This window comes from Pseudobutyrivibrio sp. MD2005, assembly GCF_000621865.1.
Classification (GTDB): domain Bacteria; phylum Bacillota; class Clostridia; order Lachnospirales; family Lachnospiraceae; genus Pseudobutyrivibrio.
The window spans coordinates 1-57671 of sequence record NZ_JHXE01000021.1 but is presented as its reverse complement, the minus strand read 5'-3'; the positions used below and the strand labels follow the sequence as shown (position 1 = coordinate 57671).

The window sequence follows — 57671 nt, the reverse complement described above, 5'->3', positions numbered from 1 at the left end:
ATACATGAAGAGAAAGATTTTAATATTGATTATATTAAGTCGATGCAAAATATTGATTATACAATTGTACGACATGAATACAATCTATTGAAGAGAACGTCATTAAGATATTTATATGATAGTATAATGACTCAAAATAACAAATCATTAGAACAGAATAAGTGATGAGGTATATGTAATGATAGATATAACTGAAAAATTATGCACTGGGTGTACTATGTGTGGCCAGATTTGTCCCACTGGAGCAATTGAATTTAAAATTCAAAATGGATTTAGACTACCAGTTGTTAATATCGAAAAATGTATAGACTGTCATCTATGCGAAAAAAAATGTCCAGCAGTGGGCTGTGCAGTAGAAAAGAATTCATATCCAATTGTTTATTCCGCATGGAGCAAAAATACGGCGCAACGTAGAAAATGTACGTCAGGTGGAGTATGTTATGAACTATCAAAGTGCTTTATAGAACAAGGTGGATATGTATGTGGTGTTGCATGGTGTGATAACTATAAGAATGCAGAATATATAATTGTTAATTCATTGGATAAACTAGATTTGATTACACAATCAAAATATTTTCAACCAGAGATGAATGATATATTTGTAAAGATTAAGGAGCTATTAGATAGACATGAAAAAGTAATGTTTGTAGGCACGTCATGTTCTAATGCTGCATTGCTATCATTTTTGGGGAAAAAATATCAAGAATTGTTATGTGTTGATTTTATTTGTAGAGGATACACCTCACAATTATATCACGCTAAGAGAGTTGTTGAATTAGAACGAAAGTATAATTCTGAAATTGATTTTATACAATATAAAGAAAAGAGTATAGGTTGGACAAAGTTTGGAACTAGGTTCAATTTTAAAAATGGCGAGAGTTATTATATTAATAAGGATGATGATCCATATGAATATATGTTGCAAATTGATGATTATGTAACAAGAGAGTCTTGCTTTGAATGTCAGTATAGAACATCAGAGAGAGTTACGGATGTAACTCTAGGCGATTTTTGGGGAATAAACGGAGTTACGAACGAAGATCGTATAAATGGCGTATCTGTTGTTTTATTAAGTAGTGAAAAGGGTATCAGTTTTTTTAATTCAATAAAAGAGTCACTTGTTGTGGAAAAGAGAGATATATGGGAGATAAAAAAGGGGAATCATTGCTTAAATGGTCAACTTCCATACAAAGAGGGACGAGAAAGATTTTATAAAGATCTTGAATCAGATTCTATCAGAGAGATTCATAAGAAATATGGAAATGTTAGAATGTTCAAAATGAAAAAAAGAAAAGAAAAATTATTAAAGATAATCGAATTGTTGATGAAAATTGATAAAATTTCTTTTGTTTATTACAATTTTCTATGTAAAAAAGTAACTAGGGACAATAGGAGATATATATTTCCATATAAAGGAAGCAGAATTGTGATGGATGAAGGAGCAAAACTGATAGTTCATGCAAATGTTTTTTTTAATGATTTTAAACATAAAAAATCTAATGAAGAGACCTACATACATATCTACTCTGGTGGGGTAATGGAAATTAACGGCAGAGTTCGAGTCGCAGCCAATAGTTCTATTGATATATTAAAAGGGGCGCTGTTAAAAGTTGGGAAGACTGATACAAATTATGGCGCTGTAATTGTGTGCTCTAATAGAATAGAACTTGGAGATGGAGTTGATATGGGGAGAAATGTAGTTATATACGACAGTAATTTTCATCCAACTAAGTTTAACGAAAAGATTAAAGGGAGACCTCTAATAATAGGCAATCATGTTTGGCTATGTACAGGGGTAAGCATTGTAAAGGGATTAACAATAGGTGACGGAGCGATTTGCGGTATTAATTCAACTATAGTAAGAGATGTTAAAGCGCGTAGTTCTGTTTTGGGTAATCCAGCAAAATGCGTTATGGAGAATGTTGAATGGTGATAATTATAACAGGTGGTATGAAAGATGCGGAATGAAGCAAACAAGAAATTGGCAGTGGTGATTTCTTATTGCACAATGATTTTACAATTTGCAGTAGTTTTTTTTGTCACCCCTTTTTTGTTAAGGCAATTAGGAAAAGCCGAATACGGGCTATTTCAGATGATTTCATCAACAGTATCGTATTTGAGTTTGTTAGGATTTGGATTTTCTGCATCATACATCAGATTTTTTTCTAGATACAAATCACAAAATAATCATGAAGGTATTGCTAGGTTGAATGGCATGTTTATGCTGGCTTTTTTATTAATGTCGGTGGCATGTATTATTTTAGGATTATTAATTAGCTATAATATTGATGCAGTATTTGGAAATGCAATTGATGATAATAATCATAGAGAGGCATTTATTATGGTTATCATATTATCAATTAATATGGCATTGACGTTTCCTAAAAGCATATTTGTTTGCAATACAACAGCTCATGAAAGATTTGTTTTTCAAAAGAGTGTTGTTTTGTTCATAGATATAATTTCTCCGGTTTTGCAGATTGTTCTTGTTTTAATTATGAAAAATCCTGTGGCGGTTTCGATAGCAATACTAATGTCAGCATTAGTAGATTTTTCTATAAATTGTGTTTATAACATAAAAAAGCTAGCAATGCCGTTTTCATTTAAATCATTTGATTGGAACTTGATGAAAGAAATTGGAGGGTTTACATTTTTTATTTTTTTAAACCAGGTTTTAGATTTGCTTAGTAGCACAAATATTGATAATTATCTTATTGGGAGAATATGTGGTACAGATTCCGTGACTACATATACTATGGGAGGAAAGATTAGTCAAATGTTTTATTCTGTTGCCGCTCCAATTTCAGCAATATTTGTACCTACAATTTATAGGATTGTCGATAGTGGAGAAGATAGTGATAAATTGACTAAGATTTTTACTAAAGTTGGTAAAATCCAGTTTGCTATTTTATATATGGCTTTTATGGGATTTGTTCTATGGGGAAAGATATTTTATGAATTATGGATTGGAAAAGGGTATGATGATTCATATTATATTGCAATTACGCTTATGGCGTCATTAATTATCGCGTTGTCGCAAAATATTGGAATAGAGATTCAGCGAGCGGTTAATAAGCATAGAGCAAGATCCGTAGTTTATTTATTGATTGATATTGGAAATGTTTTGATAAGTATTCCGCTTATTATATATATGGGTCCAATTGGTGCTGCGGTTGGAACCGCAGTTGCTATGTTGTTAGGGACGGGTATATTTATGAATACATATTACAAATATGCAATAGGAATCAATATAAAACATTATTGGGCTAACACGTGCAAAATAATTATATATACTATACCATGTTGGGCAATTGCGTATTTTGTAATTAAATATATATCCTTTAATTCGATTGCAGCCTATATATTGCAGATTCTAATATTTGTATTTACCTATGGATTGATAGCCTATTGGTTTGTGTTTGATAAAAATGAAAGAAATGATATTTTTAGTTTAAAAAAGGAAAGGAAAAAAGGAAAATGCGAATTCTAGTTGTTGGTGGTATGGGAATAATAGGAGGAGCAATTACAGAAGCAGCATGTAAAAAAGGTCATGATGTATATATATTAAGCAGAAGAAATATTACAGATTATTACAAAAAACTTGGTGCGAAGGGAATTCAAGGAGATTGGAAAAATGATGATTTTTTGATTTCGATAGTAAATGAAGATTTTGATGTAATCGTTGATACTTTAGTTGTTAAGAAGGAAGAGCTTATTCGCGATACAAGACTAGTAGATGGGCATTGTAGTCATTTTATTTATATTTCTACAGATGCGGTTTATATGCATCCAGATGAGAATGTTTCTGAAGAAAGAAATATAAAGCTTGATGATTTGAAATGGACCTATGGAAGAAATAAGCGTGAAGCTGAATTATATCTTTTTGATGAAGGTGATAATTATTCTTTTAATTGGACCATAGTTCGACCTACCATGACTTTTGGGGAAAAAAGAATTCCTGTAGGATTTGGTAGTAGAAAAAATGAATGGACTTTAGTAAACAGAATAATTAACAATAAGCCGGTATTGAATTATGATGGACTATTTCCACACGCAATGTGTCATACAAGTACATTTGGGGATGCGGTTGTAGAGTTGTTTGGCAATGAGTCTGTGTATGGAGAATGCTATCATATTTCTGACGACAAGACTGTAGTATACCGTGATATATACAATATAATAGGGAGTATAGTTAACAAATCACCTGTAGTGATTGAGGGCGATTTGAATATCCTGAAAATGCTACATTATGGGAAATATGTTGAAATGAATTATGATAAGATACCCGGTTTTACATTAAATAATGACAAAATAAAAGAAGTGGCACCTTCGGCAAACTATGATGTTGATATAAAAAAGGCAGTTTATGAAGAGATAGAATATTTGAAAAATAACTATTCATCTACGCAAGAAGATTTAGAGTATAATATTTTGACGGATGCTATTTTATTATTATACAGGAATAGTAGAAATGATTATGAGAATATGGATAAAATTGATAGCTACATATCATCGCTTCCTAAAGACTATATAAGGATTTTGAAATTGTATATTTTCAAATCTAGAATTAAAGCGGTATTAAGACCGTTATATAAAATGCTTAGAAAAGCTATTGGAATAATTAGATAGGAGGTCTTGTTCTGTGCTTAATTCAGTAGTAAGTATTATTGAAAAATCAATAAAGAAATATGGAAAAAAAATAGCGTATATTGATAATGAGAATTCAGTTAGTTTTGATGATTTGGAAGTTATGACATCAAAGATAGCATCCAGGATTATTCAAATGGGATGTTTTAACTGCCCGATTTTAGTTTTATCAAAACGTAATGTATACACACCAGTTGCATATTTAGGAATAGTTAAATCTGGTAATTACTATGTTCCTATAGATTCTACTCTTAATGAAAATAGAATTAATCAGATTATTGGTGCTACTAAATCCGCTATATTATTAACTAATAGAGAATTGTTGGGTGATATTGAAAAACTTAATTTCGTTGGGAATGTTCTTGTTATAGAAGACTTGATTGAGGCGCGGTTGGAACCATTATTGATAAATGACATGAACAAAAAAATGAATCCAATGATGCCATTATATACTATTTTTACATCGGGCTCTACAGGGAGACCGAAGGGGGTTATAACCTCACATTTAGCGTTGATAAACTACATAGATGCCGTTAATGAGGTGTTAAATTTGTCTGAAGAAGATATATTAGGAAATCAATCGCCGCTTGATTACATAGCGGCAATTAGAGATATATATTTGCCATTATTTACTGGTGCAACGACAGTTATTATTCCTAAGAATGAATTTGCTATGGCATCTGAATTGGCGGCAAGAATAGATAAGCAAGGAATAACAGTTCTTTGTTGGAGCGCTGCTGGATTGGAGATGACATATAAAAGTGGTTTATTGGAGGAGATAAGATCAAATAATATTAAGAAAGTTTTGTTTTCAGGCTCAATATTACCTGGGCGTGTGTTAGAGGCTTGGCAGACACGCTTTCCAACGGCATCGTTTATAAATCAATATGGACCTACTGAAGCAACGGCGTCTTGTACATACTATGTGGTTAAAGAAAAAGCCTCAGCCAATACAGTGCTTCCTATCGGAATACCATATAGTAATTATAACATCTTGTTAATAAATGAAGACGGAACTAAAACCGAGGATGGATCAATCGGCGAAATATGCGTTTCTGGCTTGGGCGTTACACTTGGGTATTTTGGAGATAAGGTATTGTCGGATGAGTATTTTATACAAAACCCGTTAAATGATAAGTATCGAGAAATTATATATAAAACAGGGGACCTTGGCCGATATGATGAGGCTGGTATGCTATTTTTTTGTGGAAGAAAAGATAGGCAAGTAAAACATTTTGGACATCGTATTGAGTTGGAAGAAATTGAACTATATGGGAAAAAAATTGAAGGGGTACAGGAGTGTGTAGCTGTATATGATAATGATAAATCTATACTACATTTTGTGTATAGTGGAGAAGTTGAGAAAAAGGACATTATATTGTTTTTTAGAAATAATGTACCTTCTTTTATGGTTCCAAGGTCCGTTGAGAAAATTGAGGAGATACCGCATCTCCCAAATGGGAAAATAGATATTAAAGCAGTTCAAAAATTAGTTATTTAGAGGAGGATGAAATATGGAAAAACTATTACAAATCTTGGAGGATGTTAGGCCAGATATAAATTTTTTGGTTGAAGAAAAGTTAATTACTGACGGAATTTTAGATTCCTTCGATGTAATTACTATTGTAGAAGAATTGAATAAGGAATTTGATATTGATATTAAGCCCAAATATTTGACAGCAGAGAATTTTAATTCAATAAAAAATATGACGAAATTAATTGATATACTATCTAACTAGTAATTAGTTATAACAGATGGTGGATAAAAAAAGGAGTTAAAAAATGATTGATGTAGAGAAGTTAAATAGTATAAATAAAGGTATAAAAACTCCTTCTTATGTTTTTGATAGGTCTGAATTTTTAAATAGAGCAAAAGAAACAAGGGGATATTTGGGTGAAAAGATTGGGATATGTTTTTCAGTCAAGGCAAATCCTTTTTTGATAAATCCGTTTTTTCGAGCGGAAAATGCATTTGATAAATTTGAAGTGTGTTCTTTAGGGGAACTTCATATATGTATTAAGAATAAGTTGCCAGTAAATAAAATTTTGTATTCTGGTGTTAATAAAAGGTTGGAAGAAGTAGAATTTGCCTACGATAGTGGAGTACGACTTTTCACTATTGAGAGTTTTAATCACCTTAAATATATTGAAGAGATTGGTAAAAAGAATAATGATATAATAAAGGTTCTTCTTAGAATATCTGCTGATACACAATTTGGAATGGATGAAGTTGACGTAATTCAGATAATAAAGGATAGAAATTCTTATTCATCGATTGATATAGTAGGTATACATTACTTTACTGGTACTCAAAAAAGAGGTTATTCGGTTATAAATCGAGAAATAGAGTATTTAAAAGGTTTTTGCTTTAAGATACATAATGAATATGGTTTTGAAATAAGAAATGTGGAGTATGGAACTGGCTTAGGCGTTGAATACTTTCGAGATCAAAAAAGTGGTGCAGTAGCTTTGGAAGAAATCTTGCCAGCATTGCTGTCATTGGCTGAAGTGACTAATCTAACTATAGAGATGGGACGGTATTTTGCGGCGAACTGTGGCTACTATTTTACAAAGGTAGTAGATAGTAAGCAAAATAATGGTGTAAATTACGCTATTGTAGATGGTGGTATGAATCATCTACATTACGATGGACAGATTAGGAGTATGAAAATTCCGTTTCACACTCATATTCATATTAATAATAAGGTTAATAGTGAAGTCAAAACTGAAAAATGGACAATATGTGGAAGTATTTGTTCAACAGAAGATGTGATATGTCGAGATGTGGAGTACACTAATCTTTTGGAAGGTGATATACTTGTATTCGAAAATTCAGGAGCATATTCATTTATGGAAGCAATGTCAACATTTTTATCACGTGAAATGCCGCAAATATGGGCATATTCATTTGATGATGGTTTAAGATTGCTGAGAGATTTTATTTTCACTGAGGTGTTTAACTGTTGTGAAAAAATTGAGTAAAAATGAAAATATTAATTTATCAATTGAGAAAGCACGTGGAATTACGTGCTTTTGCGTTTGTGCTATTCATTTTGGTTTTGAAGGAATATTAGGGGAAAAAATACATGCAATCTTAATGTATGCTGTGCCGTTTTTCTTTATTGTGTCGGGCTACTTTGTATATGATAGTGATTTAGTTGTATTTCAAAAAAAATTAAAGCAAAGAATAAAAAAATACACTATCATTTATATGAAAGCCGCAGTGATTTATTCACTATTAAGTATTTTGGATTGGAAGTTGAAATACGGAAATTTTATTGGAATAGTGGATTGGCTAAAAAGAACAAGTATATTTGAGATTATTGTTGATAATACTTGGCCATTTGAGCTCGGTGGACCTATTTGGTATATATCAGCTTTGGTATATACGTACATTATATTATACTTTTTGTGTAAGAATAGATTAGTAGAACTATGCCTACCATTATCTATTTTTTTCTTATTTATTAATTCTGTATTTACTGAGTTATATGGTATATGGGGCGATGAATTGTTGTTTACAGGTAATTTTTTTACCCGAGGTATTCCGTTTGTATTTCTTGGTGTTGTAATAAAAAGAAATGTTTCTTCGGTTGTTAGAATTAGTAATATTACGTGCGTAATGTTTATTATTTTGGGAATAGTATTACCAGTTTTAGAACTAAGTTTTCTTGATAGACTTGGAATTTTGGTTTATCAAGGGTATTTTGTGGGGAATTTTTTTATGGCAATAGGACTGTTTGTTTTGTGTATAAAATATCCTTTTGTTTCGGGTAAAGATTTATTATTTTGGCTGGGTAATACGTTCTCTTTTGGGATATATTTAGTTCATCAACCGATAGGAGAATTGATAAATGAATGGCTGGTTATAAGGTTACATATAGAGTGGTTTTGGGGAAATTTTAAAGCATTTACTGTTTTTGTCATATCATTTTTATTGTTATTCTTTTATAAATTAGTGTGCGTGTATATTGCTTTTTACAAAGGAAAGAACAAAATATCTGGAGAGAATGATGCTAAATAGAATTACAAAAACAAATTTGATATCTTTTTGGCGTGTGATTTTTACATACCAAATAGCTATTCATCACTTGTATAATAGATATGCTGTTCCAAATTTTTGGATGATAGGTGTGGAATTCTTTTTTATTGTAAGTGGTTATTTGTTAGCAGAAAAGGCAGAAAAAACAAATTATAGTGCTTATGAATATACTGCTTTGAGAATAAAAAGACTTTTTCCAGAGTATGTTGCTGCGTTTTTGTTATGTTCGTTTGCTATACGATACAGTGTTCTTTGGAATAGTACAAATAATTGGAATATTGGCTTCTATAAGGACTGGTTTTTATTGTATGGGTACAAAGAATTGTTGATGATTCATTATTGGCCATGGGGGGGAGATTATAAAAATATGGCCAATATTCCAACTTGGTATATTAGCGTAATGCTATTCTGTGGACTAATCTTATATTCATTATATAGAATTAATAAGAAATTACTATGCGAAGTAATTATTCCACTTTTAATTATGTTTTTTTATACTATATCATTTAAGAAATATGGAAATTTCACAGAGGATGAGTATTTATGTGAAGTTCTTAGTTTAAAGATGATACGTGGATTTACTGAAATGGGAATTGGAATTCTCTTACATGAGTTAAGTAAAAAAGTAGAAATTAAAAGTAAAACACTATATGGAATAGTCGGTTTTATAGCGTTGTCTATTGTATGTATATTATCAATGCACAATGGTGGATACTATAATTACATATATACAATACTAATAGCAATTGGTGTATTTTGTTCTTTTAATTATGAAATTGTCAATGGAAATAGGGTAATATCCATGTTTAGTGCACTATCGTATTCAATATACTTGAATCACAATTTTGTAAGATTGTATGTTATACCAGTTTTATTCGATAGGTTAAATTCAAAGGTAATATTATTGTATTTATTAATAATAACAATGTTTGCATTTGCTATGCATACTCTAATATTATCGTTGGGAAAGGTTATTCGATTATTCGTAAAGATTGGAAATGATTAAATACAATGGAAAACTTAAGTTACTTATTATAGTAGGAACTCGTCCTGAGATTATTAGATTGGCTGCAGTAATTAAGAAGTGCCGCAAGTACTTCGACTGCGTTTTAGCCCACACAGGACAGAACTACGATTACAATTTAAATGGTGTATTCTTCAAGGATTTGCAGCTTGATGATCCTGAAGTTTACATGGATGCAGTTGGTGACAATCTTGGTCAAACTGTTGGCAATATTATTGCTCGTTCATACGAGCTTATGGTTGAGATACAGCCAGACGCTCTCTTGATTCTCGGCGACACAAACTCATGCCTTTCAGCAATCGCCGCAAAGCGTCTTCATATTCCAATTTTCCACATGGAAGCTGGAAACAGATGCAAGGATGAGTGTCTTCCAGAGGAGACAAATCGTCGTATCGTAGATATCATTTCTGATGTAAACATGGCTTACTCAGAGCATGCACGCCGCTACTTGGCTGAGTGCGGTCTTCCAAAGGAGCGTACATATGTGACAGGTTCTCCAATGGCAGAGGTTCTTCACGAGAACCTTGAGGCTATTGAGGCCAGCGATGTTCTTGATAAGCTTGGACTTGAGCCAAAGAAATACATTCTCCTTTCTGCACACCGCGAGGAGAATACTGATACAGAAAAGAATTTCACATCACTTTTCACAGCAATCAACAAGCTTGCAGAAAAGTATGACATGCCAATTCTTTACAGCTGTCACCCACGTTCTCGTAAGCGCCTTGAGGCTACAGGCTTCAAGCTCGACCCACGTGTGAGAATGCATGAGCCACTTGGCTTCCACGATTACAACCACTTGCAGATGAATGCATTTGCAGTAGTATCAGACTCAGGTACACTTCCTGAGGAGTCAAGCTTCTTTACAAGCATTGGAAAGCCATTCCCAGCGGTATGCATTCGTACATCTACTGAGAGACCAGAGGCTCTCGATAAGGCATGCTTCATCATTGCCGGCATCGATGAAAAGTCATTGCTTCAGGCAGTAACAACAGCCATCGACATGAACGAAAATGGCGACTACGGCATTCCAGTACCTGATTATGTAGAAGAGAATGTATCTACAAAGGTTGTTAAAATCATTCAGTCATACACAGGTATTGTTAATAAGATGGTTTGGAGGAAATTTTAGAAATGAATTGTGAATTATTTAAAGATAAAACTTTAATGATTACAGGAGGAACAGGTTCTTTTGGTTCCACAGTGCTTAAACATTTTTTAGATTCAGATTTAAAAGAGATCCGCATTTTCTCACGTGACGAGAAAAAGCAGGATGATATGAGACATCAGCTTCAGGCTGAGCACCCTGACCTTGCAGGCAAGGTAAAATTCTACATCGGTGATGTTAGAAACATGCGCTCTGTTCAGGATGCTATGCCAGGTGTTGATTTCATTTTCCATGCAGCAGCACTCAAGCAGGTTCCTTCATGTGAGTTCTTCCCAATGGAGGCTGTTCGTACAAATGTTGAGGGCACTGATAATGTTTTGCATGCAGCTGTAGAGGCTGGCGTTCAGCGTGTAGTTTGTCTTTCAACTGACAAGGCAGCATACCCAATCAATGCCATGGGTATTTCAAAGGCTATGATGGAGAAAGTTATCGGAGCAAACGCTCGTGTAGCAGCAGGCAAGACAACAATCTGTTGTACACGTTACGGTAACGTTATGTGCTCTCGTGGATCGGTTATTCCTCTTTTCATCGACCAGATCAAAGCAGGAAATCCTATCACAATCACAGACCCAAGCATGACTCGTTTCCTTATGAATCTTGACGAGGCAGTCGCTCTTGTTATGTTTGCATTTGAGCACGGCGAGCCAGGCGACTTATTTGTTCAGAAGTCAGATGCTTCTACAATCGGCGATTTGGCAAAGGCTGTTCAGCAGCTCTTTGGAGATACAGGCACAAAGATTATCGGCACACGTCATGGAGAGAAGCTTTTCGAGACACTTATGACAAACGAAGAGTGTGTTCGCTCAATCGATATGGGCAACTACTACCGTGTTCTTCCTGATGGACGTGACCTCAACTACGACAAGTTCTTCGTAGATGGTCAGGTTCAGACTATGGCAAACGAGGCGTATACTTCTCATAATACCCAGAGATTGGATGTACAGGGGACAGTAGATAAGATTATGACTACGGATTATGTGAGGGAGATGTTGGAAAAGAAGCCGGATAAATAATATATTTGGTGGAATATAGTCAGTTCCGAAAAGAACTGGCTATTGTGATATAGGTGTAGCATTTTTATAAATGTCTATAGAATAAGGTGATTTGTTTGATTAATATGTAGGAATAAAAATTACATAACAATAGATTTCGTTAGCTAAAAATTTAATATATAGAAATCGATAAATCATTGTTTGTGGAACAGGTGTATGATAATACATAATTGGAGATAATTAATAATCCTGATTTGAATGGAATTGAAAGCATGAGAGAGATTAATATATTATTTACAGGAGTAGGCCGAAGAATTGAATTATTAAAGGCATTTAGACAGGCTGCGTTATGCCTAGGTATGAATCTAAAAATATATGGAGCTGATATGGCTGGGACAGCGCCTGCTTTAGCTTATTGCGATTATACGAGAAAAATTTGTGGAATGAAAGATGCAAACTATATTAATGAGCTGTTGCGAATTTGTAAGCAAGATAGGATAGATTTATTAATTCCTACTATTGATACGGATTTGTTAGTTTTATCGCATAACTCCGATAGGTTTGCTGAAGTGGGGACAAAGGTTTTAATAAGTAAGCCTGATAAAATACTGATTTGCAGAGATAAGAACAATACAGGTGTTTTTTTTGAAAGTTGCGGAGTAAAAGCGCCAAAGACATATAATGACTACAAGAAGTATAATGATAGATATCCTTGCTTTATCAAGCCTAAAGATGGTAGCAGTAGTATAAATGCCTTTAAAGTTGAGGATGAGCAAGAACTAGAAGTGTATGCTAATCAAGTTGATGACTATATTATTCAACCCTTTATTTCTGGGCGGGAATATACAATAGACATTTTCTGTGATTTTGATGGAAACCCAATCTATATTACACCTCGTGAAAGAATCCAAGTTCGTGCAGGCGAGGTGTTAAAAACACGGATTTACATGGATGAAACTATGATAGAGGAAAGCAAAAAGATTATTGCTGGATTCAAGCCATGCGGTCCAATTACTGTACAACTGATTCGGGATGAAGTGACGGGTGAAAATTATTATATAGAGATTAATCCCAGATTTGGTGGTGGTGCACCGTTATCAATGAACGCTGGGGCTCGTTCTGCGGAAGCTTTATTAAAGCTAGTATTGGGCAATCAGGTAGATGAGTATACAGGAGTTATGGAAGATGGTGCGGTGTATAGCCGTTTCGATGATAGTGTTTGTATTTCACCTGGTGATAAATATGATATTAAGGGTGTAGTTTTTGACCTAGATGACACTTTATATTCTGAAAAAGAATATGTTCGTTCTGGATATTGTGCTGTAGAGAATTATATAGGTGTTAGTGGTGTTACTGATAAGATGTGGTGTTATTTTGAAGCTGGTAAGCCAGCAATTGATTCATACTTATCGGAGATTGGTTGTTCTGATGAGAAAGAAGCATGTCTAAGAGTATATAGAGAACATAAGCCCGATATTCATTTATATGATGGAGTTATTGATACGCTTCAGGCGCTTAAAGACGCGGGAATCAAGATTGGAATCATCACTGATGGCAGAGTAGATGGGCAGAAGAATAAAATTGAAGCATTAGGGTTCTCTAAGCTAGTAGATGATATCATAATCACTGATGAACTTGGAGGAGTCCAATTCCGTAAACCAAATGATATTTCCTTTAGAATTATGCAAAATAGATGGCGTATTCCATTTGAATCAATGGTTTATGTTGGTGATAATTTGAACAAAGATTTCCAAGCACCAAAGCAACTGGGAATGAAGGCTATCTGGGTTAAGAATACAGATGGATTGTATTATCAGGGGGATGAATATGTTGCGGGAGTAAAAGTTGTTAATGACGTAACGGAGATATTAAGTGTATGTATGCAAAGTTCTTTAAGAGGCTAATTGATTTTATATTATCATTCATAGGAATAATATTATTATCTCCAATATTTTTGGTATTAATTATACTTGGAATTATTTTCATGAGTGGAAATCCTTTCTTTATGCAACAACGTCCAGGTAAAGGTGAAAAGATTTTTAAACTAATTAAATTTAGAACAATGGATAATCGAAAGGATGTTTCGGGGCAATTATTACCTGATGAAATTCGATTAAATAAATATGGGCGATTTCTTCGTAGTACATCATTGGATGAACTGCCAGAGTTGTTCAACATTCTCATGGGGGATATGGCAATCATTGGGCCACGTCCACTTTTGGTACAGTATGTACCATTATACAATGTGGAACAACGGCACAGACATGATGTTCGGCCAGGTTTAACGGGATATGCGCAGGCACATGGTCGCAATAGTGTATCATGGGAAGATAAGTTTGCTATGGATGTGTGGTATACACGCCATGTTTCACTTGCAGTTGATATACATATAATAATAGATACAGTAAAATCTGTAATAAAAAAGGAAGGAATTAGCTCAGAAACATCAGCAACTATGGAAGCTTTTACCGGGACGCCAGAAGGGGTGGAGCCAAAGTGGAAAGAGCCTAAATAATATATAGATAATTCATCTGTTCCATAACATTAAAGAATAGTGTATAATGTGGCTGTGGTTTGCGAATAATCACAGCCATTTATATGGCATATTTTGAAAGGATAAGATTAACAATGAACGAAAATTATACAAAAGAAGGTAAGCGCTTAGTAATCCACCGTCGTGACTAACAGCGGTGCTTTTGAAATAATAATAACAACTAAACATATGGAGCATTTCACTCCAATTACTATTCGTTATAGTTCGTTCATATGGAGCGTTTTACTCCATATCGAATAGGATATTCAAAGTGGAGTGTTTCACTACACATGGAGGTTGTTATTATGCGAAGCAAATTTACTAAGCAACAAAAGTTTGACATGGTAATGGAATGTCGCAACAGTGGCTTATCCGATTACATGTGGTGCAAGAAGCACGATATCCAAAGCAGCACCTTTTATAGCTGGGTAAAACAGTTGAAACGAGATGGAGCTAATGTTCCTGATAGAACATATGCCGAAGATTACCATCTTGACTCAAAACCAGATATCGTGAAACTTGAAATTGTCGATGAACTTCCTGCTGAAAAGCCACCAGTGGTTCAGCAGCTTCCATCAAACAATTGTGCCATCGAAATAACTATAGGACAGGCATCGATAAAAGTTTTCAATGATGTTAATCCAAAGTTATTATCTCAGGTTATGACCTGCCTGGGAGGTTGCCTATGATTGGTGATATCTCCTCAGCAGATAACATATATATCATCTGTGGTTACACAGATATGCGCAAGTCCATAGATGGACTGTGTGCCGTAATTAAAGATCTGCTCGAACTCGATGCAGAAAATACCAAATCGCTTTACCTCTTTTGTGGTAAGCGCAATGACAGGATAAAAGCACTGTATCATGAAAAAGATGGTTTTGTGCTTTTATATAAAAGGCTCGATTACAAGCTTGGTAAATACAAATGGCCACGTAATAAAAACGAGGTCAAAACCATTACCTGGCGACAGTTTGACTGGTTAATGTCAGGGCTGGATATCGAGCAACCAAAGGCAATAAAAAGTGCCTAAAAGCCTTGATTTTACTGGGTTTTTACTCCTAAATCTGGTATAATAAATGTATCAGAAAAAGGAGTTTTAACAGGTAAATGTCAGGTGCAAATGATATCCAACTCAGGGATCTGAGGGATACAATTTTACAACTGAATAATACAATCAACACTCAGACATCGCTTATTATGTCGCTTCAAAAGTCTATCGATGAGCGTAATGCTAGGATTGATGAAAAGGACCAGGTTATAGCAAATCTTCAGGCACAGCTTGATTATCTTAAGAATAAGCTGTTTGGTTCTACCAGTGAGATTCGTAAAAACGATATTCCTGGTCAGCTCAGTCTCTTTGATGCAACTGATGAAGATGATAAGCCTGCAGTTCCAGTTGAGCCTGAGATTATCGAGGTTAAAGCTCACACTCGTAAACGTAAGCCAAAGGCTACCTATAATGAAATCTTTGAGAACATCAAAACCACACAGGTTCCTGTTGATGAACTTCCAGAGGAAGAACGTAAATGCCCTGAATGCGGTAGTGTAATGGTTCCTATTGGAACAAAGGTAGTTCGTACTGAGGTAATCTATCACAAGCCTAGCTTGGAGAGAATTGAGTACGTGGCTAGGACGTATTGTTGTCCTAACGCCGAAAAGGAAGCAGAAACTTACTTTGCCTATGATAAATGTAAAGCTGCATTGATTGAGGGTAGTTATGTTTCTTCAGGCCTTGCGGCACATGTGATGTATTACAAGTATGTCATGGCTTGTCCGCTATACAGGCAGGAACAGGATTTCTTGCATCTCGGTGCCAAGATTAGCAGAGCTACCATGGCGAACTGGATTATTACCTGTTCACAGGATTATATGGTTCACATGTATGATTACCTTCATCAAAAGCTATGCAAGAGGATGTTCCTCATGGCTGATGAAACTCCTATCCAGGTTTTAAAAGAACCTGAACGAAGACCACAGTCGAAATCCTATGTATGGGTATTTCGAACTGGCGAAGACCGAGGAGTTCCAATAATCCTTTTCAACTATGCACCAACAAGAAAAGGTGCCAATGCGGCAGACTTCTTGAAGGATGCTCCCGAAGGATATTTCCTTATGACTGATGGCTACAAAGGTTACAATAAAGTACCTGATGCCAATCGATGTGCCTGCTGGGCACACATCAGAAGGTATTGGCTAAGAGCCATTCCTAAAGGTCATGAAACGGATTACACTCATCCAGCGGTACAAGGCCTTTTATACTGCGATAAGCTGTTTAGTTACGAAAGAACCTATAAAGAGAAGGGGCTTTCAGTTAAACAGATTTATAAGCGTCGTCTCAAGGAGCAAGAGCCTGTGATAGATGCTTTCTTGGCGTGGCTTGATGGACTTACTCCTAAGACTGGCGATAGTATAATCAAAGCGATTAACTATACCAACGGATGCCGACCATACCTAAAGAACTATCTTAAGGATGGAGCTTGCAGCCTTAGCAATAATCTAAGTGAAAATGCAATTCGTCCTGTTGTAATGGGCAGGAAGAATTGGTTATTTAGTGATAGCCAGGATGGTGCTAATGCCAGCATGGTAATCTACTCACTGATTGAAACCGCAAAGGCTAATGACATAGATCCTGAAAAATATCTTGAGTATCTTCTCGAGAGTCGTCCGAGTGCTGATTGGTCAGACGAGAAACTAGAGCAGTTAGCTCCATGGAGCAAAGCTACTCGAGAAGCATGCGCTATATAAAATGGAGTAAAATGCTCCATATGTTGAATGTCTGGCATCCGAAAGGATGCCTTTATTCATATCCTACGGGGTAATACTAAGCGCTTACGATCAATGGCGAAGCCTTGCATCAACCATTTGAACTGCTCTGGACGAAGTTGGCGTAATTCATCACTTGTTCTAGGCCAAGTGATGAAACCACAATCTACTCGTTTATATAGGAGCAGAAAACCATCACCTTCCCATAAGAGAGACCTTTGATTTTACTTCATTGTCTGCCACAGAACAGGAACAAGGTGTTGGGAACAAATAGATTGACCTTATACTTACGTTCAATGATGGCGGCAAGGGAGTCAATTCCGTAGCGCATGTCAGTTTAACCACAAACAACATAGACAGCAGGAAAGTAATTGAAATCAGCATCCTTAAGCATGACGCACCGTCTTAATGACCTTTGATAATAGAAAGTCGGATGTGTCTTCTGTTATTTCGATTGTGATGTCGTTGATGGTTAGCTTTAGTGTAGACAGTGCGGAAATGGTAGTATGTGTTGCACAACTTTTAAAAGTTGTACAACTGTTGTCCGGAACTGTTGAACTAATAGAAACAATATCTGGAAGTTGAGATTCTACGAACTGCTCTGTAAGACGTCGCTTCCAATAGTAGAATTGAGACTTTGAGATTGAGCGAGTTTCACAAAATTTAGTTACTTTCATTCCACTGAATTGTTGCTCGCAAATGAGATTAGCCCAATTAGTTAGTTTTGCTTGGTGAATAACTTTAGTAGTTTTCATGAGATGTCCTCCCTAAAAAGTATTTGGGGTTATCATCTCATGAGCATGGGAGAATTGTAAGGTACTGGTGATTGAGGGCTTACGTATATTGAGTATACTTATTGCTGCGAATGCTATTATAAAAGTATCCTTTCTATTAGGTGCTTACGAACTATTTAAGTTTATGGATTTGATAATACAGTTTCGAGTGATTAACAAGGAGTGATAACAACACAATGCAACATGCAATTAAGAGAGATTCAAATATTGAATTATTAAGAATAATTTCTATTATCGGGGTATTCATTCTCCATCAAAATGGGGGGATAATATCACAGTCGGAGGGGGTAAATACAGGAACGTTGTATCTTCTTGAATGTTTCTTTATTGGTTCGGTTAATCTGTTTATGTTGATTTCGGGATATTTTATGTCAGAGAGACACACGGTGTCTATTTGGAAGGCTGTTAATCTACTTTTTATGGTTTCTTTCTTTAAGTTTATTCGATATTTTACTGGATTATATATAAGTGGTGGAGTGTTTGAACTTGTAACATTTCTTAAGTCTATAGTTCCATCCAATCAGTTTATTAATTTATACCTGACTGTTTATATATTTTCACCTTTTATAGGGTTTATGACTGGAAAATTGTCCCGTGAACAGATGAAGAGACTGTTGATTATTGAGATAATTCTATTTTCAATTATACCGACATTTTTCTATATAATAAATGATATTTTCCAACTATCAATTTCTACACTTTGGACTGTTACAGTTGATGGAGCAGCTAGCGGTTATTCTGTTGTTAACTATTTTTTAATGTTTAGTGTGGGAATTTATATTAGAAGATACGGACAAGAAAAAAAGTTTACCAACTTGCTGTTAAAATTTGGGGTTTGTGTTGTTTTGTTATTTTTTTTAACAGTTGGAGCGGAATTGTTGCATGAAGGTGGAAGATGGACTATTTGGGCATATTGCAATCCGCTTGTTATATGGATTGCGGTTTTATGGTTTGAATTGTTTAGAAAATTTAAATTTAAGTCATATTTTATAAACCACCTCTCAAGATCAGTAATTGTCATGTTTTTGATTCATAGAGATTTTTTTACATTAATTAATATGGAATATATTGCAACAGAAAATGCGGTTTTGATGGTGATGCATATATTGGGAAATGGTCTTGTGATTTATATGATTAGTTGGGGCATTTGGGCTATATATATAAATACAATTGAAAAAATTTTGATTTTATTTGAAAAAGGACATAGCATAAATATTACTTGTGAGTAATTATATTTTAATATCAAACATTAGTGCTTTCCCATGGCGAGAATGGCACAAATGAATATAAATAATAGTTTTTAATAATTTCAGAGTTTTCTGTAGAAAGCTTCGCTCAAGACTTCGAGTGAGTGTCTGGTTTGGGGTCTAATAATATTTGACTTGTTAAGATGCGTTGCTGATTATGACATAATTTAGGGTGAAGATATCATAATTGTAAAAAAAAAGAATGGAAGGTGCTGAGCAAGTGCCCCCATTGATGACATAATGATGGGAGCAATCGTGACAGGCTACGAGGGCGAGCTGGTGATAACTTATGAGATTAGTAACAGTGATATCAGGTGAATAATACTACAAGAATATAAATATGAACAATAGGTAATTAGATTATGATAAATATGCAAGAAAAGAAAAATTATTTTTATACTACATTTAACAGGCTATCTGATAGTCTTCTTTTTGCATGTTTATTCTTTTTTTCTCTAAGATATGGTTATGGAATAATAGATGGACCTAAATTTTTACCAATTATTATAGCATTATTAATAGCTAAGGTTGTAGCTTGCGGTGATGGAATAGGATTATTTGATTTTTCATTTTTCGTTTTATTTTTGGGATATTTTTTAATAGGCTTAAATCAACATATATTACTAGAGGGACAAGCCGAAGAGTATAATGTATTGGCATATGCTTGGACGGTTCCATCTGTGTATTTACTTGGCAAAGTAAGTGTGGGAAATGACAAAAAATATATATCGAGACGTGTACTTCTAATACTACTAATCATCTCGATTGGTATGTACATACAAGGATTGCTAAATTATTATGGATATACCATGTACTGTGATTTAGCCTATAATGATCCAGATGCAATTTGGCGTTCGTTTTGGGATGCAGCAACTGACGGTACGCGTAATAATTGGAATAATGGCTTTATTATGATAATAAGCGCATTGTTCTATGCTACTATAATGCGAAAAAAAAATAAAAAGTTGTTTTGGGGCATACTATTAGCAACGATATTTTGTGTTACCTTAAATCTTCTATTTGGTGGTAGAACACTTCCAGCTATGCTAATTCTGATATATGCTTTTATGGCATGTGTATATGTGTTAGCCCATTTCAAAACTTTTTCTATAGATACTAGGATAAAATTCTTTATCGCGCTAACCACAATAATATTATTTATAGTTATATTCCAGCAATTATTCTGCGAGAATGTATTAGGTATTAGAGACTTATATAATAATTCTTTCTTAAGTAGAAATGGTGGAGTGATTAATAATGTCCGCTTGAGGATGTGGATTCTGGGAATATCGCGTGCATTTTATCTAAAGAAGGGTGGCTGGGATTTATCGGATATAAATTCATTGCCTACTGTCCATAATACATGGATAGAATACGCTAGATACTATGACATAATTGTGTTTCTATTAATCGTAGTATTTATACTACTAACATTGGTTTGTGGGATTCGAATTGTATTTAAGAATGGAAATCAATATCCTATATTGTACTTTGCATTTGCTTCAGAAATTGCAATGTTTATATTTGGAATGTATGAGCCTATATATATTCAAAATCACGATTTGACGCTTTTTTTCTTCTTTGTATGTGGATTAATTAGTGGAATACAAAATGTGATTGAAAGTCCAAAGAATTTTAGAATAAATTGTGTAAGAGTATCTAATCGCAAGAGATATTTGTTTTTTGGTTTAGGATTATTAACAATGGCACTTATCTCTAGTTCATATGTAGATTGGTGGAATAATCGTTTGAGTCTTTTGATGCCGTTTGTGATACCTGTATGTGGATATTTATTGGGCGGAGTTCTTAATAGAAAAAAATATCAATTTGCTATTTTGATAATCGTCGGTATCTTAAGTACTTTAATTGTAATTAATATGTACAGGCTATCTATTAACTCTGAATTCTATAAGTTTGGCTTGTATACAGAAATACTAACTGGAAATACCGTTGATAAAAGTGTTTTTGAAGCACTTTGGATTATACCAATTTCAATAATAGTAGGAATTCTATTATATACAACTAGAATGAGTAAGATTATTGTTGCACTTCTAAGTACGACCTGTATAGGTATACTGTTTGCTTCAAGAATTCAAGATGGTAGATTGGTATTTATTAAAGAAGCTCTTAGAATGCAATTGGGGATGAAAACAGGTTTACAATGGATCGCATCTAAGGAAAACTATCTTGGGATTAGGACATCCCATTGTATGTGGCTCGATTTTGCACGAGATTATGGAATGGTGGTGTTTGGACTTTTATTTGCATTCGAATTGTGGTCATTATACTGTTTTTGCAAAATGGTTTGCCACAAAGATAAATACGTTACCGAATATATATTGATTATAGCTTTTATTCTTTATAATTATCAATTCATGTTTGAATCATCAGCAATTACGAGTAAATATATCTTTTCATTAGGGCTAATGATATATGGGATGATTTGCGCAGATATTGCTTACAATGATGTATTTGAAAGTGACATAAAAATAATAAATATAAGAGATAGTTTCAAAGCTATAAAGATTAGATATATATATCCGGTGTCTGGTAATTACTTAATGTTTAAGAAAAAAATCATAGGGATAAGCATTGTTATTTTGCTGACCATTGGTCTATTTATTGGTACTGGAATGTCTATACATAAACTGCTAAATGATGATAATCGCTTAAAAAGAAGTAATATAATTATAGGTAATATTACTTTGGCGGAATATTTAAATAAAATTGGAGAAATGGATTGTACAGCGATAATTGCGGTCAAAGATATTGCTGCGCCATATGTTGATGAACAGGATTTAGAGGCATTTAGAGCATTAGGATTTGATGGCATGGAGTTTTCGACAGAAACTAATTATAATTCATTTATAGGCATATATAGTAGAGGGGAAGTGGAGTATCAAGAAATAGGGGGAGATAATGCCATATCATATGAGACTCAAATTAATAACCATGATGTTAATGTTAAGAGTGCAACATATAATACCGGAAATACAGTAGATATTATTATTGATGGAGAGCAATATGCAGTGAAATGGAGAGGATTTAATATTGTTTTGGTAGATAATCAAAATGATGAACTTATTGATTCAATAACATATGATGTATTCGCGCCAGATGTTCCTATATATAGACTTATGTATGATGATGTGATTTATATTACTAAAACTAGATAGAGAATTTGCTATGGATAAGAATAGATTGGAAATTTTAGATGCAGCAATGAGTAAAATATAACTATAGAGGAATCGGACACATAGAAATATGGAGTCTCATGTATGAGATTGTGGTAGGTCGCATCCGACTTTGAAATCGCATGGAGGACAAAGAAAGGCGTCTATATTGATAGTAGACGTCTTTTTTGTGTCTATTTTTTAAATGTAGATATGTGCTATAATACAGAAATGTAGTAAAATTATATCAACATTCGTAAGAAAAGAGGATTATAAATGTACACGAGGAACATAGAAAAGTTTGAAGATAAAATTTGGCTTTCATCGCCTACAATGCATGGTGAGGAAATCAAATATGTGCAGGAAGCTTATGACACCAACTGGATGTCTACGGTAGGTGCTAACATAAATGAAGTTGAGAGATTGGCAGCTGAAAAGGTCGGTGTGAAATATGCAGTAGCACTTTCGGCGGGTACAGCATCTCTTCATCTTTCAATGAAACTTGCAGGAATCGAAGCTTATGGTATGCCTATGGTCGGCCATGGAGCATTAGAAGGCCATCATGTCTTATGTACTGATATGACATTCGATGCCACAGTAAACCCTGTTGTATATGAAGGTGGTATTCCAGTATTCATTGATACTGAGGATGACACTTGGAACATGGATCCAGTGGCACTTGAAAAGGCATTTGAAATCTATCCAGATGTAAAGGTTGTAGTATGTGCACATCTTTATGGTACACCTGGAAAGATTGACGAGATAAATGCTATCATTAAAAAGCATGGAGCAATCCTTGTTGAAGATGCAGCTGAGTCGCTTGGCGCTACATATAAGGGCATTCAGACTGGTTCATTTGGTTCTTACAACACTATTTCATTCAATGGAAACAAGATTATTACTGGCTCCGCTGGTGGATGTTTCCTCACAAATGACAAAGACGCAGCTGAAAAGGTTCGTAAGTGGTCTACACAGGCTAGAGAAGCTGCTAGTTGGTATCAGCATGAGGAGCTTGGTTACAATTATCGCATGAGCAATGTTATTGCAGGCGTTGTTCGCGGCCAGTTCCCTCATTTAGAGGAGCATATCGCTCAGAAGAAAGCTATTTATGAAAGATATCGTGAAGGTTTCAAGGGATTACCAGTTCAGATGAATCCTGTTGATTTTGAAAACAGTGAGCCAAACTACTGGTTGTCATGCATGATTATCGATGCTGACGCTATGTGCCCACAGGTACGCGGAGAGCAGGATGTTCTCTTTACTCCAGAGCACGGCAAGAGCTGCCCTACAGAAATCTTAAATGCTATCGCAAGCATCAATGCAGAAGGTCGTCCAATCTGGAAGCCAATGCATATGCAGCCAATCTACAGATTAAATCCATTCATCACTAGAGAAGGAAATGGTAGAGCTGTTACCAATGCTTACATTGCAGGCGGAGTACTTGGCGCAGATGGCAAGCTCCTAGATAGAGGTAGCGATATTTTTGCGAGAGGTTTATGTCTGCCAAGTGATAATAAGATGACTGCTGAACAACAGGATAGGATTATTGAAGTTGTAAGGGCATGTTTTGAATAAGGATAATATGAAGGCAAGGTTCTGGGATTGTAAGGAACCTTGTTTTTTATTATTTTGTAGGTGTCTAAGATTATCAACAGAATAATTGTTGCTATTTCTTTTATATTGAAAAAATATATAATATAAAAAGCGAGTTAAAATTCTGTTGTTGTAGGGGAGAAATTTAAGTGATTAGCGTTATTATCCCAGTTTATAATGTGGAAAAATATTTGAGAGAGGCCATAGATAGTGTTCTTAATCAGACATATAAGGACATAGAAATCATTCTTGTGGATGATGGATCTACAGATAGTTCAGACGTAATATGTGATGAATACTTTAATAAATATAATAACATTATGGTCATTCATCAAAATAATGCTGGACTAAGTGCCGCCAGAAATGCAGGGCTTGATATTTGCAAAGGCGAAATCATTTCTTTTTTGGACCCTGATGATGCATTTGAGACGGATATGTTATCTAAAATGCATGAAGCTATGATAGAAAATAATGCTGACATAGTTGAGTGTAATTATATTAGATGTGAATGTAATAAAAACATGGGGAGCACATCGCTTGGAAGGAAAAAAAATATAATTCATGCCCATGCTGGTTTGTATAGTAAACAAGAAGCTGCACGTCTGCAGCTGGAAGGAAAAATCGCACCCGCTGCATGGAATAAAATTTATAAAAGGCATATTTGGGATAATTTACGATTCAGAGAGGGTCAGAATTTTGAGGATAGAGACATCGTGCTTCCTCTACTGAGTATGGCTGATTCTATTTATGTTATTGACGAACCATTGGTTTTGTATAGAGAAAGAAATGGCAGCATTTCCAGATGTTATTCATATGATAATGTGATTGATTTTCTTTCTGCATTTGACCATTATTATGAATTTGTTGCATCAAACAATTCTGGGATTTTTAAGGAAAGAGACATAAATCAAGCTGCTTTGGTCAGATATAGGCATATGATTTCTATTTTTATAAAAATAGCAGGCTCAAGAATAAATGATAAAAAAAGGTGCATTGCCTTGGTAAAAAATAAAATCAAAAATGAGTCTGAAGATATTGATATAAAAAATTGCGGAGTACGACTTAGGGCTGCAACCCATTTAGCACTCAATTTACCTGCTTTTCTGTTCACATTTGTTTATAAAATCTACAGGCCATTTAGATTAGTGTATTTAAAGGTGGCTTATAGATGAAACATAAAATATTATCCAACATTTCTCTCAATGCCATTATGAGTGTAACGCCATATGTCTTTTCCTTTTTTACACTGATGTATGTCTCAAGAGTGTTGGCACCGCAGGCATTTGGCCAGATTTCTTTTGCGTCATCTTTTGTTGGATATTTTATCATGTTTGCAGAACTTGGAATGCCTATTTATGCCATTCGATTATGTGCCAGCAAACGAGATAACCGAAGGGAACTTAGTCTGGTATTTAATGAGTTATGGAGTATTAAAGTAATACTTTCTATTATAAGTATACTCTTATTGGGATTATCTATATTGATGGTACCCAAATTAAAAACTAATGCATTCATGTTGCTAATATATGGAAGTTCCATTTTTTTTCAGATGTTTGGATGCGAATGGCTTTATAGAGGATTGGAAAAGTTTCGCTTTTTGGCGTTAGTCAGTTTCCTCTGCAAGCTAATTTCTTTTTTGTGTATTATCCTGTTTATTAAAACTCCAGACCAGGTGTCTTTATATGCATTCTTATCAGTTATAACCTCTTATGGTAGCGGTCTTATATATTTTATTATGGCCCACCGTTATGTGGATGTAAGATTTGATTATCATATAAACACTACACATTTTAAGCCACTTCTTATGTTTTTTATGATGTCCTTTGCAGTGTCAGTTTACAGCAGCTTGGATCTTACGATGCTTGGTTTTATGAAATCTAATTATGAGATAGGCTTATATAGCATCGCCGCCAAGGCAAAATCTGTTTTAGCCTTGACAGGTGGAATAGTTTGGAATGCAATTTTGCCTACAGCTACTTCACTGTGGAAAGAGGAGAAAAGAAGTCAATTTGAATCTCTTGCTACGAAAACAATTGCACTTGTGTCATTAACTCAAACTATTGTTGCGGTTATATGCATAATTTTTGCAAAAGAGCTGCTTTTTATAGTAGGAGGCAACGCATATGAAGGAGCTACGTTAGTATTCAGGATTTTACTTTTATCCTTGCTCCCGATTGGGGCTAGTAATATCTTAGGAGGACAGGTTCTTATTCCTGCAGGTAAAGAAAGCAGACTTTTGATTGCAGAAATATGGGGAGCAATATTTAATTTTATAGCTAATTTGGTATTAATCCCTAAGCTTTCTATTGTTGGTGCTGCAATAACTACTGTTATTGCAGAGGTAATTGTTTATGGCATCTGCATATATTACGTAAGGAAAGATTTGGATATGGATTTTTTTGTGGGTTTAGTTAGAAGAATATTAGGAAAAATAAAAAGGATAATTCGGACAATTCTTATAAGGTTGTACAGTATGATAAAGGGTTCTGTATTGCCTTTTTATTGTCCTTGTTGTGATACTCATCTTAGAAAATTTACAAAAGGAAACTATGATAAAACTCCGTCTCTTTATGATTTCAAAAGATATCATAAGATTGATCAGTATGTCATTTGCCCTGTGTGTGGTTCTTTGCCAAGACACAGAATTTTGGTCTCGTACTTTGAAAAACATAAAACAGATTTAGAAGGAAAAAGAATTCTGTATTTTGCACAGGAAAAGTCAGTGAAAATGTGGATGAGTAGAAATGGTATTTCAAGTACTACAGCAGATTTATTTGGAAAGGCTGATTTACAAATTGATATTCAAGCAACTGGGCTGGCAAGTGATTCCTTCGACATTATCATTTGTAATCATGTTTTAGAGCATGTAGAGAATTATGCTAAAGCGTTGGATGAACTTCGTAGAATTATTAAGCCAGATGGCTTTGCAATACTATCTTTTCCTGTTGATCCTAAATTGGCTACAGTTTACGAGGACAGCAGTATTATAACGAAAGAGGATAGAATAATTAATTTCGGGCAAAATGATCACCTTCGAGTATTTGGGATGGATTCAAAGGAATTACTCGAAAAAGCGGGGTTTAATGTAATGGAAATAAAAGCTGATGCAGACGATGATATTATTAAGCCAGTAATAGGTCCTGCTGATTATGATTATAATGTGTTGTGGAAGTTAAAAAATAGGTGAAAAGATGCTTAATGAATGGATGAACACAATTGGAAGTATATATTGTTTTTTTATGCTTGTAGCCTACTCTCCCACAATCAGGAACGGGTATTTTGATTGATACGGTGAAGTCGGTGGTGAAGAAGGAGGGCATCAGCTCCGAGACTTCGGCCACCATGGAGGCGTTTATGGGGACTCCGGAAGGGGGGAGACTAAGAAGGGTGAGCGCATGGCAAATTATATGTATGCATCACCTGAACAGAAGAAGATAGGTGGAGAAGCTTGCTATCAGTCAGATATATATGCTGCAGGATTGATTTTAAATGAAATGTTCACAAAAGAGGTTCCACAGGCAGCAGGATACAAGACAATAGCTGATGTGAATAGTGAGTATGCGTTTTTAGATGAATTGTTTGTAAAGTTATTTCAGCAATCACCGGATGATAGATTATATCCAGAATCTAAAATCCTTAATGAGTTGGCTTTGATGGCTAAAAATGCAATAAGTGCTAGACAAGCTAAAGAGTTAGAAGAGAGCGTTTATGAAATGGAGGATAATGAGGAATGCTCTTATAGTGTTAAGCGCATAGATTATGAGGGCGGTTATTTGGTTTTTGAGTTGGATAGTAAAATCGATGAAGATTGGTTTGCAACTTCAAATTACGAATGCAATTCTAGACGAAGAGCGATAGCTGCTGAAGAGAAGCGAAGGATTGAAAAGAAAAAGGCAGAAGAGATTAAAAGAATTGAGCAGGAAAACAGGATGAGAAGCATACTTGCGGGGTTGTCGTGATAGGTTTTGTTTGGTATTTGTAATAAACATTTTGCTAATTGAAGCTATATAGTATAAAGTTAAGTATTTTATACATATATGCCGATAAACAATATAGAAAGAATTTGTAGCATTTGGGAAGAAAGATAAAATGTGGAAAAAGTGTGAAGAATTTGTTATAATTTTATGAAAAGAAACATAAAAAACACTTTAGAGGTTATTATAAAGATGTAGAGTGGATTATTGCCACTTAATGTAATGGAAGAAATTTAATAGGAGGTGTTTGAGATGGCAACTTCAAGTATTACAAAGAACTTTGTTGTTTCTGGTAAAAAACAAGTTGATATGTTCGCAAATGCAATAGAAGAGTCATATCAGGAGTCGCTGAAAGTAAATCAGGCACCTGATATGAAAGTGTCTCATCTGAGCGGATTAGATGACGTGAAGAAATTTATGATGAAAAGGAAAAAATAAATGCTTAATGGTGTTACTGTAATTAACATCCGCGAGTATCTATCAGATGGAAATGATGGCGGGCTCGGAGAGGACGAATTATCAGAGATCCTCTCCGAGTTTTCATGTACAAAAAATCCTGATGTAGAGCGGTTTCTAAAAAATAGTTCTATTGATTTCACAAAGAAAAATCAGTCAGTTACATATTTGGTCTTTCTTAATGCGGATGCGTCTCTAGTTGGATATTTTACACTAGCTATAAAACCTATTTGTGTGAATGCTGAGGTTTTTAGTAATAATGTAAAATGAAAGATAAGTAGAGTTAGTGATTTGGATGAGGAAAGTAATACATATACATTGTCTGCTTACCTTATTGCCCAACTCGGAAAGAACTTTTCGGATAATGCGAATGAAAAGATTGAAGGTAGACAATTATTGCATGCAGCTATCGATACAATTAAGATGTTACAACATATGGCAGGTGGGACAGTTTGTTTTCTAGAGGCCGAAGATAAGCCGCAATTGTTGGATTTTTATGAGAAAGAAAATTCATTTAAACGGTTTTCTACCAGAGAATCTAAAAATGATGGACACAAGCTTATTCAGTTATTAAAAGTTATTTAGCTTTTGGTGGATAGGAATGGTCACATAATAATTCCCAATAGCCTATAGTTGAAATAATGATTGATTGCAGAGGTTTAATCAATGAGATTTAATTATACATACAGTTTGAAGTATTCTAACGGGAAGACATATACACAGAATCCGGCAAAAGAGCAGATGGGTATAGAGGCTTCAGATGAAGAGTATCGCAAAGTTGTTAGCGGAGTTCTATCGGGGACAGCAATTTCAAAAATTGAAGGTATTTCAGAGTTATTGTATAAGATGAATAATCCTCTTGGAATCTTTGATAATCCTGCGGAAGAGATGAAGATTTATCGTGAAGATGGATCTTATATAAATATACGGTCAGCTCTTGGCAAAGTATATATCAAGTCATCGAGGAATAGAGCTGAGGCTATGAGTATGGAGGTGGAGACTTTCTTGGGTAAGCTTGGGATGCCTTGTGGTTGGTAGAGTGGTGAGCTGTTGAGGATATCTAGGTGCTTAGAGTAAAGATTTAACTAAAGTATATTTTTCTTAGAAGAAACAACTGATTTTTAAGCAAAAAAATCGGTTGTTTTTTTGCTTAAAAGAAATATTATAAATATAAGTAAAAATTGTTTAAGTTAGAGTGAGGTATTGAAATACAAGATTTACTTTCTCAGGCAGACAGAAAGCTGGGGCAGTTGGATGGGATAACCGAAATACTACCAAATCCAGAGTTGTTTGTGGCGATGTATGTGAAAAATAGGCCGTATTAAGTTCTCAAATTGAAGGTACACAAGCATCAATGATTGATATCTTGAATACTCAAGATGAGAAGGGACCAGATTATGAGCCTGATAATATAAAGGAAGTAGTAAATTACGTAAATGCAATAACGTATGGTCTTGATCGACTCGAATCATTGCCATTCAGTTTGCGTTTGATAAGAGAAATACATCAGATATTGTTGACAAATGTTAGAGGTTCAACTAAGAATCCAGGTGAATTTCGCAAAAGTCAAAATTGGATAGGCCCTGCTGGGTGCACGCTTGAAAACGCATCGTTCATTCCACCTTCACCAACTGAGATGCTTAAGTCCATGAGTGCGTTGGAAAACTTTTTTTATGAAGATGATCATATTCCTGCATTGATAAAGATAGCCTTGATTCATGCTCAGTTCGAAACTATTCATCCATTCTTAGATGGTAATGGTAGAATGGGAAGATTATTAATTACGTTTTGGCTTTGCCAAAAGAGAATACTTACTCAACCATTGCTTTATATAAGTTATTATTTTAAACAAAATCGTAGCGAGTATTATGAATGTTTAAATAAGGTGAGATTCGACGGTGATTGGGAAATTTGGATTAAGTTTTTTCTTCAAGGGGTAGCAGTGACTTCAGATGAAGCAACAAGTTCAGCAAAGGCTATTTTGTCATTAAAGAAAAAATACTCAGAAGTTTTATATAATGTAGACAATGGAAATAGTAGTTATCAAAGGTTGTTAGATTTGTTATTTGAATACCCGATTGTTTCTAAAAAGCAAGTTTCTGAGTTATTGAATGTATCTGAACCTACAGGAGCTACCGTTTGTAATGAGTTTGTCAAATTAGGAATATTGGTTGATGATACTCCGGAGAAAAAAAGATATAAAAAATATAGGTTTGCAGAGTATGTGGGAATTCTGCAAAAGGGTACAGAATTGTAGAAAACAAGAATGATAGCTTATAAATGATATGTTGTGTTTATAAGGCTTCAATTTAAGGCTGGTGAGATAATTATGGACATAAGAAAGCAGGACTGGAACTTATTCCAAACAAAAGTCGCAGAGTGGCAAGAAGCTTATATGGAAAAGTTGATATGTGAATATATAGAGTATCTTTCTACAGAGAAATGTGACGCATCTGAAAAATTTTGGGGATTAAAGGAAAAGATAAAGAAAGATTCACGTAAACCTGGAGTTTTACTAGAATTACGTAAAGCTGATATGGAGTATGACACTGCAACATTAATTAAAGAATGTGTGATTACAGAGGAAAACTTCGATGAGTTCAGTGAAGAGTTCCAGAACGTTGTAATGAAACTATTGGGGAAATAATGGAGCTGATTTAATGGTGGAATGGGAAAGACTGTTTAAATCTCGCATTCTTGAGCGTGGATACGATTATTATACGGATGAGAGGGTTAGAATTAATAATATTGATGAACATAGAATAGAAGCTTGTGTTGAAGGCAGTGAAGCTTATGATGTGGTAATCGATATTGAAGATGGCAATATTCTTAGCATGGAGTGCAGCTGTCCATATGCTGCAGACGGGAATAATTGCAAACATATGGCTGCAGTGTTATATAAATGCTTTGGCAATGAGGATAGCGTTGACGATTATGAGCTGGAATCAGATTATTTAACAGGTTTCATGAAAAACAAGGAAATGGTAGCAGAAGATGTAAGTCACTTGTTATCAATAATTCCAGAGGAAGAAAAGCAATTATTATTAACTAATATTCTTATTCATGATTCGCAGCTTAGAACATCTTTAAAACTAAAACATGCTTTTAACATAGATGCAAAGCAACTACAGGAATTGCGTCAAGAGATAGATGATATTGTAAATGAAAATTGTTATCGTGGATATGTTGATTGGAATCATGCATTTGATTTTTGCTGTTCTCTAAGACATTTTTTAGAGGATAGGGTTGATATGATTATTGCTAAAGGGGCATTGAAACCTGCATTTGAATTGACTAATAAGATTTTTATTTTGATAGGCTCAATAGATATGGACGACTCGGATGGTGGTTTGGGTATTGTGGCCGAAAAATGCTATTCAATATGGAAAAATATATATCAGCAGGCTGACGATGATGCCAAGGCGAAAATTAAGGGTTGGTTTTTTTCATATAAGGAGGGATATTTACTAGATTGGGTAGAAGAGTATCTTTTAGAATTTCGTGATACAGAATTAGCTTCACCAGAGGAAATCATAGCTTTTATTAAAGAACTGGATGCGGAAATAGAGGCTCGTGGTACTTCGAATGAGTGTGGGTACATATATACTATTACAGAAGGAAGAATTAGTTTAATTGATAAGAGAATAGCGTATATGCAAAGCCTGGGTATGACGAAGGAAGATGTTGATGAGTATTGTGAAAAGCATATGCAATTCTCTGTTGTGAGAATTAGAAAGATTAAAGAATATATAGAAGCTAAAGCATATGAAGCAGCGATTGATTTGCTTATTAAAAGTAAGAAGCTAGATGCATGTGATGAATCCTTGTTGACTAGGTATAGCAAAAAATTGATTGAGCTATATAAATTAACTGGAAAAGATGAGGATTATTTTATAGAACTAAAATTCAATCTTTTAAATTGTAAACAATCAGATGTAACTCAGTTTAAAGAATTGAAGTCATTATATCAAGAGCGACAGTTGGAAGGTTGGGATGATTTTGCAGATTTAATAATTGAGAGAAATTGTGATAGCCATGTGTTATATGACCTCCTCGTTGAGGAGCATAAATTTGAACAATTAATGGATACAATAGAAGAGTACACTAATGTTTATATTCTGGATAAATACCTAAAAGTATTGTCAAAAGAAGTTCCAGATAGAGTGATTCATTTGTATGCAACTTATATTGAAGACAGTATGGAGCACGCATGCGAAAGAAAAGCATATAGAAGCATTGCTAAATATTTGAAAACTATGAGCTTTTCAGAAGTTGGACGAGTAAAAGCTACTGAATTAGCTAATAATTTAAAGAAGGAATATCGTAGGAGATCGGCAATGCTCGATGAGTTGAAGAAGATAGGATTTTAGAAGGAACATTGGTGCCTGCCCCCATTACAATAAACGGCTTTGAATTTGAGTCAAAGGAATCGCGTTTGATTACGGGAGAGGATATGTATTGTTATTAAAATAGTATTCAGTATGTCAGGTGATATACCTTTATATGGGAAGAGATGTAAAATAAAATGTTGATATGTGCTATAATGTAAAGGCGATATTGCCCATTGATAAACTGAAGAGGAATAGTTAGCTTTATGAAAAGAATAAGCACATCAATATCTACATTCAAGAATATTATTGAATCAGATTATTTATATGTGGATAAAACTAAATATATATACGAGATGGTGAAAGAGCCATTTGGACAATTTTTCTTTTCGCGCCCACGTCGCTTTGGGAAAAGTTTGACAGTGAGTACTCTAGAGGCAGTATTTAAGGCTGAAAAAGAGTTATTTAAGGAGTTGTATATCAGTGATAAAGACTATTCTTGGGAGGAATATCCAGTAATACATATAGATTTCGGACGAAGTGATAGTTCAACTGTCGCAAATCTGGAAGAGTGGCTCAAGCTTGAAATGACTGGAATCGCTAAGAGCTATGATGTAGAAATTGCAGGTAGCTCACCAGCAATAATGTTTGGTGAATTAATAAAGGCATTGTATAACAAGTATTCAAAAGGTGTTGTTATACTTGTGGATGAATATGACAGGCCTATCACAAATAATTTGGAAGATGGAAAAGGTGTAAAACTTATTAGCAGAACTATGGAAGCTTTTTATCAGATGATAAAAGGATACGAATCCATGGAACGCTTTGTTTTTATCACGGGAATCACTAAAGCTAGTCAGGTATCCATTTTTAGTAAATTAAACAACCTAATAGACATCTCTAGAAGCGAAAAATATTCTGATGCAGTTGGATATAATGAAGATGAGTTAAGATATAATTTTAATGAATATATTATTGCAGCTGCGGAAAAGAATAGCTATTCTATTGATGAAATGATTGAAGAATTGGCCTCTTGGTATGATGGATTTAAATTTACTTTTGACGGTGTAAAAGTATACAATCCAGTGTCTGTTGGACGCTTCTTCACAGAAAACTATACTTTTGGAAATTATTGGTATGGAACAGCAACACCAGTAATGCTAGTAAACTACGCTAGAAAACAGAAAATTACTCTTGAGAGTATACAAAATGCGTTGGTTACAGACATATCATTCAACTCTTTTGATTTAATGGCGCTTAGTGAGAATAGTGTGGATGTGCAAACGATAACACAATTGTTGTTTCAAACAGGATACCTAACCATTGGTGATAGAGATGAGCGTAGTAATATGCCTACATACAAATTGGTGTATCCTAACAAAGAAGTACAAATGTCTTTTGAAACAGATTTGGCATCTGTGTATTTAGATAAGTCTATAGTAGAAATAAACTCTATAGCATCTAATATTCAAAATGCAGCCTATGATGGTGATGTTGATAAGATGATAAAAGTTTTAAATGGACTTTTTGCAAGTATACCATATGCTATTCAATTAAAATATGAAAAATACTATCAGTCATTAATGTATTTGACATTTAAGATGTGCGGTATGGTACTTGATGCTGAAAGTATGACAAATACTGGAAGGATAGATGCAGTATTAGAAGCTGGTAAAAATATATATGTCATAGAGTGTAAAATTGATAAGACCGCTGAAGAAGCGATGGCTCAAATTAATGATAAAAAGTACGATCAGAAATATTATGATAAGACACTTGCGGGCTACAAAATCATAAAGGTAGGTCTGAATTTTTCAACAGATAAGGATAAACGATGCATAGATTCTGTTATTGTAGATAATTAGTGTCTTAATAATAGTGGCTGGTTGATAAGGTGTATCCAAATGATCCTTGTCCATGTGGCTCGGGAAAGAAATATAAAAAGTGCTGCGGCTAGTAAAGATTTCTAGGAAAAATTAATTGTGAACGTTGTGTAAAATTCATTACTTTTGTATTGTCAGATATAATTATTCCTGATATCTTATTTACAGGATTATACAGCAAGAGGTTTATATCCCCTGATGCTATTGATGGCAGAAAATCTGCTATTCAGTATGTCAGGGGATATACCTTTATATGGGAGGAGAAAATGTGTACAGGAATCAGGTTTAATGACAAAAATGGCAACATGTACTTTGGTAGGAATCTAGACTGGTCAGTGGGGTATGGCCAGAAGGTCTTGATTACACCTAGAGGGTACCAGCTAAACTCAGCTTTTCAAGGCATGCTAAACATTAAGCATGCCACAATAGGTATGGGAATTATTGAGAATAATATTCCTTTGTACTTCGATTGTGGAAATGAAGCGGGACTTGCTATAGCAGGTCTGAATTTCCCAGGTTATGCAAGCTATGAGCCAGAGCAGATTGAAGGCAAGACTAATATTGCAGCTTATGAGTTCCCTATGTGGATAGCATCTCAGTTTGCTACACTTGACGAAGTGAAAAAGTCTTTGCAAAACGTGGCTATAATAGCAAAACCTATAAATGATAAATATCCAGTTTCCATGCTACATTGGTTAATAGGTGATAAGACAGGAAGTATCGTTGTAGAATACACATCGGAAGGACTGGAAATATACGATAATGATGTGGATGTGTTGGCAAATCAGCCTGGTTTTAATTGGCATCGAGAGAATCTTCGAAACTATATGAATCTCGCAAGTGACATGCCAGCTGAAGTTATTTGGGAATCTGCAAAGCTTGCGCCTTTTGGCTCAGGCTCGCTAATGAGAGGCATCCCAGGAGATTATTATTCCACATCCAGATTTGTAAGAGCTGCTTACTTAAACACTCACTATCCTAAGAAATCAACAGAAGAAGAAAACGTCGCTAGACTTTTCCACACATTAGCAGGTGTTGCAATGATAGATGGGGCCGCCCAAATGGCAGATGGAGCATATGAAAAGACTATTTACACAGGTGGATTTTCTGCGGCTACAAATACTTATTATTACAATATCTATGATGATTTTACTATCAGAAGTGTTAAGCTTGAGGATTATGATTTAGTTGGTGCGGAGCTGATAGAGAATTAGAGCTTTAAAACTTTGGGATTGACGCAGAACAGTCTAAGCAAAACAAAAGATATGTTTTTGGAAAAAACATATAGTGTATAATCAGGCTGTGGCACTGTTGCTACAGCTTGATTTTTTTGAGAAAAAATGTTTGATAATGTAAAGGAAAATATAAATGAAATTTGATTATATCTATAAATTAAAATATGCTGATGGCATTACCTACGAACAGAATGCTAGCAAGGAATGTATGAGCAAAGAAATCTCTTTAGCAGAATATCGTAAAATCGTAGAAGGTGTTTTGGTGGGAATTCCAATTTCAAATATTAAAGGAATAGAAGAGTTGCTGGATGACATGAGGTCCGATGTAGTGTTTTCAGATCGATTAAAAAATAAGGATGGTTCATCAAGAAATAAGGCATTGAAGAAGCCTCGTGATATTACAGAAATAGAATTTTATATGTTAGAGCGAGATATAAATAGGCTTAAGAAAATGGACAATCCATTTGAGTTTCTTGAACATTCTACCGAAGAAATGAAGATATATAGACCTGATGGAAGTTATGTCACTATCAAGGCAGAATCAGGAAAAGTGCATGTAAGTGATTCTAGAAAAAATACTAATTCTTATATTACAAATGCTGAAGACTTTTTGGAAAGAATTAGCTTATAATTTAGCCGCAAACGGTATACTGGACTCATTGCACGTATGGCAGGCTTTTTCTTTGAGATACATGTAATTTCAAAGAAAGGATTTTGTTTTTTTGCATGTATCAAATGTATCTCACAAACATACATGCAATTGTGCTCTGATTTATCATTGATATTACATGTTTTAGCGCAGTGTATACTTAAAACATGCAATTACATAGATTAGTCTGAAGTGGGTTGCATGGATTAAATGATTTATATAAAGATACATGCAATGAGAAATTTTATAATTCTCAAAAGTGTTCTTATTGCCTCAAAATATATCACCTGTCTAATATTAAGTAAAAAAATCTCTATTTCTATAGTTCTATAGGTTTCCTCGTATGTGAATACAAAGTGATTTATTATTATAGTTCTAGCTGTTACAGGCATATTTGACTAAAGTTATAGAAAGTTATAGAATAAAGAAAAAGTTATAGAGAGTTATAGAAGAAATTGAAAGTTATAGAGGGAACATAATGAGCAATCCATTTACATTATCTTTCGGAAAACAACCATTAACATATATTTCGCGACTTGAGCAGACTAATGAAGTAGTGGAAAATTTTACTGCTGAACCAGCTAATTGTATGATGTACATGATTACAGGAGTAAGAGGTGCTGGTAAGACAGTATTAATGACTAGTATTGCAAAACAGTTATCGGAGAATAAAAAGTGGATAATTATTGAGCTTAATCCAGAACTTGATCTGCTAGAGCAATTAGCAGCTAAGTTATATAATTTACCGGAAAATCATTTGATTTTTACAAAAGCAAAGATTGATTTATCATTCTTTGGATTAGGTATTAGTGTTGAAGGCGGTCAGCAATTTACAAGCATAGATACGGCTATTGAAACTATGCTTGATCTTCTGAAAAAGGAAGGTAAAAAAGTGCTAGTTTTATTGGATGAAGTTACGAACAATAAATCAATGCGAATTCTAGCTCACTCTTTTCAGATATACATTAGAAAAGAATTAGAAATATACATTTTAATGACTGGACTATATGAAAATATATATCAGTTGCAGAATGAGAAATCATTAACATTTTTATATCGTGCTCCAAAGATTCATATTTCACCGTTGAATACGGGAGCAATTGTCGAAAGCTATAAAACGATTTTCAAAATTGACAATAAATATGCAAAGGAAATGGCGGATGAGACAAAAGGATATGCATTTGCTTATCAAGTTTTAGGGTATGTTAAATGGAAAAATCCTGAGAAATCACTAAAACAGGTAATGCCTGAATATGAACAATATTTAGAAGAGTATGTTTATCAGAAAATATGGTCAGGGCTATCTGAAACGGATCGAAATGTATTGCTTGGCTTAGAGGGAAAAGAAGAAATGAAAATTAAAGACTTGAGAGAAAAAATAGATATGTCATCAAGTTTGTTTTCTACATATCGTGATAGATTAGATAAAAAAGGCCTTATAGATACTTCAAAATATGGTTACATTAGCTTACTCTTACCAAGATTTTCCAACTTTATTGAAAAACAAAGATAGAGATTGTATTATGCAGAATTAGAACGTGAAATGTCTGGCAATCAAAATAAGGAAACGGAGAAACTATTAAATTATGTTTAACCCATCAAGCCATACCCTAGATACATTACGCAGAATAATAAGAAATTTGCAGCGCGAGAATAAAGAGCTTAAGGCTCTTTTGCATTCAAATAACATTGAAATCACTGATAACATAACAATTTCAACGAACGATGTATCTGACGAATATGACGAGGATCAAGGCGCAAGAATCATACCAATGAATCCTACTTTGCAAATGGCGAAAGAATTCTATGGTAGATTTTGGGGACGTGAGGATGTTTATGCCAGAAGAGGGAAGAATGGTGGATATTTTCCTCAGTGTAAGAATAGATGGGATGCAGCTGTTTGTCCGAAGGCTGCAGGAGAGAAGGTATTTTGTGACGAAGATTGTCCTGGTAAAAGATGGGAGAGGCTTAATGCAAATATCATATTAAATCACTTAATTGGAAAAAGAGAAGATTGTACAGACGTTATCGGCGCATATCCTTTATTACCGGGGGATGTGTGTCGTTTTTTAGTGTTTGACTTTGATAATCATGCAAAGGACTCTTATAAAAATGATGATGCGAATACTAATGAGGAATGGAAGACAGAAGTCGATTCACTTCGAGAAATATGTAAACAATGCGGTATTGATGCCCTGGTGGAGCGTTCTAGGTCTGGTAGAGGTGCCCATGTATGGATATTATTCAATGAGCAAGTTCCGGCAAGTCTAGCCCGAAATTTTGGATTTGCATTATTGGAAAAAGGGGCATCAGAGGTTAATCTTACATCTTTTAAATTTTACGATAGAATGTATCCTTCGCAAGATGTATTGAGTAAACTAGGGAATCTTGTAGCTCTGCCGTTGCAAGGACAAGCATTGAAGGATGGCAATAGTGCATTTGTTGATGAGAATTGGAATGCATATAGTGATCAGTGGCAAGCCTTGTTAAGCGCAAGAAAAATATCGAAATCTGAGATTGAAAAATATCTACAAGAATGGTTGGGTACATCGCTAATCAATAAAGTAATATTGAGGAGGGGCGAACTAAAACCATGGCAGCAAGAAGATAGATTAATCAAAGCGGATGTTGTTGGTGGTACATTACATATGGTTCAAGAAGATGGCATATATGTTGATACTTTAAACATAATGCCACGTTTAGCGAATTGTATCAGAAGATTGGCTACTATAGATAATCCAGAATTCTATAAAAACAAGCGTCTTGGTCATTCTAATTATTACAACTTTAGAACTATATATTTAGGAAAAGATGAAAATGGATTTATTAGAGTTCCTCGTGGATTAAAAGATAAAATTATTGATAAATGCAAGCAGGCAGGAATTGAATATGATATCGAAGACAATCGTCAGATTGGTAAACCAATCAGAGTGAGTTTTAATGGACAACTTAAACCCGAGCAAAAGGTTGCGATGGATAATTTATTAAAATATGACGAAGGAATACTAAGTGCTGCTACTGCTTTTGGAAAAACGGTAGTTTCTGCGTATATCATATCAAAACGTAAAGTAAATACATTAATTCTTATAGAAAGCGCAAGTCTTTTACAACAATGGGTGGATGAGCTAAACAGGTTTTTAATTGTGGATGAAAAACCGCCTGTATATTACACAAAAACCGGTCGCGAAAAAAGGCGTGACTTAGTAATTGGTACATTATCATCTGGTGTAGACAAGACCACAGGGATAATTGATATTGCAATGGTTGGGTCTGCATATAAGAAGGGGCAATTCTTTGACAGGATAAATGACTATGGCTTGGTAATAATGGATGAGTGTCATCATGCCGCATCTAACCAGGCTACAGCAGTATTGAATAAAGTAAAATCAAAATACGTATATGGCGTATCTGCAACACCTCAGAGAAGTGATAAACTCGAACAAATAAATTATATGCTTTTAGGGCCAATACGACATGAATATACACCAAAGGAACAAGCTGAAGCACAAGGAATAGAGCGATTCGTATACCCACGATTTACAAGAGTTGTAAACATATCAGGAAAAGATTTAACTATACATGAAGCGGATGAGTTGATTGTATCGTCAGTAGATAGAACTAATCAGATTGTAACCGATGTTGATTTATGTGTAAAAGAGGGCAGAACTACGCTTATACTTGTAAAGAGAAAGAAACATGTGGAAATTTTAGAGAAAGCACTAAGTGGTCATGCAAAACATGTATTATTGATATATGGAGACCAATCTGCAAAAGAAAACAATCGTGTTAAACTTGAGTTAGATAAAATACCTTCAGATGAATCTGTTATTGTCATTGCTACAGGTTCAATGGTTGGAGAAGGTTTTAATTGTCCAAGATTAGATACACTGATGCTTGCTGCACCGGTTAAATTTGAAGGGAAATTAACGCAATATGTTGGACGACTTAGCAGAGCCTGTGATGGGAAAAATGAGGTAATAGTTTATGATTATGTGGATTCTCATATAAAATTTTTTAATCGACAATATAGAAGTAGGCTGCATACATATAAAAGACTTGGATACAAAATTATTTCTGATATTAGGACGGATAAACAAAAGACAAATATGATATTTGACAATAAAGATTATTATGAAACATTTGCGAGAGATTTAGTTGAAGCTAATAAAGAAATAGTGATTTCAAGCCCACTTTTACGAGCCGATAAAGTCGAAAGGATGGTTGAGCTTGTGAAAGCAAGACAAGAAGCGGGAGTCGAAATAACAGTAATAACTTTATCGCCAGAAGAGGTCGGCTATGGAGATGTGATAGATTTATATGCCATGCATGATGAAATGCGTCAGGCGGGAATATATGTCAGATTAGAGAAAAAGGAAAATGAACATTTTGCTGTGATAGATAGAAATATTGTTTGGCACGGCGGAATGAATTTACTTGGAAAAGCTGATGTTTGGGATAATCTAATCAGGATTGAGAATGAGAAGGCTGCTGAAGAACTGCTAGAATTAGTTGATGCTGATTTGTAGAAAAGAAAGAATCTATAGATATTTTTTACACAAAAATATAGAATATAATAAATACTAATATCGCACAAAAGGAGGGGTCACTATGGGGAAAATGGACACTAAAGCTATGTACAAGCTTTCTTATGGACTATTTGTATGCACGGCCGTTCAGGGGGAAAAGATAAACGGCTGTATCATCAACACTGCAATTCAGGCTGCATCAGAGCCAAACACAATCACAGTAGCGATAAATAAAGCCAATTACACACACGACATGGTAAAAGCTACAGGTGTTCTTAATGTTTCGGTCATTAGTGAAGAGGCTAGCTTTGACTTGTTCAAGCATTTTGGCTTCCAGTCAGGAAGAGATGTGGACAAGTTTGCAGATTATCCTGCGGCAAATTATGCTACTGCAGAAAATGGCATCCCATATATCACATCTGGCACTAATGCCTATTTTTCTCTTAAGGTAAAAGAAACAGTAGATTTGGGCTCCCACACTCTATTTGTTTGCGAGCCAACAGCGATGGAAGTGCTGGCAGCCGCACCTTCTTGTACATATAGCTACTATCAGGACAACATCAAGCCAAAGCCAGAGGCCGTTGGCACCACTCCAAAGGGCGAAACAATCTGGCGCTGCCGCATCTGCGGATACGAATGGGTGGGAGAAGAGCTTCCTGATGATTTTATCTGTCCAATATGCAAGCATCCGAAAGCAGATTTTGAAAAGATTACGAGGTAGAACATGCGAAAATCATTCGATCGTATCCACGATATAATACTAAAAATGCCAAGCTTCCTTGAAAAAGTGGTGGCTGCCATATTGCTTATAGGAGTAGGCTACAGCTGTATTCAGTTGGGCATTCATGTGCTTTCCATGACAGAGCTGGCATTTGATGTTTATGTTGAGGATATATTGCTCACGGCTTTCAATGCAGTAATTGTCATTGAGTTCATTCGAATGCTGATAAAGCACTCTATGAACACGGTTGTGGAAGTGCTGATATTTGCAATCGCAAGAGGGCTTGTAGTAGGACACGAGGCTCCACTTGAAACTTTGGTTAGAATTGTCTGCATAGCGATACTTCTTGCCTGTCGCAAGTTTTTGTTTAGAGATTTCGATTTTGAAGAAGATACAATCTAGGAAGGCGAAACCTGATGAAAATTATAGACTACAAGAATTCCCTGGTGGACAGCTATAAAAAGAACAAAAGGACTTTCATATTTTACCTAATCCTGCGTGGCTTGGTTATCCTCACTCTTGTGAGATGCATTCTAACTAGGAATTATGAAAGTGCAGCAATATGCGTCTTATCCTTGCTACTGTTTTTGATGCCTGCGTTTTTGCAGCAGAAAATGAAGATAGAGTTTCCTGCACTTTTTCAGGCTATCATATTTGGGTTTACCTACGCAGCAGAAATACTTGGCGAAGTTGATCACTATTATGTAAAGATTCCCGGTTGGGATACAATGCTTCACACCATGAATGGATTCTTGTGTGCCGCCATAGGATTTTCGCTGGTATACTTGCTCAACCGCGGCAGCGATAACATCAATCTGTCGCCATTTTATCTGACTTTGGTGGCCTTTTGTTTTTCTATGACAATAGGAGTGCTGTGGGAATTCTTTGAATTCACAATGGATCAGCTTTTCTTTGTGGATATGCAAAAGGATTTCATTGTTAATAACATTGGCTCGGTTACTCTCGACCCGGAAAATAGTGGCTTGCCTTATTTCATCGGAAATATCACAGATACTGTAATCAACACTGCTGATGGCAAATCATACACAGTGGCCGGAGGATATCTTGATATAGGAATCATCGATACCATGAAGGATTTGCTGGTCAATCTCATCGGCGCTGTAGTCTTTAGTATTATTGGCTACTGTACATTGAAATTCTCTAAGAAATCGGTCATCACAGATAGCCTTATGATTAAACCAGTTAAATAAAAGCAAAAAGATAACAAAAGCTCTGCCAGTGCGGCAGGGCTTTTTGCTATCTCAGTGCTACTATTTAGTCCTGATTGCATGTATATGATTATAATGTGTGCACATACATGCAATGTGAAGCAGGGTGAAATTAAATTTTGCATGTATCACAATAAATAGAGTAAAAATACATGCAATATATCAAAGCAAAAGTGGTTGTATTGCATGTACAATAAAAAAATAATTCACAATACATGCAAAGATAGAAATGAGTCTGGGAGAAATTGCATGTATACTATAGATTTATTTCAGATACATGCAAAGAAGCAAATCTGAGCTGCAAACATTGCATGTAAATAATAATAAAACATTAGATACATGCAAAATCATAGAATATAGAATCGGAGCAATGGATGCGACAAGAGATTCCTAGATTGATTAGTGGCATTTGCTCTAAGAAAACAGTGTGATTCAAATAAATATCTATTTTACATACTCTTTACATTCCCCATTTATCATCAAATCATGATGATTATGACAATTATATTTTTGATGGTAGGTTTCGCATTGCTTGTAAAAGGCGCAAATTATTTTGTGGATGGCAGTGCCGCCTTGGCGAAAAACTTCAGAGTGAATCCGTTGATAATAGGCCTGACAATTGTGGCCTGTGGCACCAGTGCACCAGAGCTTGCAGTGAGTCTTTCTGCAGCGGCCGAAGGTTCTAGTGAGATAGCATTAAGTAACATTATTGGATCAAATACCTTCAACTTACTAGGAATCCTTGGCATATGTGCTGTGATGTCGCCGATAATTGTGGAAAAGACGATAATCAAAAGGGACTTTGCGGTCACAACAATTTCCACAGTGCTGCTGTTTGTAGGAATAGCAGGATTTACGATTGTAGGAAAAATCCCGGCGATAGGAGATATTACTACAAAGAATGTAGCAAGAATCTCAGGGCTAGGTGGTGCAATGCTGTTAGGCGGATATGTAATGTACATCATTTACATCTTCATGAAAGCACAAGGAAAGGAGGATGAAGAATATGAAGGTGTAAAAACAATCCCTAATAAGAAGTGTGTGCTGTATCTGATAGCAGGAGTGATAATGATTATCCTAGGTGGCAAAACAGTTGTTAATAGTGCTAAAGCTCTAGCACTCATGGCAGGAATGTCAGAGACACTAATAGGACTTACTATTGTAGCCATTGGAACATCTCTCCCAGAACTTGTAACTTCGGTGGTTGCTACAAGAAAAGGGCAGATTGGAATAGCATTAGGAAATGTATTGGGATCAAACATATTTAATCTGCTGTTCATTTTAGGGGTATCCGCAATTATCACACCAATATATGTAAATGTAGCATCAGTTTACGACCTATTCATCCTATTAATTGTCACAATCATCACATGGTTATTCGCATTTACGGAGCATAAGCTTAACAAGACAGAAGGAGTGATTATGCTTGTAATGTACGGACTTGCCATGGCTTACGCGATTATTAGATGACATAAATTAAAGGGGAATGAGATGAGTATATTTTCAGTAATATCATTATTAGGTGGCCTTGCGCTATTCCTATTTGGCATGAAATTCATGGGAGAGAGCTTAGAGAAGATAGCATCAGGAAAGCTAGAGAGAATTCTGGCAAGGCTCACTGGCAAAACGTATCAGTCAGTGTTGTTAGGTGCTGCAGTTACGGCGGTGATTCAGTCTTCGTCAGCCACAACAGTTATGGTTGTGGGCTTTGTAAATTCAGGTATAATGAATCTAAGGCAGGCAGTAGGTATTATAATGGGTGCAAACATCGGCACCACATTGACATCGTGGATACTGTCTCTATCGGGGATAGAGAGCGATGCATTTTTGATAAAGATGCTTAAGCCTTCTTCGTTTGCTCCGGTGATAGCGCTGATAGGCGTAATACTATATATGACTGCAAAAGAAAATGCTAAAAAGCTTCACATCGGTGGCATTTGTATAGGCTTTGGAATCCTAATGCACGGCATGGAAACAATGAGCACAGCCATGCATCCACTGGCGGAAAGCGAGACATTTTCAGCTGTTCTTTTAGCAGTATCAAATCCGATTTTTGGAATAGTTGTAGGCATGATTTTCACAGCTGTCATTCAAAGCTCATCAGCATCGGTGGGAATCCTGCAGGCCCTTTGCATGGCAGGAAATGTCAGCTTTGCTTCGGTGATTCCTATAGTTTTAGGGCAAAATATTGGCACCTGCGCGACAGCCCTATTATCTTCTGTAGGAGCGACCAAAAATGCAAAAAGGGCATCGATGATACATCTGTATTTCAATTTGATTGGAACAGCAGTGTTTGTGGTAGTTTTCTATACTGCTAATCTATTTATGAAATTTGGTTTTATGCAGCAGGTCGCTAGCCCTGTGGCAGTAGCTGCGATACATTCAGTTTTTAATATAGGCTGTACACTTTTGCTTTATCCTTTTGCAAATCAGCTTGTTAGCTTGGCGAGTAGCTCAGTCAGGGATGATTATAAACCCGCTTCGAAAGCCACGGCGCAGCTGAAGGCATAGGAGAAAGGAGGATAGATGGCTTTAATTTATATTGTTGAGGATGATGATAACATCAGAGAAATAGAAGAGTTTGCTCTTGGGAATGCAGGATTTACTGCTAAAAGCTTCCCTGACGGAGCAGGCTTTTTTGAGTATTTGGAAAAGAAAATTCCGGATTTGGTATTGCTTGATATAATGCTTCCAGATGAGAGTGGAAATGAGATTGTAAGGCAGCTTCGCGCCAGTGAAATTACTAAGAATATTCCGGTAATAATGGTGACTGCCAAGACTTCCGAGCTTGATTTGGTAAGAGGTCTTGATAATGGAGCTGATGATTATATCAAAAAGCCATTTTCGGTGATGGAGCTTATTTCGAGAGTGAAGGCGCTACTTCGCAGAACCTTAGAAGATGAGGCAGTGATAATTCGTATAGACGAATTGATTTTAGATGATATGAAGCACCAGGTAACTATTGCAGATAAGCCGGTTGAGCTTACATATAAAGAGTATGAGCTATTAAAATATTTGGTTATGAACAGAGGGATTGTCCTAAAGCGAAGCCAGATAATGGATAGGATTTGGGGCATGGATTATGAATTGGAATCCCGCACACTTGATATGCATATCAAGACATTGCGAAGCAAACTTGGCGATTATGGCGCCAGAATAAGAACAGTTAGAAATGTTGGATATGTGGTAGATTAGGCCGCTAGGAGGCTTTATGGAAAAGAAGATTTTCAGCAGATTTATAGTGCTTATTATACTGACAACGCTATTATCAACCCTGTGCTGCGCGCTGGCATTTTATACCCTTTTTGAAAAGCAGGTTCATGAGGATATGCAGGTTACAGCGCAGATATTCAAGGATACAGAATTCTTTGATGATGCTGATATTACAAAGCTTGAAAATAATCCTAAGCTTAGTGGAACAAAGCTAAGAGTGACCTTACTTGATGCAGAGGGCACCGTATTATTTGACAACACAGTACGAGCAGGCCTTATGGAAAATCACGCCGATAGACCGGAAATCAAAAAGGCTAAGGAAAATGGCTGGGGTGAAAAAATCCGTAAATCCGATACTGTGGGCCATGTAGATTATTACTACGCAATCACTTTAAATGATGGTAAGATTCTAAGAATCTCAAAAGAAATAGATAGCATATTCATGGTTCTTGGCATGGCGTTGCCGTTTAGTGCGGCCATTGTCATAATCATTTCATATATTGGAATTATCATCACAAAGCTTTTGACAAAGAAGCTGATAGCACCAATCGATGCGGTGGCAGGAAAGCTTGATGATGAATATGTTGAGGCTCCTTATCCAGAGCTGGAGCCATTTATGAGTAAGATACGAAAGCAGCATGAGCAGGTGCTTGAATCAGCAAAAAAGATGCAGGACTTTTCAACCAATGCCAGTCATGAGCTTAAGACTCCACTTACAGCCATATCTGGCTATGCCCAGCTTATTGAAGGGGGCGAATTGGATGCTGAAAGGATTACACATTTTTCTCATGAAATAGATAGAAACGCAAGCAGAATGCTTAATTTAATAGATGACATAATAAAGCTTTCAAAGCTTGATACTCCAGAACTGGCAGCGCAGTTTGAAAAGGTCGATTTGTATCAAATCGCCAAGGAATCATTAGCAGAACACGCGGAGGCAGCCGCAGCAAAAAACATAGATTTGCAGCTAGAGGGAACATCCACAATAGTAGGTGGAATACCAAATCTGCTTGGTGAACTACTTGATAATCTTGTGCAAAACTCTATCCGCTACACGGATGAAGGTGGAAAAGTGTTGATTCGTATATACGAATTAGATGGATGCAAATATCTATCTGTGGAGGACAACGGAATAGGAATTCCAAGCGATGACATAGACCGAGTATTCGAAAGATTCTACAGGGTTGATAAAAGCCGCTCGAAGGCTGGGGGTGGAACAGGACTGGGCCTTGCAATTGTAAAACACATCGCAGACATTCATGAGGCCGAAATAGAAATTGAAAGCCAGCTTAATTCAGGCACAAAAGTGACCGTGGTATTTTAAAAGATTAATTGATGTAACTAAACGTTTTTTAGTATATAATCAATAGGAATCTAAAATATGTATTAAGGAAAATTAAAATGAATATACAAACGGACACAACCAAAAAACGAATCATCACACTGGGTGTAATGCTGATATTAGGGGCTGTTGCAATTCTTGTGTACACTGCACTTACTGGCAATACTAATCAGGAATTTACCGATGTTGTTGTTGAGTACACGGCCATGGATGGCAGCAACAAAAGCGCAGAGCGCAGCCTGTTTTATATCTTTTCTCTGATTGGGATTTTGATTTATGGATTTATATTCCTAAAGAGTAAATGGGGAGCTGTATCAGATGCCGAAAGAAAGCTCAGCGGAATTGATATTATATGCGTGGGCCTTGTGGTGTCATTTGTTACAAATCTTGTTATTTATAAAAGTGTAAATGCCATTACGGTTGCGGCACTTGTTTTGACTGCGGTGGTTTTCATAAAGGATAGGACAAAGGCAGTAAATACGCTGGCGCTATTTTTCATCTGTGTATACGCAGTTTTAGGTGCATACCGAGGTTTGGTTTTTGCTGGCGCGAAATTTGAAATTAGCATCACAGTGGTTGCAATCATAGCGCTACTAATCACAGCCGTGATTACACTTGTGTGTAATGATGATGTGGCGAACCTTAGATCAATCTTGATAGCGCAGCTTTTGGTGCCACTTACACTTCTTGTGTATCTCATGTCTGATTATATATATAATGGCGAGACGATGCACATCCACATTTCATCACGTGTGACATTATTGATTCTTGTGATTGTTGCTGGCTTTGTGCTAGAGGCTGTCATTAAGATTAAAAAAGCATGGAACAGTCCACAAAATCTGTCCGATGTGCTATGCTTCGGTGCTTGCGTAAGCATCATGGCGTTTAATCGCTTTAGTGGCACAGGCTCGATTATGCTTAGCGATTTGCATCATCCATTTGAAAACCTTATTGGCTATTCACAGATGTTTGAGCTGGGACAGAAGGCCTTTAGCGAATACATCCCTGTTTCAGGAATGTACTCAATCATTCATGGGCTTTTCTTTAAGGTGTTTGGTTTAGGCTATGGAGGATTTTACTTCCTCTCGACCAATCTGTTTTACCTTGCAATCATATTCGTTATTGTATTTTTGTTAAGACGTCAGCTTAAGGCCGAATGGGTGCTGGTGATTTCGCTGGTATTCATGGTTACAGATTACAACCGTGTGGCGCTAATCGTTCCAATTATCCTGCTTTTGACATGGCCTGCACTTATTGCTAAAAAGAATCTTTGGCTAAAGGCATGGTTCTTAACAAGCTTTGTTCACGCACTATATTATCCAGTGTTTGGTGCAGCAGTGTGCTTTGGATTTTTGCCACTTGGTATCTGGCAGATATACACTTATGCAAAATCAGGTCAGCTTTTAAAGGATGTTAAGACTGTAAAATTCTGGGCTTGGTGGGGCGTGTGCTGTATTCCTGTCTTGTGTGGATTGGGCTGGCTTATCGGCACAGCAAAGCATATGCTTGCTATGGGTTCCCAGACTATTTTTGCAGATGGAGTAGCCCGTTTTGGTCAGGCGGTTGCAGATGGTTTTCTACCATATATTTCAAATGTACCAGTCAGATTGATTGCATATTATCTGTTTTCTTATTTGATTATGATTGCAATCATTTGGATTTCAGTGGCTCTGTTTTTGAGAAGCGGTAATGCTACACTGGAAAAATGGAAGCTAAAGATTGCCAATCCAGAGGCGGCATTTATCGCAATTTCTATTGCGCTGATGATGCTGATTTCATTTAGCTATACGGTAGTTCGCTTTGATTATTATGATATTTATTCACGTAGCGATGGCGTTATTCGCGCAGCAGTTGTAGTGCTTATCATATTGATTGCAAGATATTTTTATAAATCAAAAAATGCACTTTGGATATTCGCATTTACGATATTTATCACATCAGCAGTTGCAGGTGAAGCCTTCTTTGGTGCTGGTGCCGATGAAAAGTTGGAAGCAAGTTACACAGTTCCCGAGGGTTATGTGTATGTTGCAAACAATGAGCCTCGCTTGGGCGAATGCTTCCTGGCAACGGATTCATACGAATACATTAGCCATATCAATGACTACATGAACACCCTTGATAAGGATAGATCTTACTTAGGAATCGTGGATAGCTTTGGCCTTTATTACCTTTGCAATATGAAGGGCGATTCTGCCATGGAAATCCTCAACACAATCAAAGGCTATGGCGCGGTTGAAGAGACGGTAGAGGTTATTAGAAACAACGATACTATCGTGGGTATGAATATCAGCCCATTTAGAAATTATTACTTCTATCATTGGCTTGTGACATCCGGAGATTACGTGTTTGATAATGATGCCAGATTATTCTTCCCTAACGATGGCAGTGTTTCAAAGGAAGAAATCCTGGAGCAGAATAAAAACATCAGCCTAAACCTTTCTACGGAAGCAGATGAGATTGGGGCTGTAGCAGGCTCATTTGGCTCATCACTAGAGACTCTGATGCCAGTATTTACTGAGAAGAATTTCGATTATTCTGTGGAGGAAGATGGTGAAGGAGTAGAGCTTGATTTCGCAGAAGAATTTGATGGTGATGAAGCAGATTTCATGTACATAGAATTTGAAGGCGTGGATGATAATTACGATTACAGCTTATACAGCTATCACGACCCAGTATTCTACGACCAGTACAAAAACAGCATTGTAAGATTTTTGATGAAGAAGATTTACAATGATGGAATGGCTGTCACTGTTGCATGGACAAATGAAGCAGGAGAGGAAATCTCAATGACTTGCGACATGGATGAAGGCAAGCTTCTTCTTCCACTTGGTGCAGCAAGAGGCTGGCTTTTGAACAACCATGATTATGTCACAATCAAGGTGCAGCAGAACGATGAAGTGATTGCAATGCCAAAGATAAAAGATATAAAGATGCTAAAACTTAGAGAAGTAGAGTAATAAAAAAGGCTTCTCCCTTTCAAGGGAGAAGCTGTTACCTTAGGTGACTGATGAGGGTTATTATTCCCCATTCACAATCACCTTCAAATATTCATTTATAGCTCTATCATTAGAAATTTTCTCCATATAATCTGAAACAGGCTCCACCTCTGAAATTTTTCCCAGCGCATCATAGATAGCTTTCGCTGATTTTTCTTTCAGAGTCATCCCATAAAACCCAGCACTTTCAGGGCTTCCACCAGTATCATAGGTAATCACAGGTGTGCCACAGGCAATAGCCTCCAGATTTGTGGTAGGATAATTATCTTCATATGTAGCATTCACAAATACATAGGCCGCAGAGTAAAGCTCCACAAGTTCCTTAACAGAATCAGTACGCTCGATGCCGATTATGTTTGCGGGAAGTGAAGCAATATGCTCTTTTGATAATCCTACTAAAACCACTCTATAAGAATCATCAAGCATATCTGCAAGTTCTATAAAATCAGCCATACCCTTTCTTCGATCCCAAACAGCAGCAACGCCAAGAATCACTTTTTTATCAGAAATTCCGAGACGCGATAATATGTTGCTTTCAGTAGGTTTGAATGTATCTAAAACCACTCCATTGTGAATAGTGGTGACAGGATATTCAGCCATGTAAGATTGCTTAACTAAGCCTTCCAACCAATAGGAAGGGGTTACAATCGTAAGGTTTGGAATACCAGTAAAATACAGCTTCTTCAACGAATAATTTCTAGCAGATTTATCAGGCCCAATTCGCTTTGGATACACTCCATTTTGCGGGCAGTTGCCACAGCCACTTTTATATTTCTCACAGTTTTCGTAATTGAAATACATGCAGTGTCCTGTAAAGCTCCAACAATCATGCATGGTCCAGATAATCTTTTTACCACAGTCCTTTAGATAATCGAAAAGCACAGGATAATTGATATAGTACCCATGTATGTTGTGAAGATGAATCACATCAGGATCATATTCCTTTACCCAAGCAACAAAATCTTCAGTAGCTTTCTTACTGCCAAGTCCCATTCCATCAAGTAATCTGGCCTTAAGTCCGTGCAGCTTCACATCAAAAGAGCTTCCAATTTTTACCGCAAAACGCTGGAATTCGGCAGGCACATGTTCACGTCCATATGCTATTTTTACCTCGTGGCCCTGCTGCTCCAAGCCTTTTGCGATATCTGTACAGATGCGCCCTGTGCTTCGAATGCCGCAAACCACATTAATCATAAGTATTTTCAAGGTGGCAATCCTCTGATAAATATTGTAATATATCTATGTATGCCAACGTGTAAATCAAGGCACACATATAAAAATATATTATCTGTGTTTAGGATAAAAATCAAATAAATCAGGAGATTTCCATGGAAAATAAAATTCTATTATTTATACCTATGTACAATTGCGAAAAGCAGATTACAAGAGTGCTTGGTCAGCTTACAGATGAGGTATGTTCTTACCTTTCAGAGGTAATCATTATTAACAATCGTTCTACTGATAATGGCGAGCAGGTGGTTCAGGATTATCTTAACGATAAGAAGCTGCCGGTAAAGGTTTCACTTTTTAGAAATGATGATAACTATGGACTTGGCGGCTCCCACAAGGTAGCTTTTAAGTATGCAATGGAGCATGACTTTGATTATGTCATCCTTCTTCACGGTGATGATCAGGGGGATATTTCAAACATCTTGCCTTATCTTAAGAACAAGGAATATGAGAAGTATGATTGCTTCCTTGGCGCTCGTTTTATGAAAGGTTCTAAGCTTCAGGGCTATTCAAGCTTTAGAACATTTGGTAACAAAGTTTACAACATGCTGTTTTCAATTGGTTGCGGTTACAAGGTTTATGACTTGGGCTCAGGCCTCAACATGTACAATGTAAACATCCTTAAGGATAAGTTTTATTTTAAATATAAAGACAACCTGGTATTCAACTATTGCATGGTTATGGGACAGGCATTTTACAAGCATAAGGTAAAGTTTTTCCCAATAATTTGGCGTGAGGACGACCAGGTTTCTAACGTAAAGATGGTAAACCAGGCTATGGTTGTCTTGAAGCTTTTGGGTTCTTTTATTATCAACAAGAAAAAGTTTGTTACAGAAGAGCATAGAGATAGAGTAATCGAGGATTACACAGCTCAGGTGATTTATACAAACGAGTAGTAGTGGTGGAGTGATGAATAGAAAATCTTTCGTCTATAATTTAATAAATATTTTAGTGTTGTTTGCGGCAGCACTAATCTTTTTTTACAACTATAATATTTCAAGCTTGTCTGAAAGCGTTGATGTGACTAACATACTTATAGTTACAGCTACGGTTGTGATAGTGCATTTTCTAAAAGCATTCAGATTGTATTTGGCGCTTTATGGCGCAGGTCTTAGTGCATCTAGCTACGCTAAGATTTATTGTAAGGTAACACCTGTCAGCATACTGCTTCCATTTAAGTTGGGCGAGCTTTTTAGGATGTATTGCTACGGCTATCAGATTAACAACATCTTAAAAGGTGTAATCACAGTGCTGCTTGACAGATTTATGGATACTATCGCACTTGTAACAATGATAATTGCCATGTGGCTTTACAGCGGCCAGCCGATAATCCCGCTAGTATATCTGCTTGTTGTATTTATTGTTGCAGCCTTAGTGATTTTCATTGTATTCCCAGGCCTGTATTCATACTGGAAGAAATATTTGCTTAGAGCAAAGGCTACACCTCACAAAATCGCGGTGTTACACTTTTTAGATAAGACTAATCTGGTCTACGAAGAGATTGCAAATGTGTCACGAGGTCGAGGCATCATATTATATGTCCTATCTTTACTTGCATGGATAGTGGAAATCGGAAGCATTGTGATTATGAGCAAGATAAATGATGCAGGAGCATTAACACCTAAGATTTCCGAGTATTTACGCTCAGCTTTAAGCGGCACACAGTCGCCAGAGCTAAAGCAGTTTATTTTGATAAGCGTTATTCTAATGATTGTGATTTATCTTTTGGTAAAGGCCTGCGGCACAGCCAAGGGTGAAAGGAATTAGCATGAAGACAATAGTTATTTATGATGATACAGGAAGAAAGAGCGAGGTAATCGCTGATATTATTGGAGAAAAGGGCTTTGCTGATGTCGTAGTTAAAAAGCGCTGCCTTGAGGAATACTATAAGGATGAGATGGAGCGCATCTTTTCAGATGTAGTTTGGAAGAAGGTTCATTCTGTATTTGAGTATGCTGATTTGGAAAAGCAGCTTGAGGTTTATAATGGCCAGGATGTCCGCTTAATCCACTGCTTTTCAAACTATATCTTCAGTGATGCGGCAGCTGCTAAGCTTTCTTTTGAGAAGCTTTCATTTATAGATGAGCCATTTGCAGCTCTTGCTGGTAACAGGGCTGTAGCAGTATTATTTCCTAACTTAGAAAGCTACATCGCATTCTGCAAGAATATCATTGCTGGCCGTAAGCCATGGGATTTGGCAAAGGAATGCGAAGAGCACTTTGAGATAGAAGGCATGGTAGATATTGGAATTATCATGAATTTCATCCAGTGTGTTACAGGCAATTTTGATTCCAGATATTTTAATAGCTTAAAGGGCAACGAATACACTCTTGTAAAGAGCTCTACAAACAAAAAGAAGATTAAGGCAGAGTACGATTTCTATCATCTCCTTCCAGAGGATATGAAGTACTGGTTTGTAATGCCTTTCAATTATCAAGAGACAGATGAGGCTGCCAGCTACACAATGGAACGCCTCCACATGACAGACCTTGCTATCAAATGGGTTCACGGCTCTATGGATGAATCAGAGTTTGAATCATTGATGGACAAATATTTTTACTTCTTTAAATGTCGTCATTCAAAGGCTTGTGATGACAGCCAGTATCAGGCTTGCGCCGATGCTCTTTATATCGACAAAGTAAATGACCGTATTGCTGATTTAAAGAAGCTTCCAGATTATGAGCAGATTGAACGCCTTCTTGCAGGGCATACAGATATTACAATCGATGGCTTGGTTAACAGATATTTTGCTTTGAAAGAAAAGATTGAAGCAAGAAACAAGTATCCTAGAGAAATGGTAATAGGCCATGGCGACCCATGCTTCGCAAATACGTTATATAATAAATCGACTCAGACCCTTAAGTTTATTGATCCTAAGGGCGCCAGCAAGGAAGAGGATTTGTGGACTAACCCATACTATGACATAGCAAAGCTAAGTCATTCAGTATGTGGTAAATACGATTTCTTCAACAATGGATTGTTTGATATCAGAATCGCAGAGGATTTCTCTTATGATTTAGAGATTCCATTTGATAATGCTCAGTACATGAGAATCTTCAGAGATAAGGTTCAGGAAAATGGATTTGATTATTTGACAGTTCGTATATACGAAGCGTCATTATTCCTATCTATGCTTCCATTGCACATTGACAACCCACACAAAGTCTTTGGCTTTATTTTGAATGTAGATAGAATTTTAAAGGAGATAGAAGCAGATGTTTAAGGATTATTCTTTCGTGTTTGATATTGATGGCACACTTTGTCCTATTAAGAAAAAGGATGAGCGCTATGAGGATCTTGTACCATTCCCAGAAATGATCGAGAAGCTCAGATACTACAAGGAAAACGGCGCACGCATCGTGCTTTACACATCTCGCAACATGAACACATACAATGGCAACCTTGGCCTTATCAACAAGCACACTGCAGCAGTACTAAACGAGTGGCTTGCAAAGTGGGATATCCCATACGATGAAATCGTATACGGCAAGGTTTGGCCAGGCCATAAAGGCTTTTATGTAGATGACAGAACTGTTAGACCAGACGAGTTTTTGAAGTACTCACCAGAGGAATTGGAAAAGATTTGTGAGGGTTCTAGACAGCAGTAGGGAGGTTTTATTATGGGAAAAATTGATGTAGTTATTACTATGGGCGGCCTTGGCTCTCGTTTTAGAAAAGCAGGATACAATGTGCCTAAATACATGATTGAGGCTAAGGGCAAGACATTATTCGAGTGGTCTTTGATCAGCTTAGAGGGCTACAAGGCAGATGTTAATCAGTACGTGTTTATAGCAATGGCTGATGAAGAAAATGATGTAAAGGGCTTTATTGAGTCTAAGTGCCAGGAGCTTGGCATTGAAAAGTATCACGTAATCATTTTAGATTACCTTACAGATGGCCAGGCTACTACAGCCATGAAAGCTGCTGAATTCTGGAGCCGCGATAATGCATTACTTATCTACAACATTGATACTTATGTAGAGGCTGGCGAAATGAATTCAGCTGAGCTCAAAGGAGATGGCTTTATCCCTTGCTTCCAGGCAGAAGGTGATCACTGGAGCTTTGTGAGACTTGATGATGCTGGAAAGGTTGTGGAAATCAAAGAAAAGCAGCGCATTTCTAATTACTGTACACTAGGCGCATACTATTTCAAGACTTGCGGCTTATACGAGGATTTATATAACGAGTACTACAGTAAGACTCAGGATTTAGTTAATGGTGAAAAATACGTTGCACCTTTATATGATTATCTTCTTTCAAAAGGCGGCGAGATTTACATTTCTGACATCGCACCAGAGAGAGTGCATGTGCTTGGCACACCTGAAGAATTACAGGCTTTTTTGAATGAATAGGTTTTTGTTTTTCCTCAGAAAAACAAGAACCGGAAATGGACCAATATTTTCTGAAAGAAAATGTTGCTTGGCGAAGCCAAGTTCTTGTGGGCGTTTTCCTTAAGTAGCCCACAAGAAGTCATAGAATCTTATCCCCAAGGACTATTGTTGTCCTTGGGGATTTTTTATGTGAATTAGTTCCTTGAAAAAAACTTATTGACAAATAATTTCTCAACCGTTATAGTACTCAATGAGTTTTGAAAGATTTTTTAACATATCACTTTTGCGGCAAAGTTATTAATTTCGCCGTGTTTTCCCAAATTTACGAGACATAAGAATAGGTTTTTGTAGATATCAGTTAATTGGAGTGTGGAATTATGCCTTTTGGCATAGTGTCTAATGTCCTGCGCCAATATAACTGATATTCTCAGGAATCTATGACTTTTTGCTGACAAAATAATGTAATGCTCAGCAGAAAAACAAAAACCGGACAAAGACCAATATTTTCTGCAAAAAATATTGCCTGGCGTGGTCAGGTCACAAGTTTTAAGCTACATCCTAAAATAATCTCCAAATTTGAAAACTGTCTCTGATTAGTTGCTTTTGCAAGCTATTAATAATCCTATTGCAAATATCTATATTAGAATATTTATTTGCTGGAAATATATTTTTGATTATTCCTAGCAATTGCATGCATTAAATACAATCTGAAAGGTAACATGCAATTTAGGGTATGAATTAATGTGAAATTGCATGTATTAGAATTTTTATAGTGTGTTACATGCAATATTTCCTGCATAGATTTTGGAGGGATTTAGCTATTGAGAAGCTGAAATAAAGTCTAAGTGTAAGGGTGAGTGGTAAACATGAGAAAATGTATGTATTAAAAATAATAATATTTATGTACATGCACTGAGCAGTGACGTTTGATATAAGATTGCATGCATATGCTCATAAAAAAAGCAGATACATGCAATTGGCTATGCGTACCACGAGCAAAATGCATGTTTACATCATTAAAAGTGCCTGGTACATGCACTAGTGCCAGTTGCATGTATGGAAATTGCATGTGTGAATCAAAGATTAAGAAGGATACATGCAAAAGTGTAAAATGGCGCTATTGTGATTACATGTATGGTGAGACAACTATTGATATACATGCAATTAGCCAAATCTGTGTAGAAACAATTGCATGTATCTGGACAATAAAGAGAAAAAAGCTGCAAATGCGGCTAAATAGCCTGCAAATAAAAAGTCAAGGCTAAATTAAAGAACAATGAAATTTTTATACAGGTTGAAAAGAAGGTATCAAAATAAGACCACCACAACCAGTGCTGGTCTGAATAGTTTTATTGATTGAGATTAATTCGATTCTGGAAGAGTGGCTAAGTATTCTTTCACTCGTCCATAGTAGATTCTTAGAAACTTGTTTGCACCGGCTGTCATATAGACATAGTAAGGCTTGCCTTGTGCCCGTTTCTTATCTAAGAACTGATAAACAGGATCGTCCTGTGGCATGGTTTTGATGAGTACATCCATTACCTGAAAGAGGGTTTTTCGTAAATTGGCGGAGCCTCTTTTA

Annotated in this window: 52 protein-coding genes and 3 pseudogenes (1 of these 55 running past the window's edge); 50 read left to right on the top strand and 5 right to left on the bottom strand. The window is 35.9% G+C overall.

Features of this window, described 5'->3' with window-relative positions; genetic code table 11:
- The 16 genes from T498_RS0108635 to tnpC all read left to right on the top strand — a co-directional run.
- Window positions 1-165: the end of a polysaccharide pyruvyl transferase family protein gene (locus tag T498_RS0108635; protein WP_028235566.1), read on the top strand. The gene continues 984 nt to the left of window position 1, outside the view; 165 of the gene's 1149 nt are visible here — the last part of the coding sequence; its start codon lies off the left edge, out of view; it ends in the stop codon at window positions 163-165.
- 13 nt (window positions 166-178) lie between these two features.
- On the top strand, window positions 179-1933 hold the full coding sequence (locus T498_RS0108630) for a Coenzyme F420 hydrogenase/dehydrogenase, beta subunit C-terminal domain (RefSeq protein WP_028235565.1): 1755 nt from the start codon (window positions 179-181) through the stop codon (window positions 1931-1933).
- A gap of 24 nt (window positions 1934-1957) precedes the next feature.
- The gene (locus T498_RS0108625) at window positions 1958-3490 is read left to right on the top strand and encodes a lipopolysaccharide biosynthesis protein (protein ID WP_028235564.1); all 1533 of its coding nucleotides are present in this window, start codon (window positions 1958-1960) and stop codon (window positions 3488-3490) included.
- Window positions 3478-4629, top strand: a complete 1152-nt coding sequence (locus tag T498_RS0108620; protein ID WP_028235563.1) for an NAD-dependent epimerase/dehydratase family protein — start codon at window positions 3478-3480, stop codon at window positions 4627-4629. The genes T498_RS0108625 and T498_RS0108620 overlap by 13 nt, the downstream gene beginning before the upstream one ends.
- 13 nt (window positions 4630-4642) lie before the next feature.
- A complete protein-coding gene (locus T498_RS0108615; protein WP_028235562.1) occupies window positions 4643-6148 on the top strand; it encodes an AMP-binding protein in 1506 nt (501 codons plus the stop codon).
- Window positions 6149-6161: 13 nt separating this feature from the next.
- Window positions 6162-6386 carry a phosphopantetheine-binding protein gene (locus T498_RS0108610; RefSeq protein ID WP_028235561.1) on the top strand — a complete coding sequence of 75 codons (225 nt, stop codon included), beginning with the start codon at window positions 6162-6164 and terminating at the stop codon, window positions 6384-6386.
- Window positions 6387-6429: 43 nt separating this feature from the next.
- Window positions 6430-7629 (top strand): diaminopimelate decarboxylase family protein, encoded by a 1200-nt coding sequence (locus T498_RS0108605; protein ID WP_028235560.1) that lies wholly within the window; start codon window positions 6430-6432, stop codon window positions 7627-7629.
- Window positions 7613-8671 carry an acyltransferase family protein gene (locus tag T498_RS0108600; protein ID WP_028235559.1) on the top strand — a complete coding sequence of 353 codons (1059 nt, stop codon included), beginning with the start codon at window positions 7613-7615 and terminating at the stop codon, window positions 8669-8671. The genes T498_RS0108605 and T498_RS0108600 overlap by 17 nt, the downstream gene beginning before the upstream one ends.
- Window positions 8661-9695 carry an acyltransferase family protein gene (locus tag T498_RS0108595; protein WP_028235558.1) on the top strand — a complete coding sequence of 345 codons (1035 nt, stop codon included), beginning with the start codon at window positions 8661-8663 and terminating at the stop codon, window positions 9693-9695. Before T498_RS0108600 ends, T498_RS0108595 begins: the two co-directional genes overlap by 11 nt.
- Window positions 9688-10842, top strand: coding sequence for a non-hydrolyzing UDP-N-acetylglucosamine 2-epimerase (wecB, locus tag T498_RS0108590; protein WP_028235557.1), 1155 nt, complete (start codon window positions 9688-9690; stop codon window positions 10840-10842). Before T498_RS0108595 ends, wecB begins: the two co-directional genes overlap by 8 nt.
- A gap of 2 nt (window positions 10843-10844) precedes the next feature.
- Window positions 10845-11891 (top strand): polysaccharide biosynthesis protein, encoded by a 1047-nt coding sequence (locus T498_RS0108585; protein WP_028235556.1) that lies wholly within the window; start codon window positions 10845-10847, stop codon window positions 11889-11891.
- Window positions 11892-12100: 209 nt separating this feature from the next.
- The gene (locus T498_RS0108580; protein WP_242839222.1) at window positions 12101-13774 is read left to right on the top strand and encodes an HAD-IA family hydrolase; all 1674 of its coding nucleotides are present in this window, start codon (window positions 12101-12103) and stop codon (window positions 13772-13774) included.
- Window positions 13747-14385, top strand: a complete 639-nt coding sequence (locus T498_RS0108575) for a sugar transferase (RefSeq protein ID WP_028235554.1) — start codon at window positions 13747-13749, stop codon at window positions 14383-14385. The genes T498_RS0108580 and T498_RS0108575 overlap by 28 nt, the downstream gene beginning before the upstream one ends.
- A 323-nt stretch (window positions 14386-14708) precedes the next feature.
- The gene (tnpA, locus tag T498_RS0108570; RefSeq protein WP_242839221.1) at window positions 14709-15092 is read left to right on the top strand and encodes an IS66 family insertion sequence element accessory protein TnpA; all 384 of its coding nucleotides are present in this window, start codon (window positions 14709-14711) and stop codon (window positions 15090-15092) included.
- Window positions 15089-15436, top strand: a complete 348-nt coding sequence (gene tnpB, locus T498_RS0108565; RefSeq protein ID WP_028235552.1) for an IS66 family insertion sequence element accessory protein TnpB — start codon at window positions 15089-15091, stop codon at window positions 15434-15436. Before tnpA (T498_RS0108570) ends, tnpB (T498_RS0108565) begins: the two co-directional genes overlap by 4 nt.
- A 77-nt stretch (window positions 15437-15513) precedes the next feature.
- Window positions 15514-17151 (top strand): IS66 family transposase, encoded by a 1638-nt coding sequence (gene tnpC, locus T498_RS15390; protein WP_028235551.1) that lies wholly within the window; start codon window positions 15514-15516, stop codon window positions 17149-17151.
- Between the two features lie 56 nt (window positions 17152-17207).
- Here the strand turns inward: tnpC and tnpB (T498_RS17295) are convergent.
- The 3 genes and pseudogenes from tnpB (T498_RS17295) to tnpA (T498_RS0108555) form a co-directional block, all read right to left on the bottom strand.
- A pseudogene (gene tnpB / locus T498_RS17295) lies at window positions 17208-17375 on the bottom strand (IS66 family insertion sequence element accessory protein TnpB); the annotation flags it as partial.
- A gap of 23 nt (window positions 17376-17398) precedes the next feature.
- The gene (locus tag T498_RS17290) at window positions 17399-17500 is read right to left on the bottom strand and encodes a hypothetical protein (protein ID WP_155951046.1); all 102 of its coding nucleotides are present in this window, start codon (window positions 17498-17500) and stop codon (window positions 17399-17401) included.
- Between the two features lie 55 nt (window positions 17501-17555).
- Window positions 17556-17924 (bottom strand): IS66 family insertion sequence element accessory protein TnpA, encoded by a 369-nt coding sequence (tnpA, locus tag T498_RS0108555; protein WP_028235550.1) that lies wholly within the window; start codon window positions 17922-17924, stop codon window positions 17556-17558.
- Between the two features lie 215 nt (window positions 17925-18139).
- Between tnpA (T498_RS0108555) and T498_RS0108550 the strand changes: the two genes are divergently transcribed.
- From T498_RS0108550 to T498_RS0108425, 29 genes and pseudogenes are all read left to right on the top strand, one after another.
- A complete protein-coding gene (locus T498_RS0108550) occupies window positions 18140-19192 on the top strand; it encodes an acyltransferase family protein (RefSeq protein ID WP_028235549.1) in 1053 nt (350 codons plus the stop codon).
- 389 nt (window positions 19193-19581) lie between these two features.
- A complete protein-coding gene (locus T498_RS0108545; RefSeq protein WP_155951045.1) occupies window positions 19582-22386 on the top strand; it encodes a hypothetical protein in 2805 nt (934 codons plus the stop codon).
- Window positions 22387-22659: 273 nt separating this feature from the next.
- Complete coding sequence (locus tag T498_RS0108540) at window positions 22660-23958, top strand: DegT/DnrJ/EryC1/StrS family aminotransferase (protein WP_028235547.1); 1299 nt, start codon at window positions 22660-22662, stop codon at window positions 23956-23958.
- 167 nt (window positions 23959-24125) lie between these two features.
- The gene (locus tag T498_RS15385) at window positions 24126-25148 is read left to right on the top strand and encodes a glycosyltransferase family 2 protein (protein WP_051524685.1); all 1023 of its coding nucleotides are present in this window, start codon (window positions 24126-24128) and stop codon (window positions 25146-25148) included.
- A complete protein-coding gene (locus T498_RS0108530) occupies window positions 25145-27163 on the top strand; it encodes an oligosaccharide flippase family protein (RefSeq protein WP_028235546.1) in 2019 nt (672 codons plus the stop codon). Before T498_RS15385 ends, T498_RS0108530 begins: the two co-directional genes overlap by 4 nt.
- A 208-nt stretch (window positions 27164-27371) precedes the next feature.
- Window positions 27372-27935 (top strand): hypothetical protein, encoded by a 564-nt coding sequence (locus tag T498_RS0108525; protein ID WP_028235545.1) that lies wholly within the window; start codon window positions 27372-27374, stop codon window positions 27933-27935.
- Window positions 27936-28202: 267 nt separating this feature from the next.
- Window positions 28203-28388, top strand: coding sequence for a hypothetical protein (locus tag T498_RS0108520; RefSeq protein ID WP_028235544.1), 186 nt, complete (start codon window positions 28203-28205; stop codon window positions 28386-28388).
- On the top strand, window positions 28389-28676 hold the full coding sequence (locus T498_RS17175; protein ID WP_330372277.1) for a hypothetical protein: 288 nt from the start codon (window positions 28389-28391) through the stop codon (window positions 28674-28676).
- A gap of 21 nt (window positions 28677-28697) precedes the next feature.
- Window positions 28698-28991, top strand: coding sequence for a hypothetical protein (locus T498_RS17170; RefSeq protein ID WP_330372276.1), 294 nt, complete (start codon window positions 28698-28700; stop codon window positions 28989-28991).
- Window positions 28992-29072: 81 nt separating this feature from the next.
- Window positions 29073-29444, top strand: coding sequence for a hypothetical protein (locus T498_RS0108510; protein WP_028235543.1), 372 nt, complete (start codon window positions 29073-29075; stop codon window positions 29442-29444).
- A 164-nt stretch (window positions 29445-29608) separates the two neighbouring features.
- A complete protein-coding gene (locus tag T498_RS17285) occupies window positions 29609-29731 on the top strand; it encodes a Fic/DOC family N-terminal domain-containing protein (protein ID WP_442960125.1) in 123 nt (40 codons plus the stop codon).
- A gap of 2 nt (window positions 29732-29733) precedes the next feature.
- Window positions 29734-29853: pseudogene (locus T498_RS17165) on the top strand (Fic/DOC family N-terminal domain-containing protein); the annotation flags it as partial.
- A 24-nt stretch (window positions 29854-29877) separates the two neighbouring features.
- Window positions 29878-30663 (top strand): Fic family protein, encoded by a 786-nt coding sequence (locus T498_RS15375; protein WP_242839223.1) that lies wholly within the window; start codon window positions 29878-29880, stop codon window positions 30661-30663.
- A gap of 72 nt (window positions 30664-30735) precedes the next feature.
- Window positions 30736-31053: a hypothetical protein gene (locus tag T498_RS0108500; RefSeq protein WP_028235542.1), complete on the top strand. Its 318-nt coding sequence runs from the start codon at window positions 30736-30738 to the stop codon at window positions 31051-31053.
- 13 nt (window positions 31054-31066) lie between these two features.
- Window positions 31067-32776, top strand: coding sequence for an SWIM zinc finger family protein (locus T498_RS0108495; RefSeq protein ID WP_028235541.1), 1710 nt, complete (start codon window positions 31067-31069; stop codon window positions 32774-32776).
- A 224-nt stretch (window positions 32777-33000) separates the two neighbouring features.
- On the top strand, window positions 33001-34599 hold the full coding sequence (locus T498_RS0108490; RefSeq protein WP_028235540.1) for an AAA family ATPase: 1599 nt from the start codon (window positions 33001-33003) through the stop codon (window positions 34597-34599).
- Window positions 34600-34628: 29 nt separating this feature from the next.
- Window positions 34629-34691: an SEC-C metal-binding domain-containing protein gene (locus T498_RS17280; RefSeq protein ID WP_256380493.1), complete on the top strand. Its 63-nt coding sequence runs from the start codon at window positions 34629-34631 to the stop codon at window positions 34689-34691.
- Window positions 34692-34883: 192 nt separating this feature from the next.
- The gene (bsh, locus tag T498_RS0108485) at window positions 34884-35831 is read left to right on the top strand and encodes a choloylglycine hydrolase (RefSeq protein ID WP_028235539.1); all 948 of its coding nucleotides are present in this window, start codon (window positions 34884-34886) and stop codon (window positions 35829-35831) included.
- A 154-nt stretch (window positions 35832-35985) separates the two neighbouring features.
- On the top strand, window positions 35986-36483 hold the full coding sequence (locus T498_RS0108480) for a hypothetical protein (RefSeq protein WP_028235538.1): 498 nt from the start codon (window positions 35986-35988) through the stop codon (window positions 36481-36483).
- 496 nt (window positions 36484-36979) lie between these two features.
- Window positions 36980-38014 carry an ATP-binding protein gene (locus tag T498_RS0108475; RefSeq protein ID WP_036978215.1) on the top strand — a complete coding sequence of 345 codons (1035 nt, stop codon included), beginning with the start codon at window positions 36980-36982 and terminating at the stop codon, window positions 38012-38014.
- A 73-nt stretch (window positions 38015-38087) separates the two neighbouring features.
- Entirely contained in the window at window positions 38088-41027 is a 2940-nt protein-coding gene (locus T498_RS0108470; RefSeq protein ID WP_028235536.1) for a TOTE conflict system archaeo-eukaryotic primase domain-containing protein, read from the top strand.
- 91 nt (window positions 41028-41118) lie between these two features.
- The gene (locus T498_RS0108465; protein ID WP_028235535.1) at window positions 41119-41748 is read left to right on the top strand and encodes a flavin reductase family protein; all 630 of its coding nucleotides are present in this window, start codon (window positions 41119-41121) and stop codon (window positions 41746-41748) included.
- A gap of 3 nt (window positions 41749-41751) precedes the next feature.
- Window positions 41752-42150, top strand: coding sequence for a hypothetical protein (locus T498_RS15370; RefSeq protein ID WP_036978223.1), 399 nt, complete (start codon window positions 41752-41754; stop codon window positions 42148-42150).
- A gap of 212 nt (window positions 42151-42362) precedes the next feature.
- Window positions 42363-42959: a hypothetical protein gene (locus T498_RS0108455; protein ID WP_155951044.1), complete on the top strand. Its 597-nt coding sequence runs from the start codon at window positions 42363-42365 to the stop codon at window positions 42957-42959.
- A 513-nt stretch (window positions 42960-43472) separates the two neighbouring features.
- Window positions 43473-44447, top strand: a complete 975-nt coding sequence (locus T498_RS0108445) for a calcium/sodium antiporter (protein ID WP_028235533.1) — start codon at window positions 43473-43475, stop codon at window positions 44445-44447.
- Window positions 44448-44468: 21 nt separating this feature from the next.
- Window positions 44469-45488, top strand: a complete 1020-nt coding sequence (locus T498_RS15365; RefSeq protein WP_051524683.1) for a Na/Pi cotransporter family protein — start codon at window positions 44469-44471, stop codon at window positions 45486-45488.
- A gap of 15 nt (window positions 45489-45503) precedes the next feature.
- A complete protein-coding gene (locus T498_RS0108435; RefSeq protein WP_028235532.1) occupies window positions 45504-46172 on the top strand; it encodes a response regulator in 669 nt (222 codons plus the stop codon).
- A 16-nt stretch (window positions 46173-46188) separates the two neighbouring features.
- Window positions 46189-47514 (top strand): sensor histidine kinase, encoded by a 1326-nt coding sequence (locus tag T498_RS0108430; RefSeq protein ID WP_028235531.1) that lies wholly within the window; start codon window positions 46189-46191, stop codon window positions 47512-47514.
- A gap of 77 nt (window positions 47515-47591) precedes the next feature.
- Window positions 47592-50489: a hypothetical protein gene (locus T498_RS0108425; protein WP_028235530.1), complete on the top strand. Its 2898-nt coding sequence runs from the start codon at window positions 47592-47594 to the stop codon at window positions 50487-50489.
- A 60-nt stretch (window positions 50490-50549) separates the two neighbouring features.
- Here T498_RS0108425 and T498_RS0108420 read toward each other — a convergent pair whose 3' ends face one another.
- Window positions 50550-51734 (bottom strand): glycosyltransferase, encoded by a 1185-nt coding sequence (locus T498_RS0108420; RefSeq protein ID WP_028235529.1) that lies wholly within the window; start codon window positions 51732-51734, stop codon window positions 50550-50552.
- Window positions 51735-51856: 122 nt separating this feature from the next.
- Between T498_RS0108420 and T498_RS0108415 the strand changes: the two genes are divergently transcribed.
- The 5 genes from T498_RS0108415 to T498_RS0108395 are packed head-to-tail and all read left to right on the top strand — an operon-like array spanning window position 51857 to window position 56110.
- Window positions 51857-52654 carry a glycosyltransferase family 2 protein gene (locus T498_RS0108415; RefSeq protein WP_028235528.1) on the top strand — a complete coding sequence of 266 codons (798 nt, stop codon included), beginning with the start codon at window positions 51857-51859 and terminating at the stop codon, window positions 52652-52654.
- A gap of 13 nt (window positions 52655-52667) precedes the next feature.
- Window positions 52668-53525 (top strand): lysylphosphatidylglycerol synthase domain-containing protein, encoded by an 858-nt coding sequence (locus T498_RS0108410; RefSeq protein ID WP_028235527.1) that lies wholly within the window; start codon window positions 52668-52670, stop codon window positions 53523-53525.
- Window position 53526: 1 nt separating this feature from the next.
- Window positions 53527-54981 carry a hypothetical protein gene (locus tag T498_RS0108405; RefSeq protein ID WP_028235526.1) on the top strand — a complete coding sequence of 485 codons (1455 nt, stop codon included), beginning with the start codon at window positions 53527-53529 and terminating at the stop codon, window positions 54979-54981.
- Window positions 54974-55366 carry a capsular biosynthesis protein gene (locus T498_RS0108400; protein WP_028235525.1) on the top strand — a complete coding sequence of 131 codons (393 nt, stop codon included), beginning with the start codon at window positions 54974-54976 and terminating at the stop codon, window positions 55364-55366. The genes T498_RS0108405 and T498_RS0108400 overlap by 8 nt, the downstream gene beginning before the upstream one ends.
- Before the next feature lie 12 nt (window positions 55367-55378).
- The gene (locus T498_RS0108395; RefSeq protein WP_028235524.1) at window positions 55379-56110 is read left to right on the top strand and encodes a glycosyltransferase family 2 protein; all 732 of its coding nucleotides are present in this window, start codon (window positions 55379-55381) and stop codon (window positions 56108-56110) included.
- Window positions 56111-57451: 1341 nt separating this feature from the next.
- Here T498_RS0108395 and T498_RS15360 read toward each other — a convergent pair.
- Window positions 57452-57671 (bottom strand): annotated as a pseudogene (locus tag T498_RS15360) (IS110 family transposase); the annotation flags it as partial.

Bases quoted from the DNA above. Each gene is read 5' to 3' on its own strand.
- T498_RS0108630 (WP_028235565.1), top strand. From the start codon at position 179: ATGATAGATATAACTGAAAAATTATGCACTGGGTGTACTATGTGTGGC.
- T498_RS0108625 (WP_028235564.1), top strand. From the start codon at position 1,958: ATGCGGAATGAAGCAAACAAGAAATTGGCAGTGGTGATTTCTTATTGC.
- T498_RS0108620 (WP_028235563.1), top strand. From the start codon at position 3,478: ATGCGAATTCTAGTTGTTGGTGGTATGGGAATAATAGGAGGAGCAATT.
- T498_RS0108610 (WP_028235561.1), top strand. From the start codon at position 6,162: ATGGAAAAACTATTACAAATCTTGGAGGATGTTAGGCCAGATATAAAT.
- T498_RS0108605 (WP_028235560.1), top strand. From the start codon at position 6,430: ATGATTGATGTAGAGAAGTTAAATAGTATAAATAAAGGTATAAAAACT.
- T498_RS0108595 (WP_028235558.1), top strand. From the start codon at position 8,661: ATGCTAAATAGAATTACAAAAACAAATTTGATATCTTTTTGGCGTGTG.
- wecB (WP_028235557.1), top strand. From the start codon at position 9,688: ATGATTAAATACAATGGAAAACTTAAGTTACTTATTATAGTAGGAACT.
- T498_RS0108585 (WP_028235556.1), top strand. From the start codon at position 10,845: ATGAATTGTGAATTATTTAAAGATAAAACTTTAATGATTACAGGAGGA.
- T498_RS0108575 (WP_028235554.1), top strand. From the start codon at position 13,747: ATGTATGCAAAGTTCTTTAAGAGGCTAATTGATTTTATATTATCATTC.
- tnpA (WP_242839221.1), top strand. From the start codon at position 14,709: ATGCGAAGCAAATTTACTAAGCAACAAAAGTTTGACATGGTAATGGAA.
- tnpB (WP_028235552.1), top strand. From the start codon at position 15,089: ATGATTGGTGATATCTCCTCAGCAGATAACATATATATCATCTGTGGT.
- tnpC (WP_028235551.1), top strand. From the start codon at position 15,514: ATGTCAGGTGCAAATGATATCCAACTCAGGGATCTGAGGGATACAATT.
- T498_RS17290 (WP_155951046.1), bottom strand. From the start codon at position 17,500: ATGCGCTACGGAATTGACTCCCTTGCCGCCATCATTGAACGTAAGTAT.
- tnpA (WP_028235550.1), bottom strand. From the start codon at position 17,924: ATGAAAACTACTAAAGTTATTCACCAAGCAAAACTAACTAATTGGGCT.
- T498_RS0108550 (WP_028235549.1), top strand. From the start codon at position 18,140: ATGCAACATGCAATTAAGAGAGATTCAAATATTGAATTATTAAGAATA.
- T498_RS0108545 (WP_155951045.1), top strand. From the start codon at position 19,582: ATGCAAGAAAAGAAAAATTATTTTTATACTACATTTAACAGGCTATCT.
- T498_RS0108540 (WP_028235547.1), top strand. From the start codon at position 22,660: ATGTACACGAGGAACATAGAAAAGTTTGAAGATAAAATTTGGCTTTCA.
- T498_RS0108530 (WP_028235546.1), top strand. From the start codon at position 25,145: ATGAAACATAAAATATTATCCAACATTTCTCTCAATGCCATTATGAGT.
- T498_RS0108525 (WP_028235545.1), top strand. From the start codon at position 27,372: ATGGCAAATTATATGTATGCATCACCTGAACAGAAGAAGATAGGTGGA.
- T498_RS0108520 (WP_028235544.1), top strand. From the start codon at position 28,203: ATGGCAACTTCAAGTATTACAAAGAACTTTGTTGTTTCTGGTAAAAAA.
- T498_RS17175 (WP_330372277.1), top strand. From the start codon at position 28,389: ATGCTTAATGGTGTTACTGTAATTAACATCCGCGAGTATCTATCAGAT.
- T498_RS0108510 (WP_028235543.1), top strand. From the start codon at position 29,073: ATGAGATTTAATTATACATACAGTTTGAAGTATTCTAACGGGAAGACA.
- T498_RS0108500 (WP_028235542.1), top strand. From the start codon at position 30,736: ATGGACATAAGAAAGCAGGACTGGAACTTATTCCAAACAAAAGTCGCA.
- T498_RS0108495 (WP_028235541.1), top strand. From the start codon at position 31,067: ATGGTGGAATGGGAAAGACTGTTTAAATCTCGCATTCTTGAGCGTGGA.
- T498_RS0108490 (WP_028235540.1), top strand. From the start codon at position 33,001: ATGAAAAGAATAAGCACATCAATATCTACATTCAAGAATATTATTGAA.
- bsh (WP_028235539.1), top strand. From the start codon at position 34,884: ATGTGTACAGGAATCAGGTTTAATGACAAAAATGGCAACATGTACTTT.
- T498_RS0108480 (WP_028235538.1), top strand. From the start codon at position 35,986: ATGAAATTTGATTATATCTATAAATTAAAATATGCTGATGGCATTACC.
- T498_RS0108475 (WP_036978215.1), top strand. From the start codon at position 36,980: ATGAGCAATCCATTTACATTATCTTTCGGAAAACAACCATTAACATAT.
- T498_RS0108470 (WP_028235536.1), top strand. From the start codon at position 38,088: ATGTTTAACCCATCAAGCCATACCCTAGATACATTACGCAGAATAATA.
- T498_RS0108465 (WP_028235535.1), top strand. From the start codon at position 41,119: ATGGACACTAAAGCTATGTACAAGCTTTCTTATGGACTATTTGTATGC.
- T498_RS15370 (WP_036978223.1), top strand. From the start codon at position 41,752: ATGCGAAAATCATTCGATCGTATCCACGATATAATACTAAAAATGCCA.
- T498_RS0108455 (WP_155951044.1), top strand. From the start codon at position 42,363: ATGAAGATAGAGTTTCCTGCACTTTTTCAGGCTATCATATTTGGGTTT.
- T498_RS0108445 (WP_028235533.1), top strand. From the start codon at position 43,473: ATGACAATTATATTTTTGATGGTAGGTTTCGCATTGCTTGTAAAAGGC.
- T498_RS15365 (WP_051524683.1), top strand. From the start codon at position 44,469: ATGAGTATATTTTCAGTAATATCATTATTAGGTGGCCTTGCGCTATTC.
- T498_RS0108435 (WP_028235532.1), top strand. From the start codon at position 45,504: ATGGCTTTAATTTATATTGTTGAGGATGATGATAACATCAGAGAAATA.
- T498_RS0108430 (WP_028235531.1), top strand. From the start codon at position 46,189: ATGGAAAAGAAGATTTTCAGCAGATTTATAGTGCTTATTATACTGACA.
- T498_RS0108425 (WP_028235530.1), top strand. From the start codon at position 47,592: ATGAATATACAAACGGACACAACCAAAAAACGAATCATCACACTGGGT.
- T498_RS0108415 (WP_028235528.1), top strand. From the start codon at position 51,857: ATGGAAAATAAAATTCTATTATTTATACCTATGTACAATTGCGAAAAG.
- T498_RS0108410 (WP_028235527.1), top strand. From the start codon at position 52,668: ATGAATAGAAAATCTTTCGTCTATAATTTAATAAATATTTTAGTGTTG.
- T498_RS0108405 (WP_028235526.1), top strand. From the start codon at position 53,527: ATGAAGACAATAGTTATTTATGATGATACAGGAAGAAAGAGCGAGGTA.
- T498_RS0108400 (WP_028235525.1), top strand. From the start codon at position 54,974: ATGTTTAAGGATTATTCTTTCGTGTTTGATATTGATGGCACACTTTGT.
- T498_RS0108395 (WP_028235524.1), top strand. From the start codon at position 55,379: ATGGGAAAAATTGATGTAGTTATTACTATGGGCGGCCTTGGCTCTCGT.